Here is a 52694-nt window from a genome sequence, read left to right on the forward strand (position 1 = left end):
ATGACGTCGTCCATGCCGGACGCGCGCATGTTCTTGTAGGAGCTTTCGCCCATCACCCAGCGCATCGCCTCGACAAGGTTCGACTTGCCGCAACCGTTCGGCCCGACAATACCGGTCAGGCCGCGTTCGATGACGAACTCGCCGGGTTCGACGAAGGACTTGAAGCCGAGGAGGCGGAGGCGCGAAAACTTCATTCGCGCCTGCCCACAGGTCGCAGAGGTGCGCAGTCGCCAAAGCGCAGTCGCTCCGGCGCCGGCTGGACGTCAGAGCAGAGGGTCGATGATGGCCGATATTTCTTCAATCGACATCGCACCTTTGTAGGTCTTTCCGTTGATGAAGAAGGTCGGCGTCGAGTCGACCTTGAATTCATCGGCGCCGCGCTTCTGGACCGATCTCACATCGTCCAGAAGTTTCTGGTCCGTCAAGCAGGCCTCGAAGGACTCCTGTGTAAAACCGGCGAGCTTGGAGATCTGCAGCAGCGCATCCTTGGTATTGTTGACGCCGACCCAGTTGGCCTGCTGCTTGAACAGCACGTCGACCATCGGGAAATAATTATCCTTTGAACAGCGCGCCAGCATGAAACCGGCCTCGGCGCTCGGATCGAACGGGAATTCGCGCAGTATGTAGCGGGCCTTGCCGGTGTCGATGTACTTGGTCTTCAACTCTGGGAAGGTGGTCGCCGCGAAATGCGCGCAATGCGGGCAGGTCATCGAGGCATATTCGACGATGGTGACCTTGGCGTCGTCCTTGCCGAGCTGCTTGTCGGGCAGAGCGCCGGGCTTCAGCAGCTCGGCCATGTTGACGTCGCCCGTCGAGTCCGGCGCCTTGGCGGCGGCCGGCGTGGCAGGCGTCGCAGCAGGCACGGCAGGCGTTGCAGGCTTGACGTCCGCCGCCTTGGCGTCCTCGCCGGAATCGCTGCATGCGGCGAGCAGTGCCACTGCCGGAATGGCTGCCAGCGAAGACAGGAGGTTTCTGCGAGACAAGCTACGGTTCATGCGAATCACCTGACTATGGTTGGATTTTGCAATGCAAAGGCTAGAAAAGGCGAGAGTTGGCGGGAATTAAGGCATCGCCGTCCCATTCCAATCGCCTAACTCTATATGCATCATCACGAATGCGCGAGATTGGTGACGGGTTCATGACCGGCTGATTACCGGTTGATTACCCCGGCCGCTTCCTTTCGCCAAGAATGGTGGCGCCCAGCCGCTCCAACGAGGCGCGCAAGCCTTCATCCTCGATCTTGCCGACGGTATCGGACAATTTGGCCTTCTCGACCGCTGTCAGCGGCCTGGGAGCCGGTTTCGGTCGGGCTTTTTCCGATAGCACCGGCTTCTGCACGATCCTGATGCGGCCGATTGCGTTGAAGCCGAGGAAAGCGTTGACGCGGTTGATGATTTCGCCGGTCTCGTGCTGCAGATGCAGTGCTGCCATGCCTTCGCAGGCGATGACCAGCGTTGCCGGCTCGAACGGGTCGTCTTCGTGCATGCGGCGCGGCCATTGTATCTTTTCCGGGCGCGAGTGACCGGCAAGCCTGGGCCCGGCAATCTCTTCCCACGACTGCACCAGCCCGATCGAGATGCCGGCCCGCTTGCGCAGCACGGGATCGAGGATCTGGGTGGCGAGATCGCTCACCGGAACGGGATTGCCGTAAGGCGTTCTCCCTGCCATGTACGTTCTCCAGCCACGCTCCCCACCAGCCTAGAGCCAGCCCGCGATCAATGGCACTGCACGAACAGACCCGCAAGGCCGCATCCGGAGAGATCGCTTCACGCCTGCTTGCCTGGTACGACGCGCACCACCGCGAGCTGCCGTGGCGCATTGCGCCGCGCGCTGCGGCCGGCGGCGCACGGGCGGATCCCTACCGCATCTGGCTGTCGGAAGTGATGCTGCAGCAGACCACGGTCGAAGCGGTAAAATCCTATTTTCGCACTTTCGTCGAAAAATGGCCTGATGTTGGGGCACTCGCCGCAGCACCAACCGAGGATGTGATGAAGGCCTGGGCCGGGCTTGGCTATTATTCGCGCGCCCGCAATCTCAAGGCTTGCGCCGATCTCGTTGCGCAACGCGGCGGCCGCTTTCCCGACAACGAAGCGGGTTTGGGAGAATTGCCGGGGATCGGCGCCTATACGGCGGCGGCGATCGCGGCGATCGCCTTCGACCGGCCGGCGGCGGTCGTCGACGGTAATGTCGAACGCGTCATCTCGCGGCTCTATTCCATCGCGACGCCGCTCAGCGAGGCAAAGCCTGAAATTCGTGCGCTGGTCGAAAAACTGGTCCCGCAGACAAGGCCGGGCGACTTCGCGCAGGCGATGATGGATCTAGGCGCCACGATTTGCACGCCAAAGCGGCCGCGCTGCATGCTGTGCCCGGTGCGTGAGGATTGCAGCGCCATCCTTTCCGGCGACCCCGAACGCTTCCCGGTCCGCCTGCCGAAGGCCGACAAGCCGCTGAGGCGCGGCGCTGCGTTTGTCGCCGAACGCGCCGACGGCGCCATTCTTTTGCGCAAGCGGCCGGACAAAGGCCTGCTCGGCGGCATGACCGAAGTGCCGACCACCGGCTGGACCGCGCGGATCGATGGCGCGACGACTGCGGACGCCGCACCCTTCCCCGCCGACTGGCGGCGCGCCGGTGAGATCGCGCATGTCTTCACCCATTTCGCGCTCGAGCTCGAAGTCTTTCACGCGCAGGTGAAAAGTGATGCGCCTGAAGGACATTTCTGGTCGCTGGCCCATGACATTTCGGGGGAAGCGCTACCGACCGTCATGAAAAAGGTAATCGAAGCGGCGATACCGGGCGCGACCAAAGCGCGTCGCGCGTGACGCATCGTACGCGACGCGCTTTGGGTTGTTTGTTTTGTGCATGTCGTTTCCCAAAACCGCTGCACACTTTTGGGCGACATGCACCTAAAAGCACCGCCCGCATTGAAGGGATAAAGATGACTGAAATCCGCCACATCGTGTTCGACATCGGCCGCGTGCTGATCCACTACGATCCGAACATTCCGTTCAGCCGCCTGATCCCGGATGCCGAGGAGCGCAAGTGGTTCTTCGACAATGTCTGCACGCATGACTGGAACATCGAGCAGGACCGCGGACGGACCTGGGAAGAAGCGGAAGCGCTGCTGATCGCCGAGCATCCCGATCATGCCGAAAACATTCGCAATTTTCGCCGCCACTGGCACGAGATGGTGCCGCATGCCTATGAGGACAGCGTCGCCATCATGCTCGGCCTGATCGAGAGCGGCCACGACGTGACCATGCTGACCAATTTCGCCGCCGACACACTTGCCGAAGCGAGGCTGCGCTTCGACTTTCTCAGCCGCCCGCGTGGCGTCACCGTGTCGGCCGACATCCGTGAGATCAAGCCCGACCGCGCCATCTACGACCATCACGTCGCCGCGTTCGGCCTCGAACCGTCAGCGACGCTGTTCATCGACGACAGCCAGAAGAACGTCGACGGCGCCAAGGCTGCCGGCTGGAATGCCGTGCTGTTTACCGACGCAAAAGCGCTTAGGGCGGACCTAGAGCGGTACGGGATAATGGTGTGAGGGGCAGGAGATAGCGCTCTACGGCTTCTATATCCTCAGGCCCCTGCCCGTTCCATGCCGAGCCTGGCGATGCGGCGCAATTCGTCGATCGGGGTCAGGCCGCCCGAGCGCTCATAGTGCCAGAAGGTCCAGCCGTTGCAGGCGTCCAGACCCTGCACTTCGGCGCCGATCTTGTGGATCGAGCCGGCGCTGTCGCCGATCGCCACGGTGCCGTCGGCGCGCACCTTGGCGGCCCAGCGCTTCTTGGAATCATAGAGTGTCGCACCGGGCTGCATCAGCCCGGTGTCGAGAAGGCTGACAAAGGCGACACGCGGCTCGGCGCGCTTGCCGGTCAGCACGGTTAGATCGGCGGTTTCCAACGGCCGCACGGCGCCGATGCGCTCATTGGCGGCGTCGATATAGGCCTGCTCGCGCTCGATGCCGACGAAGTGGCGGCCAAGACGCTTGGCGACGGCGCCGGTGGTGCCGGAGCCGAAGAACGGGTCGAGCACGATGTCGCCCGGCTTGGTCGAAGCCATCATGATGCGGGCAAGCAGTGCTTCCGGCTTCTGCGTCGGATGCAATTTGTCGCCATTGTCGTTCTTCAGCCGCTCGCCGCCGGTGCAGATCGGGAACAGCCAGTCGGAACGCATCTGGATGTCGTCGTTCGACGCCTTCATGGCTTCGTAGTTGAAGGTGTAGCCCTTGCCCTTCTGGTCGCGCGAGGCCCAGATCATGGTCTCATGCGCGTTCTGGAAGCGGCGGCCACGGAAATTCGGCATCGGATTGGTCTTGCGCCAGACGACATCGTTGAGGATCCAAAAGCCGAGATCCTGCATCTTGGCGCCGACGCGGAAGATGTTGTGGTAGGAGCCGATTACCCAGATGGTGCCATTGGGTTTCAGCACGCGGCGTGCCGCCAAGAGCCAGGCGCGGGTGAAGGCGTCATAGGCCTCGAAACTCTCGAACTGATCCCAGTCGTCGTCGACGGCATCGACCTTGGACTGGTCGGGCCGGTGCAAATCGCCGTCGAGCTGCAGATTGTAGGGCGGATCGGCGAAGATGACGTCGATGGATTTTTCCGGCAGCCGGTCGAGTGCGGCAACGCAGTCGCCCTTGAGGATCGTGTCCAGCCACTCGGATTGCTGGGGGGCGTGGGAGAGGTCGTCGAGAAGACGCACGGCAGACATGTTTACACCCAAAGCACGCGTTACTGTTTACTCCCCGTTATGGTTACCGATCAGCGTAAATATTCGGTGAAGGGCGCAACCCGTGTGGAAGTCTCAGCTTAGAAATATCGCCGGCAATAGCCGTTGGCGTGCCGCAGACTCTCTGGTCGATGGACGACCTTCGTGACAAGCTGGACGCTGTTGCGCCTGAGCCCGGCGATCCGCAAGAAAACGCGATACAGCTGACCGATGTCTCCCAAGTACCTTAGAGACCGTTACGATGTTGAAGGGATCAGGCTTAAGCCCGAGGCATCTTCTCGCGACTTCGCCCTGATCGAAGCTGTCTCCTCGCTTGGAGTACTCGGCACCGTCTTCCACCTCATCAAAGAGGTGCCCGATCAATTCGATGACGAGTATGTCGTTCTGGTCGACGCAAAGCTCGTTGTTCATTTTGACATGCCGCGGGGCGTGGCCGGAGCCTCGCCTGAGGATGTAAAAGTCTGGTTCCTTTCGGACTATCGGCGCGAAATAGGACAGGGGCACGATAGAATTCTTCTGGACAGCGCGGCCGAAGCTGCTCGCAAAATTATCGAGCGATGAGGCGCTGCCCGGGCCTTTGGATTCAAACTGAGACCTATCGTTCGGCTTCGTTAATTTGCGCAGCCGGGCCTGTTGGTGTATGCCGCGCCGCCTGAGCCCTGTCGGGCTTGCCCCCTCGTCCCAATTCCGGATTGCCATGCCCCAGCCAGATCTTGTCATCTTCGATTGCGACGGCGTGCTCGTCGATTCCGAAATCATCGCCGCCCGTGTCGAGGCCGAACTGCTGACACTCGCCGGCTTCGAAATATCGGCCGAGGAGATCGCCGAAAGCTATGCCGGGCTGACCTTCAAGGACATCATGATGCGGGTCGAGGAGAAGTCCGCGATCCCGTTCCAGGCCTCGATGATCGACCGCGCCGAAGAGCTGGTCGACCGCAAATTGCGCAGCGACGTGCGCGCCATCGACGGCGCGCGCGAGGCGGTGGCTGCGGTGACAGCGCCACGTTGCGTCTGCTCGAACTCGCGCTCCGAGCGGATCGAATTCATGCTGGAGAAGGTGAGCCTGCTTCCGTTCTTCGCCGGCCGGATTTTTTCAGCGCTGGAGATACCGAGCAAGAAGACCAAGCCCGCCCCCGACGTGTTCTTGCTCGCGGCCGAAAAACTCAACGCCAATCCGGCAAACACCTTCGTCATCGAGGATTCGGTGCACGGAGTTGCCGGCGCCAGGGCTGCCGGCATGCGCGTGATCGGTTTCACCGGCGCCGCGCACAGCTATCCCGGCCACGCCGATGCGCTGACCGAGGCCGGCGCTGAAACGGTCATCCGCCGCTGGGCCGAACTGAAAAGCGTGATTGCCGCGCTATCCGAGTGGTCGGACGCCTGAACTCAGTCCTTGGCTTTGAGCGACTTGGCTCGGGCCGGTTTCTTCTTTGCCCTGTTATAGGCAATCGCGGCGCGGACGAGTGCTTTCAGCGCCTCCGCATCGATCTCGTCGCCCTCGGACACATCGATCGCCCGCCACACCTTGCCGCCAAAGCCGTTGTTGAACAGCCCGTCTGGATCCGGCAGGCTGGCGCCGTGCGAAAAGGTCAGCTTCACCTTGTCCTTGTGGGCGTTGCCGACCGCGATCATGCCGTCGCGCGACCATACCGGGCTGCCCATCCACTTCCACTCCTCGATGATCCCAGGATCGGCGTCGAGGATGGTCTTGCGCAGGCTGGCGAGCGTCTTGCCTCGCCAATCGTCCAGTTCGCGGATCCTGGCATCGATCCGCTCGGAGGCTGAAGGTCCTGCCTCTGACTTGTTCGCGCCGCTGGTCTTCATGGTCTCCTCCCTTCACATCTTCTCGCCAGGCAATTTGCTGGCCTGCTTCACCCAGCTGGCAAACCTGGTCTCGTCGATGTCTTCGCCTTCATGAATGTCGAGATAGCGCACGTCCTTCTGCTTCGAGCCACCGGGAGGAACGGGATCCAGCGAGGCGCCGCGGAAGAAGGCGACTTTGACGTATCTGGTGAAGCAATGCAGGCTGAGGAACCAGCCCTCGCCCTCGATGCCATAGAACGGTGAGTTCCACTTCACCACCTTGTGGACACCGGGAACGGCGCCGACGATGAGCGCGTCGAGGCGGCGCCCGACATCGCTCTTCCAGCCCGGCATGGCCGCGATATAGGCTTGCACGGGAGCATCCCCATAGGCCTTGGCGATCTGTGGGTTGCCGCCTGAAAGCAGGACCGGCTTGGCCGGCGCTGGCTTGGCTGGGGCCAGCTTTGCGGCCTTCGATTTTCCAGGCGCCTTGGCCATCGTCGCTACCCTTGCGCGCGCTGCTCGCCGCGCGGCCGCGCGACATAGGGCATTACGAACATGTAGAGCCCGCTGAACAGCAGCAGGAAGAGCGGCAGCAGCGGCGAATAGACCACCCATGCCGGAGGCTGTCCGAATGCCATTGTGATAAAATTGGCTGCCACGGTCAGCGTGAAGATGATCGACAGCCAACGGTGGGTTTGGCGTATCCATTTGCTCAAGTTCATTGCCACCTCCTCTTGAAAATGTGCGCTTACCAGCGTGCCAGCTGGGTGATCTGGATGAGATTGCCGCAGCTGTCGTTGAGCTGGGCGATGGTCGAGCCGGTCACTTCGGTCGGCGCCATGGCGAACGCACCGCCGCGCCCCTTGATGCGCTCATAGTCGCCCTTGATGTCGTCGGTGAACAGCATGATCGCGGGCTGGCCCTGCTTGAAGATGGCCTGCTGGTAGGTTTTGGCGGCCGGGTTGTCGTTGAGCGCGAGTTGCAATTCGGTTCCCTCGGGTTCATCGGGCGAGGTTACGGTCAGCCAACGAAAAGGCCCGTTGCTGAAATCGGCCTTCACGGCGAAGCCCAGCACGTCGGTGTAAAAGCGCAGGGCGTTATCCTGGTTGTCCACGTAGACGCTGGTCAGCTTGATCTTCATCGATTTTCTCCTTTGTTGCGTTCGGTGGCCCCGCAATCGGGGCATGGCGCTGAATTGTGCCGGCAGGCCTTCAATCTGGCTTCGCCAGAAGCTGCTCCAGCCTGGTGAGGAATTGCTGCCACCCGGCCCTGGCGCCGCCATAGGCCTGTTTCTGATCGGGGTGGAAGCCCGACTGCTCGACGCGCAGACGGGTGCCCGTGCTGGTGGGCGTGAGCGTGAACGTCACCACGCTCTTCAGATTGTAGGCGGCATCCTCATGGGCAAAATCCCAGCTGTAGGACAGCGTCCTGTTCTGCTCGATGGCCAGCACCTCGCAGTCGAGCACGCCACCCCAGTCGCCGCGAAGATTGAAACTGTGGCCGATGACGGGCTTGAAATCGTTCTTCATGAGCCACTCCTCCATCAGATGCGGCTGCGTCAGCGCGCGCCAGATCTTCTCCGCCGGCCACGAAATTTCACGTTCCACGACGACGGTGCGCAGTTCCGGCTTGCTCACTGGTCCATCCTTTTCAGCAGATCCTCGAGATCGTCGAAGCGGCTCTCCCAAAACCCCGTCATCTGAACTGTCCAGTCCGTCAGCGGACCAAGTGCTGCGGGCAGCGCGCTGTAGTGGGTCTGCCGTCCGGCGTGGCGGTCGAGCACCAGGCCGGCCTGCTTCAGGACGCCGAGATGCTTCGACACCGCCGGCTGCGAGACCCCGGACTGCGCCGTCAGCGCCCCCACAGTCTGCTCACCCTGGCGGCACAGGCGCTCGAAAATGGCCCGCCGGGTCGGGTCGGCAAGTGTTCTGAACAGAGTGTCGTGGGCGTCTGGCATCGGGATCAATAACCTGCGAGCTATTGATTGACGTATAACCGTCGAGATATGAATGAGTCAAGTGCGCTGGTGCAATGGATCAGGATTTGGAGCGCAAGACGTCACTGCCTGCAGGCGCACACCTGCAGGGTAACGATCGGATCGTTTGGATCTTTCAGAGAAGTTGACAGCCGCTGCCGCAGCCGCGACGGCGGCCGAAGCGCCGCCTAGTTCGTAGCGGGCGCCCGCTTCTTTTTCTTGCCGGACTTCTTGTCCGCCGCCGCCGGTGCGGTGTCGTCATAGCCGGCATAGACCTGATAGTCCTTGGCGGACGGCTCGGGCACGACGACGTTGGAATCCGTGAAGACGAACTGGGTGGCGGTCGAGGGATCGCTGACCTGGATCTGATAGGGATGGATCTGCGAATAAAGCACGTCGGTGCCATGCATGACGGCGATGCGGATCGGCATGGTGATGGTGCCGGGGGTGAACATCGGTCCCGGCACGATCTTGCCGGCAACGCCAATCTTCATCGTCAGCTGGCCGTTGGCGCGGCTGCAATCGCGGCTCACCTCGCTGATGGAGGCCTGGTAGATGATCTTGGTCGGATCCTTGTTCGGGTCGACGATGGTGCCATCCGGCGCCGTCTGCGCGGCGGCAGCGGCCTCGGCATCCTGCGCGGCGTCGACCTTTTTCTTTTTCGGTTGCGACGCGCCCTTGGCGTAGGTGTTGAAATAGGCGGTGCCGTCACGCAACGTCACTTTCGGACAATAGGCCTGCAACTGGCTGGCGAGCACCTTGGGATCCTGCGGCGGTATTGGCGCATTCGGGTCGGCCTTCTTGCCTAATCCGAGGTTGAGGATGCCATTGTCGCTCGATTGGCAGCCGGCGGCGGCAAGCATAAAGCCGGTGAGCGCCAGACCCGCGACAAAGCGACGGTTGAACGAATAGAACGCCATGAAACTGCACTTCCCTCTCGCAAAGCTGGTGACGTATAGCAATGGCGCGGCAAAAATGCGACTGAGCCAGCGCAGAAATTAACCACTCTGTGGTGAACGGAAACGCGAAGCGGCAACGGGTCTGTGACATGCAATATGTGAGTACTCGCGGGGAAGCGCCCGCGCTGGGATTTTCCGACGCGGTGCTGGCCGGGCTGGCACGCGACGGTGGGCTCTATGTGCCGCGAGAGTGGCCGCAATTTTCGGCAGCCGAGATCCGCGCCATGCGCGGCCTGCCTTATCCCGACCTCGCCATCCGCGTGCTGACGCCGTTCCTCAGCGGCGAGATCGCCGCACCCGTTTTCGAACGCCTGGTGCGCGAAGCCTATGCCACCTTCCGCCACCAGGCAGTCTGCCCGCTGGTACAGACCGGCCCCAACACCTTCATCCTCGAGCTCTTCCACGGTCCGACACTGGCTTTCAAGGACGTCGCCATGCAGCTGCTGGCCCGGCTGATGGACCATGTGCTGGCAGAGCGCGGCCAGCGCGCCACGATCGTCGGCGCCACCTCGGGCGACACCGGCGGTGCGGCCATCGACGCCTTTGCCGGCCGCGACCGCACCGATATCTTCGTGCTCTTCCCGCATGGCCGCGTCTCGCCGGTGCAGCAGCGGCAGATGACGACATCGACCGCAGCCAATGTCCAGGCGCTAGCCATCGAAGGCAATTTCGACGACTGCCAGGGGTTGTTGAAGGACATGTTTAATGACCATGCCTTCCGCGATGGCGTCTCGCTGTCGGGCGTCAATTCGATCAACTGGGCTCGCATCATGGCCCAGATCGTCTATTATTTTTCCTCGGCGCTTTCGCTCGGCGCGCCGGACCGGCCCGTTTCCTTCACCGTGCCGACCGGCAATTTCGGCGACATTTTTGCCGGTTACGCCGCCAAGAAGATGGGCCTGCCGATCGAGCGGCTGATCGTCGCCACCAACGACAACGACATACTGGCGCGCACCTTCGCGACCGGCGAATACCGCACCAAGGGTGTGTTTGCGACGACGTCGCCGTCGATGGACATCCAGGTCTCGTCGAATTTCGAGCGTCTGCTGTTCGAGGCCTCCGACCGCAATGCCGAAACCGTACGACGCTACATGGCCGGGCTGAAACAGTCCGGCGCCTTCACCATCGAAACGGCTGAAATGGCCAGGATGCGGGCCGAATTCGACGCCGGCCGCGCCGGTATGGATGAGGTCGCGGCCACCATCCGCTCGACGCTGGAAACCAGCAACTATCTGCTCGACCCGCATACGGCGGCGGCCGTGCATGTCGCCGCCGGCAAGGCTGACGGCGCCGTGCCGATGGTGGTGCTGGGTACGGCACATCCGGCCAAGTTCCCGGCGGCTGTCGAAGCCGCCTGCGGCGTGTCGCCAGCCCTGCCTGCCTGGCTGGGCTCCTTGATGTCAGCCGACGAAAAATACACGGTACTTCCATCCGACCTGAAAATGGTGGAAGATTACGTGAGCCGCCACTCAAGGGCAGCGCGTTAGGGAGTACTTGCCATATGGGTGTTGAGGTAAGCCGTCTGTCGAACGGCCTGACAGTCGCCACCGAAACCCTTCCAAGCCTCGAATCCGTTGCCCTTGGTGCCTGGGTCAAGTCGGGCGCTCGCAATGAGCGTGACGAAGAGCACGGAATGGCCCATCTGCTCGAGCATATGGCCTTCAAGGGCACGAAAAGGCGCACGGCCTTCGAAATCGCCTCGGAAATCGAGGATGTCGGCGGCGAGATCAACGCCGCCACCAGCGTCGAGACGACGTCCTACTATGCCAGGGTGCTGTCCGACGACGTGCCGCTGGCGGTCGATATTCTTGCCGACATCCTGCAGGAGTCCGAGTTCGACCCGCAGGAGCTGGAGCGCGAGCAGCATGTGATCCTGCAGGAGATCGGTGCGGCGCACGATACGCCCGACGACATCGTCTTCGACCGTTTCACCGAGACGGCGTTCCGCCACCAGACGATCGGCCGCTCGATCCTCGGCACGCCGGAAACCGTCAAATCCTTCACCTCCAAACAGCTGCACGATTTCATCGAACGCCAATATGGCGCCGAGCGCATGGTGATCGTGGCCGCCGGCGACATCAAGCACGACAATTTCGTGCGCGAGGTGGAAAAGCAGCTCGGCGGCTTCCGCAGCAAGGCCGACAGCACGATGCCGCAATATGCGCAGTATGTCGGCGGCGATTTCCGCGAGGATCGCGACCTGATGGATGCCCAGATCGTGCTCGGCTTCGAAGGCCGCGCCTATCATGTGCGCGACTTCTACGCCTCGCAGGTGCTGTCGATGATCCTCGGCGGCGGCATGTCGTCCCGGCTGTTCCAGGAAGTGCGCGAAAAGCGCGGCCTGTGCTATTCGGTCTATGCCTTCCACTGGGGCTTTTCCGACACCGGCATTTTCGGCGTGCACGCCGCGACCGGGCAGAGCGACATCGCCGAACTGGTGCCCGTCATCATCGACGAGCTGCAGAAGGCCGGCGAGAACATCCTGCAGGAGGAACTCGACCGGGCGCGTGCGCAATACCGCGCCGGACTGATCATGTCGGCGGAAAGCCCCGCAAGCCGCGCCTCGCAGATCGCCAGGCAGTTGCTTCTGTTCGGCCGGCCGATCGCCAAGGAGGAGTTGATGGAACGACTGTCGGCGCTGACCATCGAGCGGCTGACCGACCTGTCGTCACGGCTGTTTTCGACCAAGCCGACGCTGACCGCCGTCGGCCCCGTGGGTACGCTCGCGCCCTATGAGGCGATCCTCGATTCGCTTGCGGGCACGCACACCACGGCCCGCAAGCTCGCCGTCTAAGTCCCCTCAAGGCGCGCCCCGTGTTCGCGCTCCCTTTCTTTCGCCGTGACCTGCCGGCACTGAAGGGCGACCGGGTCACGCTGCGCGTGCCCTACACCAACGACTATCGCGAATGGTCGGCGCTGCGCGGCGAAAGCCGCGGCTTCCTCGAACCGTGGGAGCCGCGCTGGACGCCCGATGAGCTCGACCGCACCGCCTGGCGGCTGCGCATCGGCCGCTACCGCGAAGACTATGCACAGGGAACCGCGATCGCCTTCTTCATTTTCGAGAAGGCAAGCGGCAAGCTCGCCGGCGGCATTACGCTGGGCAACATCCGCCACGGCGTCTCGCAAAGCGGCCATGTCGGCTACTGGATCGGCGAGCGGTTTGGCGGCCGCGGCCTGATGACCGACGCGGTCAAGGTGGTCTGCCGCTTCGCCTTTGATACGCTGAGGTTGCACCGGATCGAAGCTGCCTGTATTCCCGACAACGCCCGGTCGATCCGAGTGCTTGAAAAAGCCGGATTCCGGCGCGAAGGACTTTTGCGATCCTACCTCAGGATCAACGGCATCTGGCAGGACCACTACCTCTACGCCCGGATCGCGGACGATCCGCCGGGCGCTGGAACGAAGGACTGATTTTTGACGAATTTCCTGCGAAACGGGTCGCTGTTGGCCTTTGTTCTGGCGGCTGTCGTCACGCTCTGCGCGGCGCTCCCGGCCTTCGCCGTCGAACCGATCAAGATTGCCCGCGACGATGTCGCACTCGACCTGTCGCGCGCCGTCGAGATCTACCGCGACCAGGGCGAAAACTTCCAGGTGTCGACCGCGCCCGGCCCCGACGGCATCGTGCGGCGCATCGAGGTCGAGGCCAATGACGCGCGCTCGACAGGTGACTGGGCGGTGTTTGCGCTCGCCAACACCACCGACCAGCAGCTCGACCGGCTGATCGTGGCGCCGCACTTCCGGCTGGTGAATTCCGGCATCTTCTGGCCCGATCTCGGCGCCACCCGCATCGCCGCGATCACACCCAGCGAGGGCTTCGCGCTGGACCGCCAGTCGAGCCCCGACGCCGACGTGTTCCGGGTGACGCTGAACCCGGGAACGGTGATCACCTTCATCGCCGAACTTGCCTCGCCCAAGCTGCCGCAGGTCTATCTGTGGGAGCCGGAAGCCTATAAGGACTCGGTCAATTCCTACACGCTGTTTCGCGGCATCGTCATCGGCATCGCCGGCCTTTTGGCGCTGTTCCTGACCATCCTTTTCGTCGTCAAGGGAACCTCGATGTTCCCGGCGACCGCGGCCCTCGCCTGGGCGGTGCTCGCCTATATCTGCGTCGATTTCGGCTTTTTAAACAAGATCATAGAGATATCGCCCGGCAATGAGCAGATGTGGCGAGCGGGAACGGAGGTGGCGCTTGCGGCGACCTTCGTTGTGTTCCTCTTCGCCTATCTCAACCTCAACCGATGGCACGGCCATTTCAGCTACGGCGCGGTGGTCTGGATCCTCGGCCTGCTGCTGATCGCCGGTGTCGCCATCGTCGATCCGGCCGTCGCCGCCGGCATTGCCCGGCTGTCCTTCGCCGCCACCGCGCTCACCGGACTCGGCCTCATCATCCTGCTCGGTATTCGTGGTTACGACCGCGCCATCATGCTGGTGCCGAGTTGGGTGATGGTGCTGCTCTGGCTATGCGGATCGTGGATGGCGATCACCGGCATGCTCGACAACGACATCGCCCAGCCGGCCTTGGGCGGTGGGCTGATCCTGATCATCCTTTTGATCGGCTTCACGGTCATGCAGCATGCCTTTGCCGGCGGCGCGCTGCATCAGGGCCTGTTCTCCGACCTCGAGCGCCAGGCTCTGGCGGTGGCAGGCTCCGGCGACACGGTGTGGGACTGGGACGTGCTGCGCGACCGCGTCGTCACCAAGCCCGATGTCAGCATCCAGCTTGGCCTGGCGCCCAACAGCTTAGGCGGTGCCGCTCGCAACTGGCTGCCCGTGCTGCATGCCGATGACCGCGACACGTTCCGCACCACGCTCGACGTGGTGCTCGAACACCGGCGCGGCCGGGTGTCGCAGAATTTCCGCCTGCGCGGCGCCGACGGGCACTATCACTGGTTCTCGCTGAGAGCCCGGCCGGTGATCGGTTCGGACGGCGAAGTGATTCGCTGCGTCGGCACGATGGTCGACGTCACCGAGCAGAAAAAGTCCGAGGAACGGCTGCTGCACGATGCCGTTCACGACAATCTGACCGGCCTGCCCAACCGCGAACTTCTGATGAACCGGCTGGAAGCGATCATCTCGATTGCGCGCACCGAAGAGAAGGTGCGCCCGACCGTCTTCGTCATCGACATCGACCGCTTCAAGCAAGTCAATGACGGGCTTGGCATCTCGGCTGGCGACACCATCCTGCTCACCATTGCACGCCGCCTGCACCGGCTGCTGAAGCCGAAGGATTCGCTGTCGCGCTTTGCCGGCGACCAGTTCGCGCTGATGCTGCTGTCCGAGCAGGACCCCTCCCGCATCGCGGCGGTCGCCGACGCCATCAAGCACGCCATCAACAACCCGATCACCTTCGCCAAGCGCGAGATCGTGCTGACTGCCTCGATCGGCCTGATCACCTGGACCTCGGCGCAGACTTCGGCCGAGGACATGGTCAAGGACGCTGAGCTTGCCATGCACCAGGCCAAGCGCTTCGGCGGCGACAGGATCGAGCCGTTCCGGCCGGCCTTCCGCACCGTCGGCACCGACCGGCTGCAATTCGAATCCGACCTGCGCCGCGCCATCGAGCGGCGCGAATTCACCCTCGCTTATCAGCCGATCGTGCGGCTCGAGGATGGCAGCATTGCCGGCTTCGAAGCGCTGCTGCGTTGGGATCATCCGCGCCGCGGCATGATCCCGCCGGGCGATTTCATCCCGGTCGCCGAAAGCTGCGGGCTGATCGTGCAGCTTGGCCTGTTTGCCATGCAGCAGGCGGCCGAGGACCTCGCCGGCTGGCAAAAGCAGATCGGCGACACGCCGCTGTCCGTCTCGGTCAATCTGTCCAGCCGCCAGTTGATCCGCCGCGACCTGGTCAGCGACGTCCGCTCGGTCATCGCGCGCGCCAATCTCAAGCCGCGCTGCTTCCGGCTCGAACTCACCGAATCCCTGGTCATGGACAATCCCGAGCAAACCTCGCATGTGCTGACCAAGCTGAAGCAGCTCGGCATCGGCCTGTCGCTCGACGATTTCGGCACCGGCTATTCGTCGCTCGCCTATCTGACGCGCTTCCCCTTCGACACCATCAAGATCGACAAGAGCTTTGTCGACGACGCGACGCCGAAGCGCGCGGTGCTGCTCAAATCCATGGTCAACATGGCGCATGAGCTCGGCCTGTCAGTGGTGGCCGAAGGCATTTCCGACGAAAGCGACGCGCTGGAACTGCGCCAGATGGGCTGCGAATACGTGCAGAGCTTCATGTTCGGCGCCCCGATGCCCGGCGACCAGGTGCTGAAGGCGCTGAAAGAACAGTACCCGATGACGCAGGCTTGACGCGTTCAGGCGCGTTGCCTGGGCGCATGGTGGCTTGGGCAGAGGCCTCGGCTAATCTCGAAGGTGGACGAAGGCGAGGCTCGAAGGCGAAGGCTCTACGCGTGCCCCGCCGCCAGGCTGAGATGCGCCAGGTCGATGCCGATCGACGCCAGAATACGGTCGTACTTCCGCTCGATGTCGGCGTCGAACAGAAGCTCCGGCGTGGCCGGGCAGGTCAGCCAGCCATTCTCGGCGATCTCTGTTTCCAGCTGGCCGGCGCCCCAGCCGGAATAGCCGAGCGCCATCAGCGCGCGGCGCGGGCCGCGGCCGGACGAGATGGCGCGCAAGATGTCGACGGTGGCGGTCAGGCAGATATCGTCGGAGACGGTGAGCGAGGATTCCACCCGGTAGTCGCCGGAGTGCAGGACGAAGCCGCGGCTGCGATCGACCGGGCCGCCATTGCGCACGACGAAGTCGCGCGCCTGCGCCGGCAGCCTAATCGCCTCCTGCTCGTTCATGATGCCGAGCTGCACCAGAAGATCGGGAAACAGCATCTGCTGCGTCTGGTTGATGATCAGGCCCATCGCGCCTTCGTCGCTGTGCGCGCAGATGTAGATGACAGAGCGCGTGAAGCGGTCGTCCTTCATGCCGGGCATGGCAATCAGGAACTGGTCGTCGAGAAAGCCGCGTCCGCCGGCCGTCTTCTTGTGGCGCAACAAGTCCATAAAAGGGAGCGTAACGCGTTTCCGGGACGCCGAAAAGATGCGCCGCGCGCGATTCGCCCAAAGCCCAATAGCTGGAGCAAACGATTCTTCAGCTCGAATCGAACCTGGCTGATTGCTTGAACCCGACTGTTCCTCGCCCAAAAGTCACGCAAATATGATACGCAGAGCGCCATGAAAACATTGCGCGGCCATGAACTGACGATCAAATCACCGCCATGCAAAGCTTGAAAATCCTGCTGCTCGGTGCCGCTATCGGATGCGGAGCAGCCCTGCCCGCCGCGGCTTCCTCTTCCGACTGGTACAACAGCGAAGGCGGCAAGGTGCGGCTGGTGACATCAGGCAAGGCCGACGAGGCCGGGCGCATCCATGGCGTGCTCGACATTGCACTCAAGCCCGGCTGGAAAACCTATTGGCGCGATCCGGGCGATGCCGGTGTTCCACCGCAGATCGACGTCTCGGCCAGCACCAACATCACCGATGCAGCGTTTTCCTTCCCGCCGCCGCAGCGCCATGACGACGGCTACGGCAAATGGGCCGGCTACAACCATCCGGTTTCGCTGCCGGTGACATTCACCCTATCGTCGCCGAAGGATGCGGCCGTCATCGATGCCGACATCTTTCTCGGCATCTGCGAGACGATCTGCATTCCGGTGCAGACGAGGCTGAGCGTCGATCCCGCCGCCGATCCTGACAATGCCGAGGATGCGGCCCTGGTGAAGGCGGCCCGTGCCACCTTGCCCACCGCTGCCAAGGCCGATTTCGGCATCAAGGTCCTGCCCGGCGACCATGAGACGCTGGTCGTCGAGGCGACCTTTCCCGGCGATCCGGAGGCGGCGGATTTCTTCGTCGCCGGCGAACGCGACTACATGTTCGGGGCGCCTGCGCGCAGCGAAAAGGACGGTCGGCTGGTGTTTACCATACCGATCCTCGACCGGCCGTCCGCGACACCGACCGATGGCGGGTTGTATTACACGCTGACAAGTGCGGAAGGCGCGGTCGAGGGCGTTTTGCCATTCCCTTGATGCGGGCTGCTGATCGAGCTTTCCCTTGATCCAGGCCTTGTCGGCGGTTGCGGGAGATGCCTGATTTCGCTATCGCAAGAAACCTTCCCTGCTTTTGACACGAGGACCATCATGACGATTGCCGTTGGCGACAAACTGCCCGATGCGACCTTCAAGGAAATGACCGCCGACGGCGCCAAGGTGATCACCTCGGCCGAGATTTTCGCGGGCAAGAAGGTCGTGCTGTTCGGCGTTCCCGGCGCCTTCACGCCGACCTGCAGCAACAACCATCTGCCAGGCTATCTCGAGAACCACGACGCCATCCTGGCGCGCGGCGTCGACACCATCGCCGTCGTCTCGGTCAACGACGTCCATGTCATGGGCGCCTGGGCCAATTTCACCGGTGGTGAAGGCAAGATCCTCTATCTCGCCGACGGCAATGGCGAATTCGCCAAGTCGGTCGGCCTCGATTTCGTAAGCAACGATATGGGGCTGCGTTCGAGACGCTTTTCGATGATCGTCGACAATGGCAAGGTCACCGCGCTCAATGTCGAGACCAAGCCCGGTGTCGACACATCCGGTGCGGCTCACATTCTGAGCCAGCTCTAAATTTCGGTGGCGGCGCGTGGGGTCATGAGCGCCATGGCCTGACCACCGCGCGCTTCCTGCCGGACTGCCTGCTTTTGGGGACCTCGACGATGGTTGACATCATCTGGCGCAGTGTTGCGATCGGCATCGGCGCCACGGTGCTGATGGATCTCTGGGCGATGTTCCTGCATCTGGCGCTCAGTCAGCCGCGGCCGAACTGGGGGCCGGTCGGCCGCTGGGTCTGGCACCTCAAGGACGGCAAGGTCTTCCACGACGACATCGCCGATGCCGCGCCCTATGCGCATGAGAAGGCGCTTGGCTGGAGCTTCCACTATTTCACCGGCATCGTCTACGGCTTCATCCTGGTGGCGCTGGTGGGCAAAGCGTGGCTGGACGCACCGACCTTCCTGCCGGCCTTCATCCTTGGCATGGTCACCATCGGCGCCGGCTGGTTCCTGCTGGCGCCCGGCATGGGCGCCGGCTGGGCCGCCTCAAAGCGCCCCAATCCGATGCAGATCCGCGCCTTCAACGTGATCTCGCACACGGTGTTCGCGCTCGGCCTCTACGGCACCGCCCTGCTTATCCGCTGAGGATTCTATTCGCTGACGGTGAGCGGCTTCATCGCGGCGACGGTATCGATGATCTCCTGACGCAGCGCGTCTTTCTCCGCCTCGAATTGCTCGCGCGTGATGCTGCGACCACCGGTGGCGGTGACGCCGAATTCCTCCAGCGCGAATTCGTAGCGCGCCTTCCATCTGATGACGTGCTCGGTCATTGCCTGGGTGAGTGCCGGAACCGGGCCCGGATGCGCCGGCAGGCCGCACGATTGCGTCGTCAGCGCATCAGCAGCCAGCATGACGACATTCCAGTCGTCGAGGCCGACGAGATCCATCTGGGCATAGAGGAACGCGCCATGTTCGCCGTCCCAGATCGGCTGGTCGATGACCAGGAAGGGCGTGGCGCGGCAATAGCCATGGCGTGCCGCCATCTCAGCGTTGAAGGTCTCGGTGCGAACCTGAAGCCGGTACCTGGCCGTGGCGAAGAGAGCAATGTAGTCATCCGGCGTGCGCATGATGTTGCGCTGATCGTCCGGCTCGAAGCCGGCCTCACGCAGGAAGGAACCGATCTTCGGATCGTCCCAGAGCTCTTTTGAGAAAACGCGCGTCACGCCATCGGCATCCGGCGTCGGGCGCATCATTTTCTTGAGATCGGCAAAGCTGTGCTGCTGCTTGCCGAAAGTCCTGCGTCCGAACATCGCCGCGCCTCATCGCCAAGATCGATTGCGCCGTTCTATCACCCAGGGATGAAATCGACTTTAAGCCAAAGCCTAGAATTGCTGGCTTCTGGTCATCAATTGCCGTGGCGTGGCTTGTCGATCGGTCGCCATCCGTGGAGGATGCTGTGCGCGCCGATGTCATAGGCGAAATAGTTGCCGCCGCCGGCCGGCTGGTCAGCCTCGCGGCTGATTTCGCGACCGCTGAGCGAAAGCAGCAGCAGCGTTCCGACACCGCCATGGCCGACAAAGGCAATATCGCCGTCGCTGGCGGTGCCGAGCACAGTCTCGACTTCGCTCACAATGCGATGCTGGGCATCGATGGCTCGTTCCCAGCCGCGAATGCTTTTGTGCGGGTTGGCGAAGAACTGGTCGGCGACCGCCTCGAACTCCGGCGGCGGCAGGAAGCCGGTTGCCGACCGATCGTTCTCATGCATGGCCTCCCTCACCTCGACCGCAAGGCCGAGATGCCTGGCGAGGATCTCGGCGGTTTCGATCGCCTTGCGCTCAGCCGACGAGACGATACGGCGGATCGACCCGACCCAAGGTTGGTCGAGCATGGCCAACGCCCTCGCGCGTCCGATCTCGGACAGCCCCCATTCCGGCACGGGAACGTTGGCATCGATCTGAACCTGGGGATGCGTGATGTAGTATGCAATCGGCACGGGTGAGATCTTCCTGCCGGGAAGCCTAAATCAATAGCTCTGGGTTGAGCGCCGTGCTCTTGGGGCTGCCGGCCGCTTCTCGGATGCTGCCGGCTTCGGCGCCGCTGCAGGCTTCGGTGCCACAGGTTTGGCCGAGCCCTTCTTGAACGGCGCCATGCCTTCCCGTGCGAGTTCGTCGGCGCGTTCGTTCTCGGTGTGGCCGGCATGGCCCTTGACCCAGTTCCAGGTCACCTTGTGACGCCTGTTGGCCTCGTCCAGTGCCTGCCAGAGTTCACCGTTCTTGACCGGCTTCTTGTCGGCGGTCTTCCAGCCGTTCTTCTTCCAGCCATGGATCCATTTGGAGATTCCGTCCATGACGTATTTGCTGTCGGTGTGAAGTTCGACCGAGCACGGCTCCTTTAGCGCGTTCAGCGCAGAGATGGCGGCGAGCAGCTCCATGCGATTGTTGGTGGTCTCGGCCTCGCCGCCCGACAATTCCTTGGTCTTGCCGTTGAAGCGCAAGATCGCGCCCCAGCCGCCGGGACCGGGGTTGCCCGAGCAGGCGCCGTCGGTGAAGATTTCAACCTGCTTGGTCATGTCAGTCCGTATTCCGAGGGGGACCTGATTGCGCGGTGGAAGCGCATGCGGCGGATATATTCGGTCGGATCGCGCTTCATGACCAGCCCGCCATCGGGAACGGTCAGCCAGTCATAGAGCCTGGTCAGCATGAAGCGCAGCGCCGAGCCGCGCGCCAGCATCGGCAGCGCCGCCTTCTCGGCATCGCTCAACGGCCGCACGCTCTGATAGCCGGCCAGCAGCGCCGTACCCTTGGTGAGATTGAAGGAAAAATCCTTCTCGAAACACCAGGCGTTGAGGCAGGTGGCGACGTCATAGGCGTAGAGGTCGTTGCAGGCGAAATAGAAGTCGATGAGACCGGACAGTTTCTCGCCGAGGAAGAAGACATTGTCCGGGAACAGGTCGGCATGGATGATGCCGGCAGGCAGGCCCTGCGGCCAATGCCGTTCGAAATCGGCGAAATCGGCGTCGACCTCGGCGGCCAGTCCTGGCTCGACCTCGTCGGCGCGGCCGTGTGAGGCGTTCCAGAGCTTGCGCCAACCGTCGATGGCGAGCGCGTTGTCGCGGGTCATCGCAAAATCCTGGCCGGCGAGATGCAATGCGGCCAGCGCCTTGCCGACCTCTGCACAATGCGCCGCTGTCGGCCGCCTCAGCGACAGGCCTTCGAGGAAGGTGATGATGACCGCCGGCCGGCCGGCCAGCGTGCCGATAACGGTGCCATCATGCGCGGTTACCGGCAGCGGACAGGAAATGCCTTTGCGGGCGAGATGGCCCATCAGGCCGAGGAAGAACGGCAGGTCGGCCTTGTCGACGCGCTTTTCGTAGAGCGTCAGGATGTAGGAGCCGCTCGATGTGTGGAGCAGAAAGTTGGAATTCTCGGTGCCTTCGGCGATGCCCTTGTAGGACAGCAATTCGCCGACCGGGTAGACCTTGAGGAACGCGCCGAGTTCGCCCTCGTTGACATCGGTGTAGACCGCCATGGGCTGTTCACGCGGCTCCGTTGACGAAGGCCATGTCGGCCCGCGTCAGTTCGACATCGCGCAGAACCCGCATGACTGGAAAATCCTCCGTTTCGGTCGCCGTGATCGCGAGATCGATGGTCACCTCGAAGCGCTGGCGGAAGGCATCGATGATCTCGTCGACGATGATCTCCGGCGCCGACGCGCCGGCCGACAAGCCGAGCGTCGAAATGTTGGTGATGTCATTCCATGGAATTTCGGCAGCGCGCTGTACGAGAAGCGACATGGTGGCGCCGGCGCGCTCCGCCACTTCGACAAGACGGCGCGAATTGGAGGAATTGGGCGCACCGACGATCAGATAGAGGTCGGCGCCGGCGGCGGTTTCCTTGACCGCTTCCTGGCGGTTGGTGGTGGCATAGCAGATCGATTCGGCGGCCGGCGCATGCAGTTGCGGGAAGCGCTCCTGCAGCGCCCGGATGATGCCGGCGGTGTCCTCGACCGACAGCGTCGTCTGGGTGACGAAGCCGAGCGCTTCGGGGTTCGCGGGCGCAAAGGTCGCTGCGTCGGCTTCGGTCTCGATCAGCGTGACGGCGCCGTCCGCCAGCTGGCCCATCGTGCCGATCACTTCCGGGTGTCCGGCATGGCCGATCAGCAGCACATGGCGGCCGAGCCGCTGGTGGCGCATCGCCTGCTTGTGCACCTTCGACACCAGCGGACAGGTAGCATCGAGATAAAAGAGTTCGCGCGCCTGGGCGTCGGCCGGCACCGATTTCGGCACGCCATGGGCCGAGAAGACGACCGGCGACTTGCGATGCTCGGGCGGGATCTCGGACAGTTCCTCGATGAACACCGCGCCCAGGCTTTGCAGGCCCTCGACGACATAGCGGTTGTGCACGATCTCGTGGCGGACATAGACCGGCTTGCCATATTTCTTCAACGCCAGCACGACGATCTGGATGGCGCGGTCGACGCCGGCGCAAAAGCCGCGCGGCTGGCAGAGCCGGATCGTCAGCGGTGGTTTTGGGGCGGTCTGCAGCATGATTCCAGATCGGTTGATCGTATCGTGAGGCGAAATGAGGTGTGTACCCCTGCCCTGTCAAGGGCGGCCGGGTTCATTCCGGTTTTGCCGGACGGCGCAGCCTGATGATCAGCACCGCGGCAAGGGCGGCTGCCAGGCCATACCAGGTGAAGGCATACTGCAGATGAGAGTTCGGCAGGTCGATGATCGTGACGCCGCCAACCGGCAGCCCGCCGGGGTTCGGCGTCTTGTCGGCGTCGATGAAGATCGGCACCAGCACGGCACCGGCGGGCAGGCCCGCACTTGCCGCCATGGCATTGCGGTCCTTCCAGTAGAAGATGTTCTTGGCGACATCATTGTCGGGCAGCATCATCGACGGCTTGGCCGGCAGCGGATTGCGCGCCAGCCCGGTGACCGTCACCTTGCCCGCCACCTGCCCTTGCGGACGCTTGGCGGCATCCTTGAGATCGTAGGGCACGAAGCCACGGTTGATCAGCACGAAGCGGCCATCGTCGAGCGCCAGCGGGGTGTAGACATTGAAGCCGGCGTCACCGTCCCAGGTCGCGTAGAAATGCCGCTCGCCCGAATGCAGGAACGTGCCGCTGACGGTGACCGGCCTGTAGTCGACATCGCCGGTGGCGGCGAATTCCTTCTCGACGTCCACCAGCGGCCTTGGCGCCGAGTGGGTGCGCTGGTCGATCGTCGCCAGCAGCCCTTCCTTCCAGTGCAGGCGCTGCATCTGCCAGGTGCCAAGCCCCAGCAGGATGACGAACAGCACCAGGCCAAGGCCGAGCAGCAAAGCCGTCTTCGGCCGCGAACGGCCGGTGGTTTTCGCCAACGCCTCGCTCATTGCTCGCGGTCCAGCCGGCCTTCAGCCGCCTTGTTGGCATATTGCAGCGTCAGCAGCACGCCCTTGATCAGCCTGAGTGCCGTCAGACACAGCGCCACCGCCAGCGGTATCCAGATGATGAAATGCAGCCAGAGCGGCGGGCTCAGCGTCACCTCCACCCACAGTGCCAGCCCGACGATGATGAAGCCGATGATCAGGATGACGAACACCGCCGGACCGTCGCCGGCATCGGCGTAGGAATAGTCGAGTCCGCAATTCATGCAGTGCTTGCCGACGGTCAGGAAGCCGGAAAACAGCCGCCCCTCGCCGCAACGCGGACAGCGGCCGTGCAGGCCGGCCGAGATCGGCTCGATGGGTGGCCAGATCGCCTTGTCTTCGCTCATGTTCTACGGCTCGATTTCAATCGGCGTTCCATCCGGCACCATGGTCCAGATTTCATCCATGTCGGAGTCGGTAACCCCAATGCAGCCATCGGTCCAGTCGACCAATTGAAGCAGCCAGCCTTATGGGCGCCAAAAAAGAAAAAAGGCGACCGCATTGCCGCGGCCGCCTTTCTGATTTCTTCGGGGTCGATTCCCCTCGGCGAAAGCCGTCAGTGGCCTTCGATCAGTGCGCCTGCCGATCCCCAGACATAGATCGCGCTGAACAGGAACAGCCAGACCACGTCGACGAAGTGCCAGTACCAGGCAGCCGCCTCGAAGCCGAAATGCTGCTTCGGCGTGAAGTCGCCCTTCATGGCGCGGATCAGGCAGACAGCCAAGAAGATGGTGCCGATGATGACGTGGAAGCCGTGGAAGCCGGTCGCCATGAAGAAGGTGGCGCCGTAGATGGAATCCTTGAAGCCGAACGGCGCGTGAATGTACTCGTAGGCCTGCACCATGGTGAACAGCATGCCGAGGCCGACGGTCAGCACCAGGCCGTTGATCAGCCCCTTGCGGTCGCCATGGATGAGCGAATGGTGCGCCCAGGTCACCGTGGTGCCCGACAAAAGCAGGATGATGGTGTTGTAGAGCGGCAGGTGGAAGGGATCGAGGACTTCGAGACCCTTCGGCGGCCAGACGCCACCGGTAAAGGCAGTGCGGGCATATTGCTGCGCTTCGCTCGGAAACAGGCTGGCGTCGAAATAGGCCCAGAACCAGGCGACGAAGAACATCACTTCCGAAGCGATGAACATGATCATGCCGTAGCGCAGATGCAGCGACACGACGCGGGTGTGGTGGCCCTCATGCGCTTCCTTGATCGTATCCGACCACCAGGCGAACATGGTGTAGAGGACGATGACCAAGCCGATGAAGAACAGCCACGGGTTGGCGATGTTGTGGCCGAAGATCGGAAAATCACCGTTCTTGAGATACTGCATCAGGGCGACGCCGCCGACGGCGGTGACCAGCGCGCCGATGGACCCCAGGAAGGGCCATGGGCTCGGGTTGACGAGATGGTAGTCGTGTTGTGGTTTTGCGTGCGCGTCTGCCATATCAACCCCCGAGATTTGCTTCGGTATCGGAAACTTTGGTGGTGCTGTCCGGCGCCGATGAAGCGACCGGTTTGTTCTTTTCGACCGGGAACATGGTGTAGGACAGGGTGATCGTCTTCAAGTCCTTCAGTTCCGGCACGTTGACGATGTCTGGATCCACATAGAACACGACCGGCATGTCCAGCGTCTCGCCGGGCTTCAGCGTCGTGTCGGTGAAGCAGAAACACTCGACCTTGTTGAAGTAGGGACCCGCCAGTTCCGGCTGCACGTTGAAGGTGGCGCGGCCGGTGACGGCGCGGTCGAACTTGTTGGTGGCGCTGTAATGCGCCTGCGTCGTCTCGCCGATCTTGATGGTGACCGAGCGGGCGACCGGCTGGAACTGCCAGGGAATGCCATTGGTGTTGGCGTCGAAGCGCACCGTGATGTCGCGATCGAGGATGCGGCCGGCATATTGCTTCTCGGCGCGCTGCGTGGTGCCGCCATAGCCGGTGGCCTGGCAGAACATCTTGTAGAGCGGCACCGCGGCGTAGGCCATGCCGATCATGCCGCCGAAGAAGGCGACGCAGACGGCGGCGACAACGCGGTTGGTGTTCTTCTTCCTGGGGTCGGTCACGGTCGGGCGGGTCATCATCGGCCTGACATCGATCCGGTATGGCCGAATTTGACGATAGTGATGACGTAGAAGATGATGACCAGCGCCGCCAGCGCCAGGCCGATGGCAGCCGAACGGTTGCGGCGCGCCTTCTGCTGGCGCTCGGTCAGCGTGACCAGTTCAAGCTTCTTGTCGATCATGGTCATGCCCCACCGATGGCCAGAGCGCGACCGACGACACAGTCGGCCAGATAGATGGCGAAGATGGCGAAGAGGTAGAGCAGCGAATAGGCAAACAGCGCCTTGGCCGGCTTCATCACGCGGTCGGCGTCGGTCATGCGCAGCACCTTCCAGGCATACCAGACAAAGCCGGCGCCGAGCGCCAGCGAAGCGATGCCGTAGCCCGCGGTGGTGAAACCGAGCGCCCAGGGCAGCACGCCGATCGGCGCGAGGATCAGGGCATAGGCAAAGATCTGGCGGCGGGTCGAGGCCTGGCCGGCGACATTGGGCATCATCGGGATGCCGGCCTTGGCGTAGTCGTCGGACTTGAACAGCGCCAGCGCCCAGAAATGCGGCGGCGTCCACAGGAAGATGATCAGGAAAAGGACGAGGCTTTCGAGGCTGACCGTTCCGGTCACCGCCGCCCAGCCGATGACTGGCGGAATGGCGCCGGCGGCACCGCCAATGACGATGTTTTGCGGCGTCGAGCGCTTCAGCCACATCGTGTAGACGACGGCATAGAAGAAGATCGTGAAGGAGAGCAGCGCCGCCGACAGCCAGTTGACCAGCACGCCAAGCGTCATCACCGACAGCACCGACAGCACAAGGCCGAAACTCAGGGCTTCGCCGGGCAGGATGCGGCCGGACGGAACCGGGCGGCCGGCGGTCCGGCTCATCACGGCGTCGATGTCGGCGTCGTACCACATGTTGAGCGCGCCCGAGGCGCCGGCGCCGATGGCGATGGCCAGGATGGCGACCATCGCAATCAGCGGGTTGACGGTCACAGGCGCCGCCACCATGCCGACAAAGGCCGTGAACACCACCAGCGACATGACGCGCGGCTTCAGAAGGGCGAAAAAATCGCCCGCCGTGGCTTCCGAAATTCGAAAGCCCGCTTCGTCAATCAATGGGTCGTTGACCAGGGCCATGCGTAGTTGAGTCCAATCATTCCGTTGGCCAAAACCGCCGGCGGGCCGGCGGTTTCGTATTCAGGCTGCCTTACTTGATCTTCGGCAGCTGTTCCCACTGGTGGAAGGGCGGCGGCGAAGGCAGCTGCCATTCGAGCGTCGTTGCACCCTCGCCCCATGGATTGGCGCCGGCCACCCGCTTCTTCTGGAAGGCTTCGAAGACGCCGTAGAGGAAGATCACCACGCCGACGGCCGAGATGTAGGAGCCGTAGGACGACACCATGTTCCAGCCGGCAAACGCGTCGGGATAGTCGATGGTGCGGCGCGGCATGCCGGCGAGGCCGAGGAAATGCTGCGGGAAGAAGATCAGATTGACGCCGACGAAGGTGACCCAGAAATGGGTGTTGGCGATCACCGGCGAGTACATGTAGCCGGTCATCTTCGGGAACCAGTAGTACCAGCCGGCGAAGATGGCGAAGACCGCGCCCAGCGACAGCACGTAGTGGAAGTGGGCGATGACGAAATAGGTGTCATGCAGCGAGCGGTCGAGGCCGGCATTGGCGAGCTGAACGCCGGTGACGCCGCCGACCGTGAACAGGAAGATGAAGCCCAGCGCCCACAGCATCGGCGTCTTGAACGAGATCGACCCGCCCCACATCGTCGCGATCCAGGAGAAGATCTTCACGCCTGTCGGCACCGCGATGACCATGGTGGCGAAGACGAAGTAGCGCTGCGTGTCGAGCGACAGGCCGGTCGTGTACATGTGGTGGGCCCAGACGATGAAGCCGACGGCGCCGATCGCGACCATGGCGTAGGCCATGCCGAGATAGCCGAACACCGGCTTCTTCGAGAAGGTCGACACGATGTGGCTGATGATGCCGAAGCCCGGCAGGATCAGAATGTACACCTCAGGGTGACCGAAGAACCAGAACAGGTGCTGGAACAGCAGCGGGTCGCCGCCGCCGTCCGGGGTGAAGAAGGTGGTGCCGAAATTACGGTCGGTGAGCAGCATGGTGATGCCGCCGGCCAGAACCGGAAGCGACAACAGCAGCAGGAAGGCGGTGACCAGCACCGACCAGGCAAACAGCGGCATCTTGTGCAGCGTCATGCCGGGCGCGCGCATGTTGAAGATGGTGGTGATGAAGTTGATGGCGCCGAGGATCGACGAGGCGCCGGCAATGTGGATCGACAGGATCGCCAGATCCATGGCCGGCCCGGGCTGGCCGGAGGTCGACAGCGGCGGATAGAGCGTCCAGCCGCCGCCGACGCCGTAGGCGCCGGGAGCGCTCGGCATGAAAGCCGAAGCGATGAGCAGGATGAAGGCCGGCGGCAGCAGCCAGAACGAGATGTTGTTCATGCGCGGGAAGGCCATGTCCGGCGCGCCGATCATGATCGGCACCATCCAGTTGGCGAACCCGCCGATGAGCGCCGGCATGACCATGAAGAAGATCATGATCAGGGCGTGCGCGGTGCCGAAGGCGTTGTACATGCTCTTGCCGCCGTCGATAGCGGCATCGCCGTTCATGCCGTAGACCATCTGCGCCAGACCGGTGAAGATCTGGATGCCGGGCTCCTGCAGCTCCATGCGGATGACGACCGAAAGCGCGCCGCCGACGATGCCCGCGAAGATCGCGAAGATCAGATAGAGCGTGCCGATGTCCTTGTGGTTGGTGGAGTACACCCACCGGACCCAGCCATGATAGGGCTTGTGGTCGTGATCGTCGTGAGCTGCAGCTTCTGCCATGGTCGGCTCCGTTCCCTAATTCTTGCTAACCCGCGGCATCAATTGCCGGCGGCCGCTACCTTGTTGGTACCGTCGACCTCGGCCATCAGCGCCTTGTTGGCGCCGGGAAGGTCGGTCTTGGCTGCTGCCAGCCAGGTCTTGTACTGCGCGTCGGAGACGACGCGGATGGCGATCGGCATGAAGGCGTGGTCCTTGCCGCAGAGCTGCGAGCACTGGCCGTAATAGAGGCCTTCCTTTTCCGCCTTGAACCAGGTCTCGTTGGTGCGGCCGGGAACCGCGTCCATCTTGATGCCGAAGGCCGGCATGGCGAAGGAATGGATGACGTCGGTCGCAGTGATCAGGACACGGGTCATGGTGTTGACCGGCACGACCAGCTCGTTGTCGACCGCCAGGAGACGCGGATAGATCTTGCGGTCTTCCTTGCCGATCGCGGCGCGGTCAGCGTCCTGCAGGATGGCCGAGTTGAAGGAGAGCGTGTTCTCGGTCTGGTACTCATAGTCCCAGTTCCACTGATTGCCCGTCGCCTTGACGGTCAGCTTGGCCTCTTCCGGCGGCGTGTACTGCGCGGTCAGAAGCTGGAACGAGGGGATGGCGATGAACAGCAGGACGACGACCGGACCGACGGTCCAGATCACCTCGATCAGCGTGTTGTGGCTGGTCTTGGACGGAACCGGATTGACGCTGGCGCGGAACCTGAAGATGCACCAGGCAAGCAGAGCCAGAACCAGGACGGTGATCGGGACGACGAACCACATCGTGTAGTTCCCGAACCACTCGATCTGCCGCATCATGTCGGTCGCCGGCGGCTGAAAGCTCATCTCCCATGGCTGCGGCTGGGCCGCATGAGCGGAGGCACCGGCGAAAAATGCGGCTGCAGCGCCTGCTGTTGCCATCAATTTGGCGCTTGCTGGGAATTTTCTCATCGCCCTCATCATCTCCCGGTTCCTCGCGATCGCGCGCAAGAATATCGAACAATGCCGGGATGGGAATCCCGGACAGTCCCAAGGGTGGTTCAAACCATACTCTATTTCCCTCCGCAAGAAAGGAGCGGGCAAAACCGTGCGGCATTTTTGCGCGCAAGCGCGACCGCACCGTTTCAGCGGCCTTTTGCCCCGCGCGGATGATCGACAGATGAGCTATGCGGGCTTGCGGCCGGAATGCGCCCGACGGTCGCAATTCGGGCGAATTTGCTAGGGAAAAGCGCATTATTGCGCTTGCCGGGGCTGACCGGCGGTCGCCCTATCCTTTACTTGGCCTTGGCGCGGCTTAAAGTGCCGTGATTCGCTAATGGAGCCGTCATGACCTCTTGGCTTTCGAGAAACTCCTGGCTTTCGAGAAGCGGGGCGAAGGTCATCTTTCTCGCCGCCCTGATCGGTATCGGCTCGTCCGCAGCCGGCATCGCCAATGCAGCGCAGCCGAGCGGCACGGTCAAGTCGACGCACGGCGCGTGGTCGATCATCTGCGACACGCCGGCCGGCGCGACGTCGGAACAGTGCGTGATGATGCAGAACGTCGTCGCCGAGGATCGCCCGGAAATGGGACTTTCGGTCGTCGTGCTGCGCACCGCCGACAACAAGGCCGAGATCCTGCGCGTGCTGGCGCCGCTTGGCGTGCTGCTGCCCAACGGGCTTGGCCTCAATGTCGACGGCAAGGATATCGGCCGCGCCTATTTCGTGCGCTGCTTCCAGGACGGCTGCTATGCCGAGGTCATTCTCGAAAAGCCGCTGCTCGACACGCTGAAGACCGGGACGTCGGCCACCTTCATCGTCTTCCAGACGCCGGAAGAAGGCATCGGTATCCCCGTCGACCTCAAGGGCTTCGCCGACGGTTTTGCCGCCTTGCCCTGAGCCTGACGCTTGCGAAAAGGCTGGCCCTGACGCAGAATTCGCACGGTTTTGATTTTTGGCTGTGGGGGTCGTCATGCGTGCTTTTTCTCTGCTTCTGTCCACCGGTCTGATCCTGACCGGCGCAATTTCCGTCGCCTTTGCCGAGGACACCGAAATCATCACGGCGCCAGATCCGGCGGTCATTCTCGAGATTGCGAAGGGCTATGGCTCGGCCAAGATGGACAAGGACGACGGCGGCGATCCGATGATCTCCGGCCGGCTCCAGGGCATGAAATATGTTGTCTACTTCTATGGCTGCGAAAACCACGAGAAGTGCAAGTCACTCCAGTTTTCCTCCGGCTATACCGATCCCTTCACGGCCGACCAGGCCAATGAATGGAACAAGAAATATCGCTGGGTAAAGGCCTTCTCCGGTGACGGGTCGAACTTCAAGATGGATGTCATGTTCAGGGGCGGCGTTACCCGCTCCTATCTCGAGGAGCAGTTCTCGAACTGGGATTCCATGACCAGCGACATCAAGGAATTCGTGAACGAGAAGTAGGGCCCGCGCACCGCTAGCCGACTGCGGATCTTCATTGCGGATTGTGCAGGCGCGTGTTCGCGCCTACATCGTGGCAACACCATTCCTCCTGTGAACGGACCTGCCATGAACAGCCTGATCGGCCAATTCGACATTTCAGACGATCGCATCAAGCGGATCGTCGCCGACACCCTTAACGGCGCCGATGACGGCGAGCTGTTCCTCGAATACAGCGAGAGCGAAGCGCTGATGTTCGACAATGGCAAGCTGAAGACCGCCAATTTCAACACCGACCAGGGTTTTGGCCTGCGCGCGGTGGCCGGCGAGGCCAGCGGCTACGCACACTCCAGCGACCTGTCCGAGGCGTCACTGCTGCGCGCGGCGGACGCGGTGTCGACCGTCAAGGGCGGCTATTCCGGCACGCTTGCGGCGGCCCCAGCCCGCACAAACCGCCATCTCTACGGCGACGAGAACCCGATCCCCTCGCCTTCCTTCGAGGTCAAGGCCAAGCTGTTGCAGGAAATCGACGCCTGGCTGCGGGCCGAAGATCCGCGCGTGCGCCAGGTGACGGCCTCGCTCGCCGCGTCCTGGCAGCATGTCGAGATCGTGCGCGCCGACGGCCAGATGGTGCGCGACATCCGGCCGCTGGTCCGCATCAACGTGTCCGTCGTGGTCGGCGATGGCGACCGCCAGGAGAGCGGCTCCTACGGCATGGGCGGGCGCAAGGCGTTCGGCGAGTTCCTGGTCGAGGACAGCTGGAAGCAGGCGGCCAAAGAGGCGCTGCGTCAGGCGCTGGTCAATCTCGAAGCCATCCCGGCGCCGGCCGGCACGTTCGACATCGTTTTGTCCAGCGGCTGGCCGGGCGTGATGCTGCACGAAGCCGTGGGCCATGGGCTGGAAGGCGATTTCAACCGCAAGAAGACCTCGGCCTTCGCCGGCCTGCTCGGCCAGCAGGTCGCAGCCAAGGGCGTCACCGTGGTCGATGACGGCACCATGCCCGAGCGGCGCGGCTCGCTCACCGTCGATGATGAAGGCACGCCGTCGGCCCGCAACGTGCTGATCGACGACGGCAAGCTGGTCGGCTACATGCAGGACCGCCAGAACGCCCGGCTGATGGGCATGAAGGCGACCGGCAATGGCCGGCGCGAAGGCTACGCGCACCAGCCGATGCCGCGTATGACCAACACCTACATGACATCGGGCGACATGGAGCCGGACGAGATCATCGCCTCGGTCAAGAACGGCATCTACGCCGTTTCCTTCGGCGGCGGCCAGGTCGACATCACCTCGGGCAAATTCGTGTTCGGCTGCACCGAGGCCTACATGATCGAGAACGGCAAGGTGACGCAGCCGATCAAGGGCGCCATGCTGATCGGCAACGGGCCGGACGCCATGCATCGTGTGTCGATGATCGGCAACGACATGAAGCTCGACAACGGCATCGGCATGTGCGGCAAGGCCGGACAGGGAGTGCCGGTCGGCGTCGGCCAGCCGCATCTACGGATGAACCAGATGACGGTCGGCGGCACCAGGGTTTGAGGACGGATGCGCGTTCCGGTAGCATCGCTGTCCAAACGATGTTTTCCGGGTGCCGGCGGCCGCAACCATGTCCAAGATCGTCATTCTGACAGGAGCCGGTATTTCGGCGGAATCGGGCGTCACCACCTTCCGCGATCCCGACGGCGTCTGGGCGAAATTCAACCTCGAAGACGTTGCGACGCCGCAAGGCTTTGCCCGCGATCCCGCCAAGGTGCAGGATTTCTACAATATGCGCCGGCGGCAGATGGGCAGCGTCGAGCCCAATGCTGCCCATATCGCGCTCGCCCGGCTCGAGCGGGAACTGCCTGGTGGCGTCCTGCTGGTCACGCAGAACATCGACGACCTGCATGAGCGCGCCGGATCGCAAAAGCTGATCCATATGCATGGTGCGCTTGGCCGCGCGCTGTGCCAGGCGTGCGGGCAAAGCAGCGCCTGGGCCGACGACATCGCCGTCCAGTCGAAATGCCCGGCCTGCGGCGCAGAGGGCCGGTTGCGGCCGGACGTGGTCTGGTTCGGTGAAATGCCCTATCGCATGGAAGAGATAGACGCAGCACTGGCCGGCTGCGACCTGTTTGCCGCGATCGGCACCAGCGGCAGCGTCTATCCGGCGGCAGGCTTTGTCGAGGAGGCGCGCGCCGCCGGGGCGCTTACGGTCGAGCTCAACCTGAAATGCGCCGGTTGGGCCTCGCGTTTCGATGAGCAGTTGGAGGGACCGGCGACGCAAGTGGTACCAGCTTTCGTGGAGCGTATTTTGTCAGGGACGGGCTGACGCTTGCGTTTCGAATCCCTCTGGGCACCTTGAAGTGAACACAATTCCATTAGGAAATTAGTAACTGTTCAACTGCTTGGGCTGCCGTTCCCGCACAAACGCAGTACCTGCTTCCTCGTTGCGGTGTTGGTGTTGGTGATGGCAATGCGACGTTCCCCCGGCGTCCTGACTCTCCTCCTTGGCTTGGTTTCTTTGACTGGCGCGACAGCGCTGCTGGCCGGCCCGGCGGCGGCACAGTCGACATGGTTCAAGGCGCGGTCGACGCAACCCGCCGCCGCTGTCGGCGAAAGCACCAGCGTTCCCTACGGTTGGGTCGATTTCTGCCACCGCCGGCCAAAAGAGTGCAAGGTGCCTGCTTTGCCGGCCGCTGACATCAAGCTGACCCCGCAGAAGCTGAGCATCCTCAAGCGGGTCAATCTGAAGGCGAACAGGTCGATCAAGCCGGTCAGCAATTTCGATCACTGGGGCACGATGGAGGACCACTGGGACTATCCGGTGGACGGCAAGGGCGACTGCAAGATCTACGCGCTCTACAAGCGCAAGCTGCTTCTGCAAGCGGGGTTCCCGCGGCAGGCGCTGCTGATGACGGTGGTGCGCGACCTCAACAATGAAGGCCACACCATCCTGACGGTGAAGACCGACAAGGGCGATCTTGTCCTCGACAATCTGGTCGATGAGATCAGGCCCTGGAACGCCACGGGCTACTACTTCCTGAAACGCCAGTCGCAGCAGAACCCAAACACCTGGGTGTCGATCAACCAACGCGGCGGCACATCGAAGCGACTGTCGCCGAGCTAGGCTGCGGCTACCGCCGCCGTTTCGGCTTCTCCAGCAGCGCCACCGCCTCGACATGCGGCGACCACAGGAACTGGTCGATCGGCGTGACGCTTTTCAAGCTGTAGCCGCCATCCATGAGGATGCGTAGATCCCGGGCCAGCGTCACCGGATTGCAGGAGACGGCGGCGACGAACGGCACGTCGGAGCGGGCGATCTGCTTCGACTGGTCCTCGGCGCCGGCGCGCGGCGGGTCGAAGACGACGCCGTCAAAGGCGTTCAGCTCCTTGAACGTCAGCGGGCGCCGGAACAGATCGCGGCGCTCCCCGGTTACCCGCTTGAGGCCGGTGGCGAAGCGTGATCCGCGGTCGAGCGCCGACAGGGCGGCCGCATCGCCTTCGACCGCATGGACCTCGGATTTCGCCGCCAGCCGAAGCGCAAAGCTGCCGCAGCCTGCGAAAAGATCGGCCACTTTCTTGGCGCGTTTCAGGTGTCCGCCAACGAGATCGGCCATCGTCTGTTCGGCGGCTTCGGTGGCCTGCAGGAAGGCGCCGGGCGGCAAGGCGACAGCGACGGTGCCGAACATGACCACCGGCTTTTTCGGTTCGATGACGATCTCGTCGTCGATCGAAAGTCGGGCAAAACCATTGGCCATGACGAAGTTGGAGGCGACCCGGCGCTGGTTCTCACCCAGTTTGCCTGACTCATAGACCGCGACGTCGAGGCCCGAGCCAGTCACCGTGACCGCCATGCGGAACGATTTGGTGGTGGCGCAAACCAGGTCGGCGACCGATCGCAAGCGATCGAGCGCGGCAACGATCTCCGGCAGCGAAATCGGGCATTCCTCGATGGCGATGATTTCCGGCGACAGATGGCGATGGAAGCCAAGCAGCATGCCGGTGTCGGCGCGCCGGGCAGCAAGCACGACGCGGCGGCGTGTCGCCGGTGCACACGGCACCAAGGCGCCGATGTCGCCGGCAATGCCTTTCAACGCGTGCACGACCTTGTCGCGTTTCCATTGCTGGTAAGCGTCGGCCTGCAGATGCTGGACGGCGCAGCCGCCGCATTCGGTGAAATGCCGGCAGGCCGGGTCGATACGCAGCGGCGACGTCTCCAGCACTGCCATCAGCGTGGCGCGATCTTTTTCGCGCGCCGCGGTAACGACCTCGCCCGGCAGCGTAAAGGGAATATACAGCTCGCCGGTTTCGGTCTCGGCGACGCCATCGCCTTGCGAGCCCAGTCTTTTGATGGTGAAGCGCGTGCTCATCGGTCCTTGATCCCACCGAGCAGGAATTCGCGGTTGCCGTCGCCGCCCTCGATCGGCGACATGTGCAGGCCCAGCGTGCGCCAACCTGGAATGTTTTCGAGCCATTCCTGCAGCAGGCCGGCAACGCGGGCGGCATCGAAAGGATCCTTCAGCAGGCCGCCCTTGCCGATCGCCTCGCGGCCCGCCTCGAACTGCGGCTTGACCAGAAACACCGCGCGAGCACCCTCCCGTGCCAACGCCAACGCCGGCGGCATCGCCAGTTTCAGCGAAATGAAGCTGACGTCGGAAACGATGAAATCCGGGATACGGCCGCCGAGATCGGCGATGGTGAGCTCGCGGGCATTCAAGCCCTCGATCACAGTGACGCGCGGGTCGGACGATACATCGGGATGCATCTGGCCGTGGCCGACATCGATGGCCGTGACATGGGCCGCGCCACGTTCGAGCAGCACCTGGGTAAAGCCGCCGGTCGAGGCGCCGATGTCGAGGGCTTCACTGCCCGAAGGGTCGAGGCTGAAATGGTCGAGCCCGGCAATCAGCTTCAGCGCCGCGCGGGAGACATAACCCTGCGCCGGATCGTCGATGACGATGAGGCATTGCGGCAGGACGGTCTGGCCGGGCTTGCGAGCGACCACGCCGTCGACCGTCACCGTGCCGCGCTCGACCGCGTCGCGGGCGCGAGAGCGGCTTGCAAACAGGCCGCGCTGGACGAGCAATTCGTCGAGCCGCTGGCGTTTGCTGGCTGGCAGAGGGGAGTTCATTGGCCTTCATGGCGAAAGCCGGTCGCGAAGGCAAGGACATTGGCATGAGATGGAGATCGGAGCGAGACACTGAGGTTGGTCCGCTGGTTGAATCGCAGCCAGTCCGGCAAGATGTAAGGGGGCTCTCGGGCAATGCGGAGGAAGACCAATGCTGACGGGAGCCTGCCATTGCGGCTCCGCCCACTGGACCCTGGAGGGCGCGACCCCGGCCCCGATCACCGCTTGCAACTGCACGCTTTGCCGCCGCTACGGCACGCTGTGGGCGTATGATTTTGTCGATGAGCGCATCAGCCTTGCGGGACCTCTGCGTTCCTATACACGCGTTGGGAAGGATGAGCCGTCGCTCGAGATCCTGTTTTGCCCGACCTGTGCCTGCGTGCTCGCCTGGCGCGGCCTGCGCACCGGTTCCAGCGGCCGCACGCGGATCGCCGTCAATGTCAGGCTGGCGCCGCCGGAGGCGGTCGCCGACCTGCCGATCGACCATTTCGACGGTCTCGATACTTATGACGACCTGCCGCGCGATGGACGCTGCGTGCGCGACATGTGGTTTTAGAAAATGGTACGCGAAACCTGCCGTTCGACGGCGGGCGTCAGCCCGTCACCTGCGTCGCCCGACGCCTGCTTGCGCGGCGGCTCGACCGGCACATCCGGCACGACGACGAGCTGCGGCACCTGCTTGTAGGAGAAGCCGCCCCTGATGTTGCCCATCTTGCCGGCGACGATCTCGACCACCGCCTGTTCGAGCTTGCGGTCATAGCGGGTTTCGGCCACGGCCGGCGCGGCGATGACGGCCAAAAGGGCCACGCCGCACAAAAGCGTTCGCATTGTTTCTAACTCCCTGCCTTGGTCGGGTTCTAGCAGGGCGGCGTTGAAAAACGGCCAAAAGACACGGTAAGCGAAACGCCAAATAGAAGCGTTAACAGAGTGTTACGGCAGGAAGCCGGCAAATCGCTTCAAAGGCTTGAGATTTTGATTCAGGCGCGCTGGGCGCGGGCTGAGTGGCCAAGCGCAACGAATACGGTGCGCACGATGCCGGCGGCATCAAGCCCGGCGTCGGCATACATTTTTTCCGGCTTGGCGTGGTCGGTGAACTCGTCCGGCAACACCAGCGGCCGCACTTTCAGGCCACTTTCCAGCAGCCCTTCATGGGCGAGGAACTGCAGCACATGGCTGGCGAACCCGCCGACAGCGCCCTCTTCCACCGTCACCAGCACTTCGTGCGAGCGGGCGAGCCGGCGGATCAGATCCTCGTCGAGCGGCTTGGCGAAGCGCGCGTCGGCAACCGTCGTCGAAAGCCCGGCCGCGCCAAGTTCCTCGGCGGCGATCAGGCAATCCTGCAAGCGCGTGCCGAAGGACAACAGCGCCACCTTGGTGCCTTCCTTGACAATGCGGCCCTTGCCGATTTCGAGCACCGAGCCGCGCTCGGGCATGTCGACGCCGACACCATTGCCGCGCGGATAACGGAAGGCAATCGGGCCTTCGTCATAATAGGCTGCGGTGCGCACCATGTGGCGAAGCTCGGCCTCATCAGCTGCAGCCATGACGACAAAGCCCGGCAGCGTTGCCAGGAAGGTGGTGTCGAAGGCGCCGCAATGGGTGGCGCCGTCGGCGCCGACAAAGCCGGCGCGGTCGATGGGGAAGCGCACCGGCAGTTTCTGGATCGCCACGTCGTGGACGACCTGGTCATAGGCGCGCTGCAGGAAGGTCGAATAGATGGCGGCGAAGGGCTTGTAGCCTTCGGTGGCGAGGCCGGCGGCAAACGTCACCGCATGTTGCTCGGCGATGCCGACATCGAAGGTCCGCGTCGGAAACGCTTCACCGAACAGGTCGAGGCCGGTGCCGTTCGGCATGGCGGCGGTGACGGCGACGATGCGGTCGTCGTCCCGCGCCTCCTGGATCAGGCTTTCGGCGAACACCTTAGTGTAGGCCGGCGCGTTGGCCGGCGCCTTGGTCTGCGCGCCGGTGATGACGTCGAACTTGTTGACGCCGTGATATTTGTCGGCCGCAGCCTCGGCCGGGCCGTAGCCCTTGCCCTTCTGGGTCACGACATGGATCAGCACCGGGCCGTCGGCATGATCGCGGACATTCTTCAAGACCGGGATCAGGTGTTCGAGATTGTGGCCGTCGATCGGGCCGATATGGTAGAAGCCGAGCTCCTCGAACAGCGTGCCGCCGGTGACGTAGCCGCGCGCATGCTCGACCGCCCGCGTGATGGCGCGATCGGCGCGCTTGCCGAGATAGGAGGTCAGCTTCTTGCCGAAATCGCGCAGGCCGAGATAGGTCTTGCCCGACGCGAGCCGCGCCAGATAGGCGCTCATGGCGCCGGTCGGCGGGGCGATCGACATGTCGTTGTCGTTGAGGATGACGATGAGCCGGGCATCGAGCGCGCCGGCATTGTTCAATGCCTCGAAGGCCATGCCCGCCGACATGGCGCCGTCGCCGATGACGGCAATGACATTGTTGTGGCCGCCCGAGAGATCGCGCGCCATGGCCATGCCGAGGCCGGCGGAAATCGAGGTCGAGGAATGCGCAGCGCCGAACGGGTCGTATTCGCTCTCGGCGCGGCGGGTGAAGCCGGACAGGCCGCCTTCCTGGCGCAGCGTGCGGATGCGGTCGCGGCGGCCGGTCAAGATCTTGTGCGGATAGGCCTGGTGGCCGACGTCCCAGATGACGCGGTCTTCCGGCGTGTTGAAGACGTAGTGCAGCGCTACGGTCAGTTCGACGACACCGAGGCCGGCGCCGAGATGCCCGCCTGTATGCGAGACGGCATCGATCAGCTCGGCGCGCAGCTCCGAGGCCAGCTGCGGCAGCTCGCTTTCGTCAAGCTTCTTCAGGTCGGCGGGAATGCGGACCTTGTCGAGAAGCGGCGTATGCAGCGTTGCGTTCACTGTTTGGAGCCTGCCCAGCTATTTTCGTTCATGCGCGTTGATAATGGGCGAAATATGCCTGCGCCGCCCGAATGTAAATGCGTGTCAGTGACGCGGGTGAAGCTGGCGTTAATTGTCCGGTAACGGAATGAACTCTTCCTCATCTCCTGGAACGATATCGAAGCGGCCCGTCTTCCATTCCTGCTTGGCCTGTTCGATCCGCTCCTTCGACGATGAGACGAAATTCCACCAGATGTGGCGTGGCGAGCCGAGCGATGCGCCGCCAAACAGCATGAAATGGGCGCCGCGCTCGGACGAGACGACGAGTTCGTCGCCGGGCCGGAACACCAGCAGACGCTCGGCCGGAAAGCGGTCGCCCGATATCGAGACATCGCCGTCCAGCGTGTAGATGGCGCGTTCCTCGGCGTCGGCGGGAATTTTCACACTGGCGCCGGGCGCCAGGCGCAGATCGGCGTAGAGCGTTTCGGTATCGGCCCGTACCGGCGAGCGCAAACCCTGGAAATCGCCGATCACCACGCGACCGGAAACACCTTCGGCGTCGATTTCGGGCAGAAGCAGCGCCGCGGTGTTTTCGAACACCGGCGCCACTTCCTCCTTGCCGTCGGGCAGCGCCAGCCAGGTCTGCAGGCCGGAGATCGACATCGGCGCGCCGCGCAGCTCTTCGGGCGTGCGCTCGGAATGGACAATGCCGCGGCCGGCCGTCATCAAATTCACGTCGCCCGGCTGGATGACCATTTCGGTGCCGAGCGAATCGCGGTGCCTGATCTTGCCGTCGAACAGATAGGTGACGGTGGAAAGCCCGATATGCGGGTGCGGACGCACATCCATCGCCTGGCCGCCGCGCAATATGGCCGGACCCATGCGGTCGAAGAATATGAAGGGGCCGACCAGCCGCCGCCTTGCCGTCGGCAGAGCACGGCGAACCTGGAAGCCGCCAATGTCCTTGGCGTTCGGAATGACCATGAGCTCGATCTGGTCGCTGGCGAAGGCATCGCCAGGGTTCGGGTCTTTCCCGGGGAAGAAACTCATCTGGATGTCCTTTAGAGCATTTCACCGTTTCATAGAAACGGCGAACTGCTCTATCTTTGTTTTTATGCAATTCCGGACGGGAAACCGCTCACACTTTCCCTGGAATTGCTCTAAGCGAAGCGCAGCGCCGATTTGGCTTTTGCCTTGGCTGCCACCTCTTCGCGATTGCGCGGATGATGGTTGGTTTCCAGCGAATGCAGCAATTCATGCGCCGATTCAGCGATCGCCTCGACGGCACGGTCGAAGGCCGCCTGGTTGCGCTGCGAGGGCCGCGTCGTTCCGCTCAATTTGCGCACGAACTGAAGGGCGGCGTCGCGGATCTCGTCATGGGTTGCGGGTGGATCGAAATTGAACAGGGTCTTGATGTTTCTGCACATGCTTGAACTCCTTACCTGCTTTCTCTGCCCGCCCCGTTTGACAAATTACTCCGCGTCGAGCGGCTCCGTTCCCACCGGTTTGCCGTCACGCGACAGCCTGATCTTCTCGACCTTGTCTTCGGCCGACTTCAGCAGCCGGTCGCAATGGGCCTTGAGCGCCTCGCCGCGTTCATAGATCTTGATCGATTGGTCGAGCGGCACGTCGCCGCGCTCGAGATCATCGACGATCTTTTCCAGCGCGTCGAGTGCCTGCTCGAAGCTCATCGCCTTGACGTCTTCGTTTGCTTCGCCAGCCATACTTTATCCCTTCATCAGCCGCCCGACATGGGCGGCGACCGAAAATGCCAATCCCTGCAGATCGTAGCCGCCCTCGAGCAGGCTGACGAGGCGGTTGCCGCTGTGGCGCCCGGCGCGTTCCAGCAACTGGCCGGTCGCCCAGTCGAAATCGTCCTCGCTGAGGTTGATCTCGGCCAGCGGGTCGCGATGGTGGGCGTCGAAACCGGCGGAAATAATGATCAGGTCCGGCGCAAAATTGTCGAGCGCCGGCAGGACGCGCGACAGCAAGGCATCGCGGAACATATCCGAGCCGGTCTGTGGCGCCAGCGGCGCGTTGACGATGTTGCCGGCACCGGTTTCGGTCTTGGCGCCGGTGCCTGGATAGAGCGGCATCTGGTGCGTCGAGCAATAGAGCACCGAGGGATCGTCCCAGAAAATGTCCTGCGTGCCGTTGCCGTGATGGACGTCCCAGTCGACGATGGCGACGCGCTCGGCGCCATGTTTCTTCTGCGCGTAACGCGCCGCGATCGCCGCGGTGTTGAACAGGCAAAAGCCCATGGCCGTGGTCTTTTCGGCGTGATGGCCGGGCGGACGCGCGGCAACGAAAGCATTGGCGACACGGCCCTCGAAGACGTCGTCGACGGCGGCGTTGGCCGCACCGATGGCGGTGACCACCGCCTGCCAGCTTTTCGGGCTGGCGCTGGTGTCGGCGTCGATTGCGGCAATGCCGCTTTCAGGGATCGCAGCGCGGACCCGGGCGACGAAATCCTCAGGGTGGGCATAGAGGATGGTGGCCTCGTCGCCCTGCGGCGCCGTGACCCGATCGAGCCCGGCAAAGGCCTCGTCGTCGAGCACGCGCTCGATGGCGCGCAAACGGTCTGGCCGCTCGGGATGACCGGGCGGCGTCAGATGTTCGAGGAAGATTGGATGGGTGTAGAGCCTGGTGACCATGACCCGATATAGGCGCGCCCGGCCGCTTTGACCATGGTTTGACGCCACACCACCCCGACGTTCAACAGGGTTTAGGTGCTCGGCTGCGTCCAGCGCGAGCCGCCAAACGAGGCCAGCGCCTTATCCCTGAGTTCCCTGAACTTGGACGACGCCTCGGCCAGCCGCTGGTCCCATTCGGCGTTCGGCACCTGGCCTTCGATGGTCTTGAAATAGACCTGCATCAGGCAGGCGATGGCGAAGGGTTCGATGAAGGCCGCCTTGAAGGCCCAGGCAAGGAGGATGGCGAGCACGAAGGCCCAGCCGCCGAGTTGCCCCGGGATGAACCACATGATGGCGGCGGCCGGCGCCAGCATCAGCAGGAAGATGACGAAGGACACGCCCCACATGATGACCGCCAGCCAGACGGCGTTCTTGACCATGGTCTTGCCGTTCTGGGCATAGAGCACGACGCCTTGCCTGGCTGTCTCGAAGGGTGTGGATGAATTAATGCGGATGTTGTAGCCGAGGATGATCTCGTCGACATAGGTCAGCGACAGGCGGATCACCGTGTTGATGAACGAGACAAGGCCGCTCAGGCCCGGAATGGGCAGGAAGGCGGCTATGCCGCCGATCAGGCCGGTGATGGCGCGGATGGCGCCCTTGACCAGCTGGTCGACCACGAAAAGGATGTTGGCCTCGGCGAAACGCTCTTTCACCACATCCTTGGCGTAGGCGATCTGGTCCTGGCCATTGGGGATGTCGCGGCCGTCGATCAGATGGACCATGACGGCGATATGGCCGGCCTTGACGACGTAGAGGATGTATTCGCGGATCCAGTAGAGCGCGATCGAAACGACGCCGATGCCAACGATGCCGCCCCAGAGCGCGAAGGACAGCGGCCCGTCAGGATCGGTGGAGATGTGGCCGACGCCATAGCCGACCGAGGCGCCGCTGCCGGTCGCCACGATGTAGGCCAGCGTGATGCCGAAATAGACGATCATGCGAAAGACGATGAAGGGCCATGTCCTGATCATGATGGACACCGACCTGCCGATATCGAAATCCCACATGCCCGAATCTCCCCTCAGAGAATGGACGGCGAGGATGATCCTGGGCCCGGAATTGTCAACATCGGCAAATGCCGGGTATCGGATCAGTTTGGTGTCAAAGTGTCGATCTCCGAGACCAGCCGCTTCAAAGCGGCGACAAGCATTCCGCTCTCAAAGGTCTCGGCCAAGGCGCCGTCGACCCAGCGTTCATCGGCTATGGTCTCGCGAAGACGCCAGTAGATTTCATTGACGTCCATCGACGAGAGGTCATCGGGAGAATCGTTCGGGAGCCAGCATTGGCGTGCCACGGGATGCTTTTCGCGGATGTGCGCCACCCGATCCGGATCCACTTGGAAAGCACTCGCAAGCGCTACAATGTCCTCGTGGACCGAGTGATACTCTTGCGTTTGTTCGTTGTAGAACTGATCCGGCTGCAATGAGCCAAGGGTTGCAAGAATCCCTGTTATCCGCTGCGGCCAATCTTCGGTTGCCATCTCGCGTCCCATGTCCTGTCGAACAGGAAGATTATCTGGCACCGCTCCGATGCCAAACCACATTTTTGGCGAGATGCGTCAGGCCTTTTTGAGCAGCCCTTCGAGCAGTTGCTTGAAGGCCGCCACCACGGTCTTCGACGTCGCTTCGGGGTCGTTCGAGTTGGCGATCCGCTGTGCTGCCTGGCTGCTGGCACCGTTGATCAGCCTGGCCGTGGTTTCGGGGTCGACGCCGGTGACGACCACCCCCTCGTTCTGCAAACTGGTCAGATGATCGGTCATTGAACCGACGCAGGCATTTGCGTTCGGCCAAAGTGCTGGATCGCCGAGCACCGCCGGACCGTCGCGGAACATGATGCGCTGGATTTCGGGCTCCAGCGCCATCTCGATATAGGTCGTGCATTCGTCGACGAAACGCTGCCAGCGGGTCGGCGCTTTCGACGCGATCTCATTGATGCGGACCGCCATCTCGCCGTCGATTTCGGCGATGACCGCCTGCAGCAGCCCCTTCTTGTCCCCGAAATGGTGATAGAGCGCGCCGCGCGTCAGCCCGGCCGAGGCGGTGAAATCATCCATCGACGCTTCGGCATAGCCGATCGTGCCGAAGGCATGGCGCGCCGCCGTGATCAGCTTGGCACGTGTTTCGGCAATCATCTCCTTGCGGGGTCTGTGCATGGTTCTGGCCTTATTCACATACGTGTCGTATGCCAATTGACATACGCGGCGTATGCTCTATCTAACAATTATACGCATCGTATGTAATTGTCGAATTGGCCTTTGTCGAGGAACCAAGCCATGCAAAACCCCTACGCCGAAATCTTTCGCGCCCCTGGAGCCAAGGGCTTTGCCGCTGCCGGCTTCCTGGCCCGCCTGCCGATCGCCATGGCGCCGATCGGCATCGTGGCGATGCTGTCGCAAACGCGCGGCGAATACTGGCTGGCGGGTGCGGTCGCGGCGGCGTTCGCACTGAGCAACGCTTTCGTGGCGCCGCAAATCTCAAGGCTGGTCGACCGCCTCGGCCAGACGCGCGTCGTCATTCCCACCACCATCGTCACCGTGCTTGCCTTCGCAGTGCTGATTGCGGCCGCCAATCAGGACTGGCCGATATGGACGCTGTTCGTGTCGGCGCTGGCGGCCGCCGCCATGCCCAGCATGCCGGCCATGGTGCGCGCGCGCTGGACCGAGATTTTTCGCGGCCGGCCGCAGATGAACACCGCTTTCGCCTTCGAGTCGGCGGCGGACGAGCTGGTCTATATCGCCGGGGCTTCGCTTTCGGTGGGCCTGAGCGCTGCGCTTTTCCCGGAAGCCGGTGTTCTGGTCAGCACGCTGTTTCTCGCCATCGGCTCGACAGCCTTCATCCTGCAGCGTTCGACCGAACCGCAAGTGCGGCCGGTGGACCACGGCTCGAGCGGCTCGGCAATCCGGCTGCGGCCGGTGCAGATCATCACCTTTGCCCTGATCTTCATCGGCGCCACCTTTGCCACGACCGAAGTGAGCACGGTGGCAATCACCAAGGAACTCGGCCAACCGGGCGCCGCCAGCCTCGTCATCGGCGTCTATGCGCTGGGATCGTTCGTGCTCGGCCTCGTCGTCGGCGCGCTCAATCTGAAGGCGCCGCTGCAACGCCAGCTCGCCATTGCGGTCGCATTGGTCGCGCTCGGCACGCTGCTGCCGCTCACCGCCGGCACCGTGCCGCTCTTGGCGCTGACCGTGTTCATCAGCGGCGTGGCGATCTCGCCGACTTTCATCACCGCCTTCGGCCTGGTCGAGCGCCACGTGCCGGAAGCGATGCTGACCGAAGGCATCACCTGGGTTATGACCGGTATCGGCATCGGCATGGCGCTGGGCTCGTTTGCCGCCGGCGCGGTGGTCGATGAATTCGGCGCCCGGAACGGGTTCTGGGTCTCGGTGGCTGCCGGGGTTATCGCATTACTCACGGTGTTGATTGGCCAGCGCAGCCTGGCCACCCACACATGCGAGCTGGACGGATGCGACGCAGCGGCCGTTCCCGCTGAGTGATTACGGTCGTAATGGCTTGGGCCAGCGCGACGTCGTCATCCACGGGCGGAGCGACGCGAAGCGGAGCGCAGACCCGAGGATGACGACGTCGCGGAGGCCTGCAGCCAGCTAGAAAATTTCCGTCTTGGCGATGTGAATGCCAAAGCCTTCTAGGCCGACATAGTGGCGCTCGCGCGAGGCGATCAGATTGATCGAGGAAATGCCGAGATCTTTCAAAATCTGGGCGCCGAGGCCGATTTCGCGCCATTCGTTTTCGCGGCGGCGGGCCTCCTCATGATCTTCGCGGTCGCCGCTCAGCGGCCGCTTGCGCTCCTGATGGGCAACGCCGACGGAACCCTCCCTGAGATAGACGATGACGCCGCGCTTGCGCTCGCCCATCGCCTTCATGATGCCGTCGAGCCTGTGGCTGGTGCCGAACACGTCGGTCACCACATCCTCGGAATGCAGCCGCACCGGCACGTCTTCACCGTCGCGGATATCGCCGAAGACGATCGCTACATGGTGCATGGAATCCCAGGGCAGCGTGTAGGTGAAGACCTGCGCCTTGCCGCCGAGCGTGTCGATTTCGGAGCAGGCGACGCGCTCGACCAGCGTTTCCTTGCGCTGCCGGTAGGCGATGAGGTCGGCAACCGAAACCTGCTTGAGGCCGTGCTCCTCGGCAAAGCTTGCCACCTGCGGACCGCGCTTGACGGTGCCGTCATCATTGACCAGTTCCGAAATCACGCCGACCGGCGGCAGACCGGCGAGCTTGCACAGGTCGACCGCGGCTTCTGTATGGCCCGAGCGCATCAGCACGCCGCCTTCGCGCGCGATCAGCGGGAAGATATGGCCGGGACGGACGAAGTCGGAGCCGCCGACATTGCCATTGGCGAGGTTGCGCACGGTCAGCGTGCGGTCCTCGGCCGAAATGCCGGTGGTTGTGCCATGCTTGAAATCGACGCTGACGGTGAAGGCGGTGGTGTGGGCGGAATCATTGTCGGCCACCATCGGCGACAGGTTCAGCCGCTTGGCCTCCTCGCGCGGCATCGGCGTGCAGACGATGCCGGAGGTGTGGCGGATGATGAAGGCCATCTTTTCCGGCGAGCAATGCACGGCGGCAACGATCAGGTCGCCCTCATTCTCGCGCCCGTCATCGTCCATGACGACGACGATCTCACCGCGCTCGAATGCGCGGAGGGCTTCGACGATTTTCTTCTGGTCGTAAGGCATTGGCTCGCTTCGCTCGCAGGGCAGTAGGGGAATAGGGCAGTAAGGCAGTAGGGAAAAGGAAAATCTGGCTATGTTCGGCGGGCTGCGTAACATATTGCCCTACCGCCGTACTGCTCTATGCCCCTCCCTTTCCCGTCTGTCCTCGATGCCGCAGATAATGATCGGCAATCGCGCAGGCAACCATGGCTTCGCCGATCGGCACGGCGCGGATGCCGACGCAGGGGTCGTGGCGGCCCTTGGTCATGACATCGACGTCGTTGCCGTCCTTGTCGATGGATTTGCGCGGCGTCAGGATCGATGAGGTCGGCTTGACGGCGAAACGGGCGATAATCGCCTGGCCGGTCGAGATGCCGCCCAAAATGCCGCCGGCATTGTTCGACAGGAACACCGGCTTGCCGTCATTGCCCATGCGCATCTCGTCGGCGTTCTGTTCGCCGGTGATGCGGGCGGCTTCGAAGCCATTGCCGATCTCGACGCCCTTGACGGCGTTGATCGACATCAGGCCCGACGCAATGTCCTGGTCGAGCTTGGCATAGATCGGCGCGCCGAGGCCGGCCGGGACGCCATCAGCGACGATCTCGATCACCGCGCCGACCGAGGAGCCTGATTTGCGGATGCCGTCCAGATACTGCGTGAACACCGGAACCGAGGCCGGATCCGGGGTGAAGAACGGGTTCTCGGCGTCGCCGATGAAATTCCAGTTCCAGTTGGCGCGGTCGATCGATTTTTCGCCCATCGAGACCAGCGCGCCGCGCACCACCATGCCGGGCACCACCTTGCGGGCAAGCGCGCCGGCTGCCACGCGCGCTGCCGTCTCACGCGCCGAGGAGCGGCCGCCGCCGCGATGGTCGCGCACGCCGTATTTGACATCATAGGTGTAGTCGGCATGGCCGGGCCGGTACTGGCGGGCGATCTCGCCATAGTCCTTGGAGCGCTGGTCGACATTCTCGATCAGCATCGAGACCGGCGTGCCGGTGGTGATCATCGTCTCGCCGTCCTCGTCGAGGATGAAGCCTGACAGCACCTTCACTTCATCCGGTTCGCGGCGCTGCGTCACAAAACGTGACTGGCCGGGACGGCGCTTGTCGAGATCGGCCTGGATTTCGGCCCGCGTGAAACGGATGCCGGGCGGGCAGCCGTCGACGACACAGCCGAGCGCGGCGCCATGGCTTTCGCCCCAGGTGGTGACGCGGAACAGATGGCCGAACGTGTTGTGAGACATGGATTTTAGCCCTGCCCGGCATGAGAGCCGGCTTAAGCCTGCCTTCTATTGGCGTTTTCCACAGGGGTCAAACTGTGATCTGGCGGTTTTAGTTTTGACACATTCGGTTGGTTTCTGCTCTCTTCCATCCGCCCGTTGAAAGCTCGCCGCTACCTGTGCAGGCGCAATGACAAAGAGGACGACGATGCGTACCCTGATTGGCGCTGCTGCCGCCATGTTGCTGATTTCCACTGCCGCCTATGCCGGCCAGACCGAAGGCCTGATCAAAAAGGTCGACAAGGACGCACTGACGCTGACGCTGGAGGACGGTAAGTCCTACAAGCTCAATGCCGAGACCGATCTCGACTCGCTGAAGCCGGGCATGGATATCGTGATCGCCTATGACGTGACGAATGGCGAGAACGTCGTCACCGACATGGAACTGCCGGACACCGAGTAGGACTATCACCGAACAGCTTTTCGCGGCTCCAAGGAGCCCAGCTACACAAACAGGACGGATGTCCTGTTTGTTCGGTCCTTAGCCATTCGAAATTCTGGCTTCTGGCCTAGAGCCACTCCAGACGTCCGCCCTGCAGCCTGAGCAGGCGGTCCTGCCATACTTCCAGATTCGCCGCCTCGTCTTCGGAAACGCCCTCGACCATCCTGAACAGGGTCCGTATGACCCCGCCATGGGTGACGCAGACGGTCGGGCGGTCCAGCGCGTCGAACCAGGGTTTTACCCGCTCGAGCAGCATTTGATAGCTTTCGGCGCCTTCGCCAGGCGGCTGAAAATTCCATTTGTCCCGCGCGCGAGACTTTTTTGCGCCGGGAGACTGCGTCTCAAGCTCGGCAAAGGTAAAACTCTGCCAATCCCCGAAATTGACTTCGATCAGCCTGGTATCGGTTCGATAGGCGAGCGGATCGAGCTTCATCGCGGCGCGGATGCGCTCCATCGTTTCGCGCGTCCGCCTCATCGGGCTGGCAACGAAATCGAAATCCCTGACATCGCTTATCAGCTCGGCCAGCCGATGCCCGTTCGCGGTCGCCTGCTGGCGGCCAACCGCATTGAGATCGGTATCCGCCTGTCCCTGCAGGCGGGCCTCGGCGTTCCACGCCGTCTGGCCGTGGCGCGCGATATAAACCAGCGGGTACATCAGGTCTTCCGGGGTCAGGACTGACGACGGTTGGCGGGGGCTATTCCTTGACGGTCGAAATATCCGGCGCGTCGACCGCCTTCATGCCGACGACGTGATAGCCGGAATCGACATGGTGCACTTCGCCGGTGACGCCACGCGACAGGTCGGACAGGAAGTAGACGCCGGAATCGCCGACTTCTTCCTGGGTGACGGTCTGCTTCAGCGGCGAATTGTATTCGTTCCACTTCAGGATGTAGCGGAAATCGCCGATGCCCGAAGCAGCCAGCGTCTTGATCGGGCCGGCCGAGATGGCGTTGACGCGGATCTTCTTGCCGCCGAGATCGACGGCGAGATAGCGTACGCTGGCTTCGAGCGCTGCCTTGGCGACACCCATGACGTTGTAGTGCGGCATCACCTTTTCGGCGCCGTAATAGGTCAGCGTCAGCAGCGARCCGCCATCGGTCATCAGCGTCTCGGCGCGCTTGGCGATGGTGGTGAAGGAATAGACCGAAATGTCCATGGTGCGCAGGAAATTGTCGCGCGTCGTCTCGACGTAGCGGCCGGTCAGCTCGTCCTTGTCGGAGAATGCGATGGCATGGACGAGGAAGTCCAGCTTGCCCCAATGTTTGGCGACATTGGCGAACACCTCGTCGAGGCTCGCCGGATCGGTGACGTCGCAATGGCCGGCGACAAAGGCGCCCAGTTCCGCAGCCAGCGGCTCAACGCGCTTCTTGAACGCTTCGCCCTGATAGGTCAGCGCGATCTCGGCGCCATGGTCGACGCAGGCCTTGGCGATGCCGTAGGCGATCGATCTGTTGTTGGCGACGCCCAGTATAAGCCCGCGCTTGCCGGCCATAAGGCCCTGTCCACCCGCCATGTCAGCGCTCTCCGAAAGATTTTCTGCTTTGGAGTGCCTATCGCACAGGCAGAAAGGCGCATCAAGCGCAGACGGGGCGCGCGTTCAATTCAGACACTGGTCAAACAACAATTGGGGGTATGTAACGTGTTTGTGAGCTTCAAATGGCTCACTGCGGCCAGCTCACCTCGACGGCCCAGGCCCGCGACCGACCAGCCGAATCGGCTGGTCGGCACCGGATATCGCCTTATTCAGCGACTTTGCGCCAGGGAATGAGCATTCCCACCTGCTTGCGGTAGAGGCGGTATTGATCGCCGAACATCGCGATGAGATCGCGTTCCTCGAGGAAGATGCCGAGCAGAATGTAGCCGGTGCTGCCGGCAGCAAAGAGCAGATGGCCCCATGTCATCGACGGCGTCGCCCAGAAGGCCAGGAGAAAGCCGACATAGATCGGGTGCCGGACCCATTTGTAGAACAGCGGCGTCCTGAACACCGGCTGCGGCAGTTCGCTCTTGCGCAACGCCGCGAAGACCTGGCGCAGGCCGAACAGTTCAAAATGGTTGATCAGGTAGGTGCTGATCAGCAAGACAGCCCAGCCGAGCCAGAACACGCCATGGAGGACGGCAACCCAGAACGGGTTCTCGACCGTCCAGACGGGACCAGGGATCGGCCGCCATTGCCAGTAGAGCAAAAGCAGGATGAGGCTGGCCAAAAGCACATAGGTGCTGCGTTCGGCCGCGTGCGGGACAATGCGCGTCCACCAGCGCTTGAACACCGGCCGCGCCATGATGCTGTGCTGGGCCGCGAAAAGACCGAGCAGCAGCGCGTTGACGATGACAGCTTCAACCGGGCTTCCCACGATCCCTGAATCGATCGATTTCGGCACGGCAATGTTGCCGACGAAACCAACCGCATAGAGAAACGAGCCAAGAAATATCAGGTATGCGGCAACGCCGTAGATAAGGGTGATTACGCCCGCCATGACTGCCCCTCCATGCAAGCATCAAAAAATTCAGTCGGTCGACCGAATTCATGGTCAAAAACCATAAATTTAATAGCGAGTCAACTTGATCGGTCGCTCGACCGAGATATGGTGGCGAGACGTCCAGCCCCGGACAGGAGAACTTATGACCCGCCCAGATTGTGCCGCTACGAGCGGCAGGCACACCGCATGACGGACGCTGCTGAAGCCGTTGCGCCGCCTCAGAGCAAGCCAAGGCGCGACACGCGCGCCGAACTGATTTCGGCTGCCGAGCTATGCCTCTACAGAGGCGGCTATGCCGATTTGTCGACGCGCCGCGTTGCCGAGATCGCCGGCGTTCCGCTCAGCCAGATCCACTATCATTTCGGTTCCAAGGAACGGCTGTTCCTGGCCCTGCTCGATCATCTGAACGAAGGCCTGTTGAAGCGCCAGGCGGAGACCTTTGCCGCACCGATGCCGCTCTGGCAGCGTTGGGAGCGCGCCTGCGATTTCCTTGATGACGACCTAGCCTCCGGCTATGTCCGGATCCTGCACGAGATGATCGCCGCAAGCCTGTCGAGCCCCGAAATCGCCAAGGCAGTGCGCCGCGACCTGCGCGGCTGGTTTGAGCTGCTGGCCGAATTGGCCAAGGAGGCCGAACAACGGTTCGGCGGCCTTGGACCATTCTCCGCCGCCGAAGTGACCAGCCTGGTCAGCGCCGCCTTCCTCGGCAGCGAGACGATGATCCTGCTGGAGATCGAGAGCCCGCATGTCCCGGTGCGGCAGGCGCTGCGCCGCTTCGGCGAGACCATCCGGCGGATGGAGGAAGCGGCGCCCGGCAGCTAGCAGGCGAGATGAACTCGCGTCAGCCTTTGCGGCCGCGCATCAGCGCTTCTAGCTCGCTGTCGCCGCCTTCCGGCAGCATGATGCGGACATGGGCGTAGAGATCGCCATGGCCGCCGGCCTTTTCCGGCAAGCCCCTGCCCTTGAGACGCAGAACCTTGTCCGAGCTCGACCAGGCCGGGACATTGACCGCCAGCCTGCCGGTGGGCGTCTCGACCGGTACCTTGGCGCCCAGCACCGCATCGGCCAGCGCCACATCGAGGTCGGCATGCAGGTCGCGGCCTTCGATGCGATAGCGCGGATGCCTGCGGATATGGATCTTGACCAGCGCATCGCCCGGCTGTCCCGGGCCTTGCTCGCCCTGGCCCTTCAGCCGGATGGTCTGGCCTTCCTCGACATAGGCCGGCAGCTTGACCGCCATCTTGCGCCCGTCAGGGAACATAGCGGTCACTTTCTCGGCGGTCGCGATCTCCTCGATGGTGACGTCGAGCGTCACGTTGAGGTCCGCTGCCTGCGCCGGCTGGCGGCGGTCGCCAGCACCAGCGCCGCGCGCACCGGAAAAGGCGTCGCCAAAGATCTGGCTGAAGATGTCGCTGTTGCCGTCGAACGGATCGCCGCCCGGACGCCCCGAGCGGAACTCGAAGCGCGAGCCGCCGGCGCCCTGCTGGCGGCGAAAGCCGCCAAACGGGTCGCCACCGGCAGCACCCTCAAAACCATGGAATTTCGGCTTGCCGTCGGCGTCGATCTCGCCGCGGTCGAACGCCGCACGGTTCTTCTCCTCACCGATCACCTCATAGGCCTGGTTGGCGGCGGCAAAGCGGTCCTTCGCCTTGGGATCATTCGGGTTCTGGTCCGGATGATGCTTCTTGGCGAGCTTGCGGTAGGCCGATTTTATGTCCTTGGCCGATGCGTTCTTGGCAACGCCCAGCACCTCATAGGGGTCGCGCATGCGTCCTGCCCTGGAAAAAGAGTGAATCCACGTTGCCCCTTATATGCGCTTGCATAGGAAGAAATTCCAGTGGCGCAGAGGCTTATCGACGGCTGAAATTGCGCCGCCTGCACTGCTCGGGGATCAGAGCGGTTTGAAGTCCTGCATGTGCCAGCCGCCGGCGCCGGCCATGCACAGTTCACCCTTGAACAGGGCGACGCCGTCGAAGCTTTCACGCGAGGCGGTGAAGCTGCGGCAGGTCTGGCCGTTATCCTGCAACTCGGCGAGTTCGGTGATCGAGCCGCGCGAGCCGGTGCCGGCATTCGCCCACGGCACGGCCTGGCCGCGAAGCTCCTCGATGTCGGCTGAAGAGACCGCATTGCCGATGGTGGTCTGGTCGGAAGCGCTGTCTGCATCGGCCGATGTCGCCTTGGCCGGCGCGCTCGAGGTGACGATGGAGCGGTCGACCTCGGCTTTTTCCAGGCTGAAGCCGCCGGCGCCGCAGGCGGCAAGCGGCAAGGCGACGATCACGATCACGGCTTTCGAACTGGCCGAAGCGAAAGCGCTCCATTGCCTGCTGTCAAAAGCTTGCGCGATACGCGACAATCGGCAACCTCCTGAGATTCGAGACAATTTGAGAAAAACTATGAGTGACACCGAGTTAACAACTGGTGACTTTACCGAGGCCGCGGAGCCGT

General features: G+C 63.0%; 64 protein-coding genes and 1 pseudogene (2 of these 65 cut by a window edge). 21 read left to right on the forward strand and 44 right to left on the reverse strand.

What is annotated here, in order from left to right:
• The 3 genes from smc to AC1DZ8_RS28105 form a co-directional block, all read right to left on the reverse strand.
• On the reverse strand, window positions 1-194 hold the 5' portion of the coding sequence (gene smc, locus AC1DZ8_RS28095) for a chromosome segregation protein SMC (protein WP_477302739.1). Its footprint begins 3265 nt before the window's first position; only the first 194 of its 3459 coding nucleotides appear in the window; the start codon lies at window positions 192-194; its stop codon lies beyond the left edge, outside the window.
• A gap of 69 nt (window positions 195-263) precedes the next feature.
• The gene (locus AC1DZ8_RS28100; protein WP_477302741.1) at window positions 264-995 is read right to left on the reverse strand and encodes a DsbA family protein; all 732 of its coding nucleotides are present in this window, start codon (window positions 993-995) and stop codon (window positions 264-266) included.
• A gap of 166 nt (window positions 996-1161) precedes the next feature.
• Entirely contained in the window at window positions 1162-1668 is a 507-nt protein-coding gene (locus tag AC1DZ8_RS28105) for a DUF721 domain-containing protein (protein WP_477289346.1), read from the reverse strand.
• A gap of 50 nt (window positions 1669-1718) precedes the next feature.
• Here AC1DZ8_RS28105 and mutY point away from each other — a divergent pair, with 50 nt between their 5' ends.
• Both mutY and AC1DZ8_RS28115 read left to right on the forward strand, forming a co-directional pair.
• A complete protein-coding gene (gene mutY / locus AC1DZ8_RS28110) occupies window positions 1719-2819 on the forward strand; it encodes an A/G-specific adenine glycosylase (RefSeq protein WP_477302743.1) in 1101 nt (366 codons plus the stop codon).
• Between the two features lie 116 nt (window positions 2820-2935).
• On the forward strand, window positions 2936-3547 hold the full coding sequence (locus tag AC1DZ8_RS28115; RefSeq protein ID WP_477302745.1) for an HAD family hydrolase: 612 nt from the start codon (window positions 2936-2938) through the stop codon (window positions 3545-3547).
• 35 nt (window positions 3548-3582) lie between these two features.
• Here AC1DZ8_RS28115 and AC1DZ8_RS28120 read toward each other — a convergent pair whose 3' ends face one another.
• Window positions 3583-4716, reverse strand: coding sequence for a DNA methyltransferase (locus AC1DZ8_RS28120; RefSeq protein ID WP_477302747.1), 1134 nt, complete (start codon window positions 4714-4716; stop codon window positions 3583-3585).
• A 228-nt stretch (window positions 4717-4944) separates the two neighbouring features.
• Between AC1DZ8_RS28120 and AC1DZ8_RS28125 the strand changes: the two genes are divergently transcribed.
• Both AC1DZ8_RS28125 and AC1DZ8_RS28130 read left to right on the forward strand, forming a co-directional pair.
• Window positions 4945-5295, forward strand: coding sequence for a hypothetical protein (locus AC1DZ8_RS28125; RefSeq protein WP_477302749.1), 351 nt, complete (start codon window positions 4945-4947; stop codon window positions 5293-5295).
• A 136-nt stretch (window positions 5296-5431) separates the two neighbouring features.
• Entirely contained in the window at window positions 5432-6118 is a 687-nt protein-coding gene (locus tag AC1DZ8_RS28130) for an HAD family hydrolase (protein WP_477302751.1), read from the forward strand.
• A gap of 2 nt (window positions 6119-6120) precedes the next feature.
• Here AC1DZ8_RS28130 and AC1DZ8_RS28135 read toward each other — a convergent pair whose 3' ends face one another.
• The 7 genes from AC1DZ8_RS28135 to AC1DZ8_RS28165 all read right to left on the reverse strand — a co-directional run bounded on the left by AC1DZ8_RS28135 (window position 6121) and on the right by AC1DZ8_RS28165 (window position 9435).
• Window positions 6121-6558, reverse strand: a complete 438-nt coding sequence (locus tag AC1DZ8_RS28135) for a DUF1801 domain-containing protein (RefSeq protein ID WP_477302753.1) — start codon at window positions 6556-6558, stop codon at window positions 6121-6123.
• Between the two features lie 12 nt (window positions 6559-6570).
• Entirely contained in the window at window positions 6571-7035 is a 465-nt protein-coding gene (locus AC1DZ8_RS28140; protein ID WP_477302755.1) for a DUF1801 domain-containing protein, read from the reverse strand.
• A gap of 5 nt (window positions 7036-7040) precedes the next feature.
• Window positions 7041-7262, reverse strand: coding sequence for a hypothetical protein (locus AC1DZ8_RS28145; RefSeq protein ID WP_477302757.1), 222 nt, complete (start codon window positions 7260-7262; stop codon window positions 7041-7043).
• 26 nt (window positions 7263-7288) lie between these two features.
• Entirely contained in the window at window positions 7289-7681 is a 393-nt protein-coding gene (locus AC1DZ8_RS28150; protein WP_477302758.1) for a VOC family protein, read from the reverse strand.
• Window positions 7682-7751: 70 nt separating this feature from the next.
• Entirely contained in the window at window positions 7752-8177 is a 426-nt protein-coding gene (locus tag AC1DZ8_RS28155; RefSeq protein ID WP_477302760.1) for an SRPBCC family protein, read from the reverse strand.
• A complete protein-coding gene (locus AC1DZ8_RS28160) occupies window positions 8174-8497 on the reverse strand; it encodes an ArsR/SmtB family transcription factor (protein WP_477302762.1) in 324 nt (107 codons plus the stop codon). The genes AC1DZ8_RS28155 and AC1DZ8_RS28160 overlap by 4 nt, the downstream gene beginning before the upstream one ends.
• A gap of 206 nt (window positions 8498-8703) precedes the next feature.
• A complete protein-coding gene (locus AC1DZ8_RS28165) occupies window positions 8704-9435 on the reverse strand; it encodes a hypothetical protein (protein WP_477302764.1) in 732 nt (243 codons plus the stop codon).
• Between the two features lie 128 nt (window positions 9436-9563).
• Between AC1DZ8_RS28165 and thrC the strand changes: the two genes are divergently transcribed.
• The 4 genes from thrC to AC1DZ8_RS28185 are packed head-to-tail and all read left to right on the forward strand — an operon-like array spanning window position 9564 to window position 15777.
• On the forward strand, window positions 9564-10961 hold the full coding sequence (gene thrC / locus AC1DZ8_RS28170; protein ID WP_477302766.1) for a threonine synthase: 1398 nt from the start codon (window positions 9564-9566) through the stop codon (window positions 10959-10961).
• Between the two features lie 14 nt (window positions 10962-10975).
• The gene (locus AC1DZ8_RS28175; RefSeq protein WP_454573809.1) at window positions 10976-12268 is read left to right on the forward strand and encodes a M16 family metallopeptidase; all 1293 of its coding nucleotides are present in this window, start codon (window positions 10976-10978) and stop codon (window positions 12266-12268) included.
• A gap of 20 nt (window positions 12269-12288) precedes the next feature.
• Complete coding sequence (locus AC1DZ8_RS28180) at window positions 12289-12885, forward strand: GNAT family N-acetyltransferase (protein WP_192256360.1); 597 nt, start codon at window positions 12289-12291, stop codon at window positions 12883-12885.
• Between the two features lie 3 nt (window positions 12886-12888).
• Entirely contained in the window at window positions 12889-15777 is a 2889-nt protein-coding gene (locus AC1DZ8_RS28185; protein ID WP_477302769.1) for an EAL domain-containing protein, read from the forward strand.
• 95 nt (window positions 15778-15872) lie between these two features.
• Here the strand turns inward: AC1DZ8_RS28185 and AC1DZ8_RS28190 are convergent, their stop codons facing one another.
• A complete protein-coding gene (locus AC1DZ8_RS28190) occupies window positions 15873-16481 on the reverse strand; it encodes a YqgE/AlgH family protein (protein WP_023668405.1) in 609 nt (202 codons plus the stop codon).
• 215 nt (window positions 16482-16696) lie between these two features.
• Between AC1DZ8_RS28190 and AC1DZ8_RS28195 the strand changes: the two genes are divergently transcribed.
• The 3 genes from AC1DZ8_RS28195 (at window position 16697) to AC1DZ8_RS28205 (ending at window position 18660) form a co-directional block, all read left to right on the forward strand.
• Entirely contained in the window at window positions 16697-17503 is an 807-nt protein-coding gene (locus tag AC1DZ8_RS28195) for a protein-disulfide reductase DsbD domain-containing protein (RefSeq protein WP_477302771.1), read from the forward strand.
• A 111-nt stretch (window positions 17504-17614) separates the two neighbouring features.
• Entirely contained in the window at window positions 17615-18091 is a 477-nt protein-coding gene (locus AC1DZ8_RS28200) for a peroxiredoxin (RefSeq protein WP_142866742.1), read from the forward strand.
• A gap of 89 nt (window positions 18092-18180) precedes the next feature.
• Window positions 18181-18660 (forward strand): DUF2938 domain-containing protein, encoded by a 480-nt coding sequence (locus AC1DZ8_RS28205; protein ID WP_477302773.1) that lies wholly within the window; start codon window positions 18181-18183, stop codon window positions 18658-18660.
• A 5-nt stretch (window positions 18661-18665) separates the two neighbouring features.
• Here AC1DZ8_RS28205 and AC1DZ8_RS28210 read toward each other — a convergent pair whose 3' ends face one another.
• The 14 genes and pseudogenes from AC1DZ8_RS28210 to coxB all read right to left on the reverse strand — a co-directional run bounded on the left by AC1DZ8_RS28210 (window position 18666) and on the right by coxB (window position 29261).
• Window positions 18666-19325: a hypothetical protein gene (locus tag AC1DZ8_RS28210; RefSeq protein ID WP_477302775.1), complete on the reverse strand. Its 660-nt coding sequence runs from the start codon at window positions 19323-19325 to the stop codon at window positions 18666-18668.
• 95 nt (window positions 19326-19420) lie between these two features.
• Window positions 19421-20008 carry a histidine phosphatase family protein gene (locus AC1DZ8_RS28215; RefSeq protein ID WP_477302777.1) on the reverse strand — a complete coding sequence of 196 codons (588 nt, stop codon included), beginning with the start codon at window positions 20006-20008 and terminating at the stop codon, window positions 19421-19423.
• Window positions 20009-20038: 30 nt separating this feature from the next.
• A complete protein-coding gene (gene rnhA, locus AC1DZ8_RS28220; protein ID WP_477302779.1) occupies window positions 20039-20584 on the reverse strand; it encodes a ribonuclease HI in 546 nt (181 codons plus the stop codon).
• Entirely contained in the window at window positions 20581-21543 is a 963-nt protein-coding gene (locus AC1DZ8_RS28225) for a homoserine kinase (protein WP_477302781.1), read from the reverse strand. Before AC1DZ8_RS28225 ends, rnhA begins: the two co-directional genes overlap by 4 nt.
• Window positions 21544-21550: 7 nt before the next feature.
• On the reverse strand, window positions 21551-22561 hold the full coding sequence (gene ispH / locus AC1DZ8_RS28230; protein WP_477302783.1) for a 4-hydroxy-3-methylbut-2-enyl diphosphate reductase: 1011 nt from the start codon (window positions 22559-22561) through the stop codon (window positions 21551-21553).
• 73 nt (window positions 22562-22634) lie between these two features.
• Window positions 22635-23390 (reverse strand): SURF1 family protein, encoded by a 756-nt coding sequence (locus AC1DZ8_RS28235; protein ID WP_477302785.1) that lies wholly within the window; start codon window positions 23388-23390, stop codon window positions 22635-22637.
• Entirely contained in the window at window positions 23387-23773 is a 387-nt protein-coding gene (locus AC1DZ8_RS28240) for a DUF983 domain-containing protein (RefSeq protein WP_477302787.1), read from the reverse strand. The genes AC1DZ8_RS28235 and AC1DZ8_RS28240 overlap by 4 nt, the downstream gene beginning before the upstream one ends.
• A 3-nt stretch (window positions 23774-23776) precedes the next feature.
• Window positions 23777-23893, reverse strand: a pseudogene (locus AC1DZ8_RS28245) (L,D-transpeptidase family protein); the annotation flags it as partial.
• A gap of 89 nt (window positions 23894-23982) precedes the next feature.
• A complete protein-coding gene (locus tag AC1DZ8_RS28250) occupies window positions 23983-24864 on the reverse strand; it encodes a cytochrome c oxidase subunit 3 (protein ID WP_477302789.1) in 882 nt (293 codons plus the stop codon).
• 1 nt (window position 24865) lies between these two features.
• Entirely contained in the window at window positions 24866-25492 is a 627-nt protein-coding gene (locus tag AC1DZ8_RS28255; RefSeq protein ID WP_477302790.1) for a cytochrome c oxidase assembly protein, read from the reverse strand.
• The gene (locus AC1DZ8_RS28260; RefSeq protein WP_477302957.1) at window positions 25492-25656 is read right to left on the reverse strand and encodes a hypothetical protein; all 165 of its coding nucleotides are present in this window, start codon (window positions 25654-25656) and stop codon (window positions 25492-25494) included. Before AC1DZ8_RS28260 ends, AC1DZ8_RS28255 begins: the two co-directional genes overlap by 1 nt.
• A gap of 2 nt (window positions 25657-25658) precedes the next feature.
• Window positions 25659-26603 (reverse strand): heme o synthase, encoded by a 945-nt coding sequence (locus tag AC1DZ8_RS28265; protein ID WP_477302792.1) that lies wholly within the window; start codon window positions 26601-26603, stop codon window positions 25659-25661.
• A 70-nt stretch (window positions 26604-26673) separates the two neighbouring features.
• The gene (ctaD, locus tag AC1DZ8_RS28270; RefSeq protein ID WP_352584617.1) at window positions 26674-28326 is read right to left on the reverse strand and encodes a cytochrome c oxidase subunit I; all 1653 of its coding nucleotides are present in this window, start codon (window positions 28324-28326) and stop codon (window positions 26674-26676) included.
• Window positions 28327-28364: 38 nt separating this feature from the next.
• On the reverse strand, window positions 28365-29261 hold the full coding sequence (coxB, locus tag AC1DZ8_RS28275) for a cytochrome c oxidase subunit II (protein ID WP_477302794.1): 897 nt from the start codon (window positions 29259-29261) through the stop codon (window positions 28365-28367).
• Between the two features lie 363 nt (window positions 29262-29624).
• Here coxB and AC1DZ8_RS28280 point away from each other — a divergent pair, with 363 nt between their 5' ends.
• The 5 genes from AC1DZ8_RS28280 (at window position 29625) to AC1DZ8_RS28300 (ending at window position 33799) form a co-directional block, all read left to right on the forward strand.
• Window positions 29625-30173: an invasion associated locus B family protein gene (locus AC1DZ8_RS28280; protein ID WP_477302796.1), complete on the forward strand. Its 549-nt coding sequence runs from the start codon at window positions 29625-29627 to the stop codon at window positions 30171-30173.
• Between the two features lie 73 nt (window positions 30174-30246).
• The gene (locus AC1DZ8_RS28285) at window positions 30247-30714 is read left to right on the forward strand and encodes a YbjN domain-containing protein (protein ID WP_477302798.1); all 468 of its coding nucleotides are present in this window, start codon (window positions 30247-30249) and stop codon (window positions 30712-30714) included.
• Window positions 30715-30819: 105 nt separating this feature from the next.
• A complete protein-coding gene (gene tldD / locus AC1DZ8_RS28290; protein ID WP_477302800.1) occupies window positions 30820-32232 on the forward strand; it encodes a metalloprotease TldD in 1413 nt (470 codons plus the stop codon).
• 67 nt (window positions 32233-32299) lie between these two features.
• Complete coding sequence (locus tag AC1DZ8_RS28295; RefSeq protein ID WP_477302802.1) at window positions 32300-33001, forward strand: NAD-dependent deacylase; 702 nt, start codon at window positions 32300-32302, stop codon at window positions 32999-33001.
• 144 nt (window positions 33002-33145) lie between these two features.
• Window positions 33146-33799: a transglutaminase-like cysteine peptidase gene (locus AC1DZ8_RS28300; protein ID WP_477302804.1), complete on the forward strand. Its 654-nt coding sequence runs from the start codon at window positions 33146-33148 to the stop codon at window positions 33797-33799.
• A 7-nt stretch (window positions 33800-33806) separates the two neighbouring features.
• On the opposite strand, the gene AC1DZ8_RS28305 is transcribed toward AC1DZ8_RS28300, so the two are convergent.
• The gene (locus tag AC1DZ8_RS28305; RefSeq protein ID WP_477302806.1) at window positions 33807-35042 is read right to left on the reverse strand and encodes a class I SAM-dependent RNA methyltransferase; all 1236 of its coding nucleotides are present in this window, start codon (window positions 35040-35042) and stop codon (window positions 33807-33809) included.
• Window positions 35039-35803 (reverse strand): TlyA family RNA methyltransferase, encoded by a 765-nt coding sequence (locus AC1DZ8_RS28310; RefSeq protein ID WP_477302808.1) that lies wholly within the window; start codon window positions 35801-35803, stop codon window positions 35039-35041. The genes AC1DZ8_RS28305 and AC1DZ8_RS28310 overlap by 4 nt, the downstream gene beginning before the upstream one ends.
• Before the next feature lie 148 nt (window positions 35804-35951).
• On the opposite strand from AC1DZ8_RS28310, the gene AC1DZ8_RS28315 reads away from it, so the two are divergent.
• Complete coding sequence (locus AC1DZ8_RS28315; RefSeq protein WP_477302810.1) at window positions 35952-36356, forward strand: GFA family protein; 405 nt, start codon at window positions 35952-35954, stop codon at window positions 36354-36356.
• On the opposite strand, the gene AC1DZ8_RS28320 is transcribed toward AC1DZ8_RS28315, so the two are convergent.
• The 9 genes from AC1DZ8_RS28320 to AC1DZ8_RS28360 all read right to left on the reverse strand — a co-directional run bounded on the left by AC1DZ8_RS28320 (window position 36353) and on the right by AC1DZ8_RS28360 (window position 43518).
• The gene (locus AC1DZ8_RS28320) at window positions 36353-36628 is read right to left on the reverse strand and encodes a hypothetical protein (RefSeq protein ID WP_477302812.1); all 276 of its coding nucleotides are present in this window, start codon (window positions 36626-36628) and stop codon (window positions 36353-36355) included. The genes AC1DZ8_RS28315 and AC1DZ8_RS28320 overlap by 4 nt on opposite strands.
• A 149-nt stretch (window positions 36629-36777) precedes the next feature.
• Window positions 36778-38691, reverse strand: coding sequence for a 1-deoxy-D-xylulose-5-phosphate synthase (gene dxs, locus AC1DZ8_RS28325; RefSeq protein WP_477302814.1), 1914 nt, complete (start codon window positions 38689-38691; stop codon window positions 36778-36780).
• A gap of 108 nt (window positions 38692-38799) precedes the next feature.
• Window positions 38800-39720 carry a pirin family protein gene (locus AC1DZ8_RS28330; RefSeq protein ID WP_477302816.1) on the reverse strand — a complete coding sequence of 307 codons (921 nt, stop codon included), beginning with the start codon at window positions 39718-39720 and terminating at the stop codon, window positions 38800-38802.
• Between the two features lie 110 nt (window positions 39721-39830).
• Window positions 39831-40097, reverse strand: a complete 267-nt coding sequence (locus AC1DZ8_RS28335; RefSeq protein WP_112563862.1) for a DUF2277 domain-containing protein — start codon at window positions 40095-40097, stop codon at window positions 39831-39833.
• Between the two features lie 45 nt (window positions 40098-40142).
• Window positions 40143-40394, reverse strand: a complete 252-nt coding sequence (locus AC1DZ8_RS28340) for an exodeoxyribonuclease VII small subunit (protein ID WP_112396785.1) — start codon at window positions 40392-40394, stop codon at window positions 40143-40145.
• 3 nt (window positions 40395-40397) lie between these two features.
• Window positions 40398-41324 (reverse strand): histone deacetylase family protein, encoded by a 927-nt coding sequence (locus AC1DZ8_RS28345; protein WP_477302819.1) that lies wholly within the window; start codon window positions 41322-41324, stop codon window positions 40398-40400.
• 71 nt (window positions 41325-41395) lie between these two features.
• Window positions 41396-42373: a hypothetical protein gene (locus AC1DZ8_RS28350; RefSeq protein WP_477302820.1), complete on the reverse strand. Its 978-nt coding sequence runs from the start codon at window positions 42371-42373 to the stop codon at window positions 41396-41398.
• An 83-nt stretch (window positions 42374-42456) separates the two neighbouring features.
• On the reverse strand, window positions 42457-42846 hold the full coding sequence (locus AC1DZ8_RS28355; RefSeq protein WP_477302822.1) for a DUF6508 domain-containing protein: 390 nt from the start codon (window positions 42844-42846) through the stop codon (window positions 42457-42459).
• 78 nt (window positions 42847-42924) lie between these two features.
• Complete coding sequence (locus AC1DZ8_RS28360; protein WP_477302824.1) at window positions 42925-43518, reverse strand: TetR/AcrR family transcriptional regulator; 594 nt, start codon at window positions 43516-43518, stop codon at window positions 42925-42927.
• 120 nt (window positions 43519-43638) lie between these two features.
• On the opposite strand from AC1DZ8_RS28360, the gene AC1DZ8_RS28365 reads away from it, so the two are divergent.
• On the forward strand, window positions 43639-44862 hold the full coding sequence (locus tag AC1DZ8_RS28365) for an MFS transporter (protein WP_477302826.1): 1224 nt from the start codon (window positions 43639-43641) through the stop codon (window positions 44860-44862).
• A 108-nt stretch (window positions 44863-44970) separates the two neighbouring features.
• On the opposite strand, the gene ribB is transcribed toward AC1DZ8_RS28365, so the two are convergent.
• Window positions 44971-46071 (reverse strand): 3,4-dihydroxy-2-butanone-4-phosphate synthase, encoded by a 1101-nt coding sequence (gene ribB / locus AC1DZ8_RS28370; RefSeq protein ID WP_477401980.1) that lies wholly within the window; start codon window positions 46069-46071, stop codon window positions 44971-44973.
• Between the two features lie 115 nt (window positions 46072-46186).
• On the reverse strand, window positions 46187-47293 hold the full coding sequence (aroC, locus tag AC1DZ8_RS28375; protein WP_477302830.1) for a chorismate synthase: 1107 nt from the start codon (window positions 47291-47293) through the stop codon (window positions 46187-46189).
• A 184-nt stretch (window positions 47294-47477) separates the two neighbouring features.
• Between aroC and AC1DZ8_RS28380 the strand changes: the two genes are divergently transcribed.
• Window positions 47478-47732, forward strand: coding sequence for a DUF1344 domain-containing protein (locus tag AC1DZ8_RS28380; RefSeq protein ID WP_023747552.1), 255 nt, complete (start codon window positions 47478-47480; stop codon window positions 47730-47732).
• Between the two features lie 106 nt (window positions 47733-47838).
• On the opposite strand, the gene AC1DZ8_RS28385 is transcribed toward AC1DZ8_RS28380, so the two are convergent.
• From AC1DZ8_RS28385 to mddA, 3 genes are all read right to left on the reverse strand, one after another.
• Complete coding sequence (locus tag AC1DZ8_RS28385) at window positions 47839-48426, reverse strand: histidine phosphatase family protein (protein WP_477302832.1); 588 nt, start codon at window positions 48424-48426, stop codon at window positions 47839-47841.
• A 40-nt stretch (window positions 48427-48466) separates the two neighbouring features.
• On the reverse strand, window positions 48467-49285 hold the full coding sequence (fabI, locus tag AC1DZ8_RS28390; protein ID WP_477302834.1) for an enoyl-ACP reductase FabI: 819 nt from the start codon (window positions 49283-49285) through the stop codon (window positions 48467-48469).
• Between the two features lie 226 nt (window positions 49286-49511).
• Window positions 49512-50246 (reverse strand): methanethiol S-methyltransferase, encoded by a 735-nt coding sequence (gene mddA / locus AC1DZ8_RS28395; RefSeq protein ID WP_477302836.1) that lies wholly within the window; start codon window positions 50244-50246, stop codon window positions 49512-49514.
• Between the two features lie 189 nt (window positions 50247-50435).
• Here mddA and AC1DZ8_RS28400 point away from each other — a divergent pair, with 189 nt between their 5' ends.
• The gene (locus AC1DZ8_RS28400; protein ID WP_477302838.1) at window positions 50436-51071 is read left to right on the forward strand and encodes a TetR/AcrR family transcriptional regulator; all 636 of its coding nucleotides are present in this window, start codon (window positions 50436-50438) and stop codon (window positions 51069-51071) included.
• A gap of 19 nt (window positions 51072-51090) precedes the next feature.
• On the opposite strand, the gene AC1DZ8_RS28405 is transcribed toward AC1DZ8_RS28400, so the two are convergent.
• Both AC1DZ8_RS28405 and AC1DZ8_RS28410 read right to left on the reverse strand, forming a co-directional pair.
• A complete protein-coding gene (locus AC1DZ8_RS28405) occupies window positions 51091-52017 on the reverse strand; it encodes a DnaJ C-terminal domain-containing protein (RefSeq protein ID WP_477302840.1) in 927 nt (308 codons plus the stop codon).
• Window positions 52018-52140: 123 nt separating this feature from the next.
• Window positions 52141-52602 carry an RT0821/Lpp0805 family surface protein gene (locus tag AC1DZ8_RS28410; RefSeq protein ID WP_477302842.1) on the reverse strand — a complete coding sequence of 154 codons (462 nt, stop codon included), beginning with the start codon at window positions 52600-52602 and terminating at the stop codon, window positions 52141-52143.
• A 40-nt stretch (window positions 52603-52642) separates the two neighbouring features.
• Here AC1DZ8_RS28410 and pdxH point away from each other — a divergent pair, with 40 nt between their 5' ends.
• A protein-coding gene (pdxH, locus tag AC1DZ8_RS28415) for a pyridoxamine 5'-phosphate oxidase (RefSeq protein ID WP_477302844.1) crosses the window boundary here: on the forward strand, window positions 52643-52694 show its start. Its footprint extends 566 nt past the window's final position; only the first 52 of its 618 coding nucleotides appear in the window; it begins with the start codon at window positions 52643-52645; the stop codon falls past the right edge of the window.

This window comes from Mesorhizobium sp. P2_F7 (assembly GCF_056403695.1).

What these genes read in the sequence shown, in the direction of transcription:
- AC1DZ8_RS28235 (WP_477302785.1), bottom strand. Translation starts at nt 23,390, where the DNA reads ATGAGCGAGGCGTTGGCGAAAACCACCGGCCGTTCGCGGCCGAAGACG.
- AC1DZ8_RS28200 (WP_142866742.1), top strand. Translation starts at nt 17,615, where the DNA reads ATGACGATTGCCGTTGGCGACAAACTGCCCGATGCGACCTTCAAGGAA.
- AC1DZ8_RS28195 (WP_477302771.1), top strand. Translation starts at nt 16,697, where the DNA reads ATGCAAAGCTTGAAAATCCTGCTGCTCGGTGCCGCTATCGGATGCGGA.
- AC1DZ8_RS28135 (WP_477302753.1), bottom strand. Translation starts at nt 6,558, where the DNA reads ATGAAGACCAGCGGCGCGAACAAGTCAGAGGCAGGACCTTCAGCCTCC.
- tldD (WP_477302800.1), top strand. Translation starts at nt 30,820, where the DNA reads ATGAACAGCCTGATCGGCCAATTCGACATTTCAGACGATCGCATCAAG.
- mutY (WP_477302743.1), top strand. Translation starts at nt 1,719, where the DNA reads ATGGCACTGCACGAACAGACCCGCAAGGCCGCATCCGGAGAGATCGCT.
- AC1DZ8_RS28305 (WP_477302806.1), bottom strand. Translation starts at nt 35,042, where the DNA reads ATGAGCACGCGCTTCACCATCAAAAGACTGGGCTCGCAAGGCGATGGC.
- AC1DZ8_RS28145 (WP_477302757.1), bottom strand. Translation starts at nt 7,262, where the DNA reads ATGAACTTGAGCAAATGGATACGCCAAACCCACCGTTGGCTGTCGATC.
- AC1DZ8_RS28120 (WP_477302747.1), bottom strand. Translation starts at nt 4,716, where the DNA reads ATGTCTGCCGTGCGTCTTCTCGACGACCTCTCCCACGCCCCCCAGCAA.
- AC1DZ8_RS28100 (WP_477302741.1), bottom strand. Translation starts at nt 995, where the DNA reads ATGAACCGTAGCTTGTCTCGCAGAAACCTCCTGTCTTCGCTGGCAGCC.
- AC1DZ8_RS28320 (WP_477302812.1), bottom strand. Translation starts at nt 36,628, where the DNA reads ATGCGAACGCTTTTGTGCGGCGTGGCCCTTTTGGCCGTCATCGCCGCG.
- AC1DZ8_RS28360 (WP_477302824.1), bottom strand. Translation starts at nt 43,518, where the DNA reads ATGCACAGACCCCGCAAGGAGATGATTGCCGAAACACGTGCCAAGCTG.
- AC1DZ8_RS28260 (WP_477302957.1), bottom strand. Translation starts at nt 25,656, where the DNA reads ATGATCGACAAGAAGCTTGAACTGGTCACGCTGACCGAGCGCCAGCAG.
- AC1DZ8_RS28115 (WP_477302745.1), top strand. Translation starts at nt 2,936, where the DNA reads ATGACTGAAATCCGCCACATCGTGTTCGACATCGGCCGCGTGCTGATC.
- AC1DZ8_RS28165 (WP_477302764.1), bottom strand. Translation starts at nt 9,435, where the DNA reads ATGGCGTTCTATTCGTTCAACCGTCGCTTTGTCGCGGGTCTGGCGCTC.
- mddA (WP_477302836.1), bottom strand. Translation starts at nt 50,246, where the DNA reads ATGGCGGGCGTAATCACCCTTATCTACGGCGTTGCCGCATACCTGATA.
- aroC (WP_477302830.1), bottom strand. Translation starts at nt 47,293, where the DNA reads ATGTCTCACAACACGTTCGGCCATCTGTTCCGCGTCACCACCTGGGGC.
- ctaD (WP_352584617.1), bottom strand. Translation starts at nt 28,326, where the DNA reads ATGGCAGAAGCTGCAGCTCACGACGATCACGACCACAAGCCCTATCAT.
- ribB (WP_477401980.1), bottom strand. Translation starts at nt 46,071, where the DNA reads ATGCCTTACGACCAGAAGAAAATCGTCGAAGCCCTCCGCGCATTCGAG.
- AC1DZ8_RS28315 (WP_477302810.1), top strand. Translation starts at nt 35,952, where the DNA reads ATGCTGACGGGAGCCTGCCATTGCGGCTCCGCCCACTGGACCCTGGAG.
- AC1DZ8_RS28380 (WP_023747552.1), top strand. Translation starts at nt 47,478, where the DNA reads ATGCGTACCCTGATTGGCGCTGCTGCCGCCATGTTGCTGATTTCCACT.
- AC1DZ8_RS28105 (WP_477289346.1), bottom strand. Translation starts at nt 1,668, where the DNA reads ATGGCAGGGAGAACGCCTTACGGCAATCCCGTTCCGGTGAGCGATCTC.
- AC1DZ8_RS28240 (WP_477302787.1), bottom strand. Translation starts at nt 23,773, where the DNA reads ATGAGCGAAGACAAGGCGATCTGGCCACCCATCGAGCCGATCTCGGCC.
- AC1DZ8_RS28130 (WP_477302751.1), top strand. Translation starts at nt 5,432, where the DNA reads ATGCCCCAGCCAGATCTTGTCATCTTCGATTGCGACGGCGTGCTCGTC.
- AC1DZ8_RS28295 (WP_477302802.1), top strand. Translation starts at nt 32,300, where the DNA reads ATGTCCAAGATCGTCATTCTGACAGGAGCCGGTATTTCGGCGGAATCG.
- AC1DZ8_RS28340 (WP_112396785.1), bottom strand. Translation starts at nt 40,394, where the DNA reads ATGGCTGGCGAAGCAAACGAAGACGTCAAGGCGATGAGCTTCGAGCAG.
- AC1DZ8_RS28400 (WP_477302838.1), top strand. Translation starts at nt 50,436, where the DNA reads ATGACGGACGCTGCTGAAGCCGTTGCGCCGCCTCAGAGCAAGCCAAGG.
- AC1DZ8_RS28280 (WP_477302796.1), top strand. Translation starts at nt 29,625, where the DNA reads ATGACCTCTTGGCTTTCGAGAAACTCCTGGCTTTCGAGAAGCGGGGCG.
- AC1DZ8_RS28310 (WP_477302808.1), bottom strand. Translation starts at nt 35,803, where the DNA reads ATGAACTCCCCTCTGCCAGCCAGCAAACGCCAGCGGCTCGACGAATTG.
- AC1DZ8_RS28350 (WP_477302820.1), bottom strand. Translation starts at nt 42,373, where the DNA reads ATGTGGGATTTCGATATCGGCAGGTCGGTGTCCATCATGATCAGGACA.
- AC1DZ8_RS28210 (WP_477302775.1), bottom strand. Translation starts at nt 19,325, where the DNA reads ATGTTCGGACGCAGGACTTTCGGCAAGCAGCAGCACAGCTTTGCCGAT.
- AC1DZ8_RS28330 (WP_477302816.1), bottom strand. Translation starts at nt 39,720, where the DNA reads ATGAGTTTCTTCCCCGGGAAAGACCCGAACCCTGGCGATGCCTTCGCC.
- AC1DZ8_RS28345 (WP_477302819.1), bottom strand. Translation starts at nt 41,324, where the DNA reads ATGGTCACCAGGCTCTACACCCATCCAATCTTCCTCGAACATCTGACG.
- AC1DZ8_RS28125 (WP_477302749.1), top strand. Translation starts at nt 4,945, where the DNA reads ATGTCTCCCAAGTACCTTAGAGACCGTTACGATGTTGAAGGGATCAGG.
- AC1DZ8_RS28140 (WP_477302755.1), bottom strand. Translation starts at nt 7,035, where the DNA reads ATGGCCAAGGCGCCTGGAAAATCGAAGGCCGCAAAGCTGGCCCCAGCC.
- AC1DZ8_RS28265 (WP_477302792.1), bottom strand. Translation starts at nt 26,603, where the DNA reads ATGGCCCTGGTCAACGACCCATTGATTGACGAAGCGGGCTTTCGAATT.
- AC1DZ8_RS28225 (WP_477302781.1), bottom strand. Translation starts at nt 21,543, where the DNA reads ATGGCGGTCTACACCGATGTCAACGAGGGCGAACTCGGCGCGTTCCTC.
- AC1DZ8_RS28255 (WP_477302790.1), bottom strand. Translation starts at nt 25,492, where the DNA reads ATGACCCGCCCGACCGTGACCGACCCCAGGAAGAAGAACACCAACCGC.
- AC1DZ8_RS28285 (WP_477302798.1), top strand. Translation starts at nt 30,247, where the DNA reads ATGCGTGCTTTTTCTCTGCTTCTGTCCACCGGTCTGATCCTGACCGGC.
- AC1DZ8_RS28175 (WP_454573809.1), top strand. Translation starts at nt 10,976, where the DNA reads ATGGGTGTTGAGGTAAGCCGTCTGTCGAACGGCCTGACAGTCGCCACC.
- AC1DZ8_RS28405 (WP_477302840.1), bottom strand. Translation starts at nt 52,017, where the DNA reads ATGCGCGACCCCTATGAGGTGCTGGGCGTTGCCAAGAACGCATCGGCC.
- AC1DZ8_RS28300 (WP_477302804.1), top strand. Translation starts at nt 33,146, where the DNA reads ATGCGACGTTCCCCCGGCGTCCTGACTCTCCTCCTTGGCTTGGTTTCT.
- AC1DZ8_RS28355 (WP_477302822.1), bottom strand. Translation starts at nt 42,846, where the DNA reads ATGGCAACCGAAGATTGGCCGCAGCGGATAACAGGGATTCTTGCAACC.
- coxB (WP_477302794.1), bottom strand. Translation starts at nt 29,261, where the DNA reads ATGATGAGGGCGATGAGAAAATTCCCAGCAAGCGCCAAATTGATGGCA.
- AC1DZ8_RS28205 (WP_477302773.1), top strand. Translation starts at nt 18,181, where the DNA reads ATGGTTGACATCATCTGGCGCAGTGTTGCGATCGGCATCGGCGCCACG.
- rnhA (WP_477302779.1), bottom strand. Translation starts at nt 20,584, where the DNA reads ATGACCAAGCAGGTTGAAATCTTCACCGACGGCGCCTGCTCGGGCAAC.
- AC1DZ8_RS28190 (WP_023668405.1), bottom strand. Translation starts at nt 16,481, where the DNA reads ATGGACTTGTTGCGCCACAAGAAGACGGCCGGCGGACGCGGCTTTCTC.
- thrC (WP_477302766.1), top strand. Translation starts at nt 9,564, where the DNA reads ATGCAATATGTGAGTACTCGCGGGGAAGCGCCCGCGCTGGGATTTTCC.
- AC1DZ8_RS28250 (WP_477302789.1), bottom strand. Translation starts at nt 24,864, where the DNA reads ATGGCAGACGCGCACGCAAAACCACAACACGACTACCATCTCGTCAAC.
- AC1DZ8_RS28385 (WP_477302832.1), bottom strand. Translation starts at nt 48,426, where the DNA reads ATGTACCCGCTGGTTTATATCGCGCGCCACGGCCAGACGGCGTGGAAC.
- AC1DZ8_RS28150 (WP_477302758.1), bottom strand. Translation starts at nt 7,681, where the DNA reads ATGAAGATCAAGCTGACCAGCGTCTACGTGGACAACCAGGATAACGCC.
- AC1DZ8_RS28160 (WP_477302762.1), bottom strand. Translation starts at nt 8,497, where the DNA reads ATGCCAGACGCCCACGACACTCTGTTCAGAACACTTGCCGACCCGACC.
- AC1DZ8_RS28335 (WP_112563862.1), bottom strand. Translation starts at nt 40,097, where the DNA reads ATGTGCAGAAACATCAAGACCCTGTTCAATTTCGATCCACCCGCAACC.
- AC1DZ8_RS28365 (WP_477302826.1), top strand. Translation starts at nt 43,639, where the DNA reads ATGCAAAACCCCTACGCCGAAATCTTTCGCGCCCCTGGAGCCAAGGGC.
- ispH (WP_477302783.1), bottom strand. Translation starts at nt 22,561, where the DNA reads ATGCTGCAGACCGCCCCAAAACCACCGCTGACGATCCGGCTCTGCCAG.